Source organism: Cryobacterium sp. MDB2-A-1 (genome assembly GCF_004402675.1).
Taxonomy (GTDB): domain Bacteria; phylum Actinomycetota; class Actinomycetes; order Actinomycetales; family Microbacteriaceae; genus Cryobacterium; species Cryobacterium glucosi.
This window is the reverse complement of the sequence record NZ_SOFK01000020.1, coordinates 1-54,038: the sequence shown is the minus strand read 5'-3', so window position 1 is coordinate 54,038 and position 54,038 is coordinate 1. Positions and strand designations below refer to the sequence as shown.

Annotated in this window: 58 protein-coding genes and 1 pseudogene (1 of these 59 running past the window's edge); 38 read left to right on the top strand and 21 right to left on the bottom strand. The window is 67.3% G+C overall.

All coding sequences use genetic code 11. The annotated features are described in order from the left end of the window. The 3 genes from araA to E3O39_RS04480 all read right to left on the bottom strand — a co-directional run. Positions 1-1,154, bottom strand: the 5' portion of a protein-coding gene (gene araA / locus E3O39_RS04490) for an L-arabinose isomerase (protein WP_134446319.1). The gene continues 367 nt to the left of window position 1, outside the view; 1,154 of the gene's 1,521 nt are visible here — the first part of the coding sequence; the start codon lies at positions 1,152-1,154; its stop codon lies beyond the left edge, outside the window. After that, the gene (locus E3O39_RS04485) at positions 1,151-2,791 is read right to left on the bottom strand and encodes a xylulokinase (RefSeq protein ID WP_134446320.1); all 1,641 of its coding nucleotides are present in this window, start codon (positions 2,789-2,791) and stop codon (positions 1,151-1,153) included. The genes araA and E3O39_RS04485 overlap by 4 nt, the downstream gene beginning before the upstream one ends. An 83-nt stretch (positions 2,792-2,874) precedes the next feature. Beyond that, positions 2,875-3,906: a LacI family DNA-binding transcriptional regulator gene (locus E3O39_RS04480; protein WP_134446321.1), complete on the bottom strand. Its 1,032-nt coding sequence runs from the start codon at positions 3,904-3,906 to the stop codon at positions 2,875-2,877. Positions 3,907-4,041: 135 nt separating this feature from the next. Between E3O39_RS04480 and E3O39_RS04475 the strand changes: the two genes are divergently transcribed. Continuing rightward, positions 4,042-4,887, top strand: coding sequence for a sugar phosphate isomerase/epimerase (locus E3O39_RS04475; protein WP_134446322.1), 846 nt, complete (start codon positions 4,042-4,044; stop codon positions 4,885-4,887). Here E3O39_RS04475 and E3O39_RS04470 read toward each other — a convergent pair. Beyond that, a complete protein-coding gene (locus E3O39_RS04470) occupies positions 4,860-5,744 on the bottom strand; it encodes an AraC family transcriptional regulator (RefSeq protein WP_134446323.1) in 885 nt (294 codons plus the stop codon). The genes E3O39_RS04475 and E3O39_RS04470 overlap by 28 nt on opposite strands. 165 nt (positions 5,745-5,909) lie before the next feature. On the opposite strand from E3O39_RS04470, the gene E3O39_RS04465 reads away from it, so the two are divergent. The 8 genes from E3O39_RS04465 (at position 5,910) to E3O39_RS04430 (ending at position 13,919) form a co-directional block, all read left to right on the top strand. Further along, positions 5,910-7,010, top strand: a complete 1,101-nt coding sequence (locus E3O39_RS04465; protein ID WP_134446324.1) for a glycoside hydrolase family 105 protein — start codon at positions 5,910-5,912, stop codon at positions 7,008-7,010. Positions 7,011-7,043: 33 nt separating this feature from the next. Continuing rightward, a complete protein-coding gene (locus E3O39_RS04460; protein WP_134446325.1) occupies positions 7,044-7,856 on the top strand; it encodes a gluconate 5-dehydrogenase in 813 nt (270 codons plus the stop codon). A gap of 57 nt (positions 7,857-7,913) precedes the next feature. Beyond that, on the top strand, positions 7,914-8,552 hold the full coding sequence (locus tag E3O39_RS04455; RefSeq protein WP_134446326.1) for an RpiB/LacA/LacB family sugar-phosphate isomerase: 639 nt from the start codon (positions 7,914-7,916) through the stop codon (positions 8,550-8,552). Positions 8,553-8,624: 72 nt separating this feature from the next. Next, positions 8,625-9,959, top strand: coding sequence for an MFS transporter (locus E3O39_RS04450; protein WP_134446327.1), 1,335 nt, complete (start codon positions 8,625-8,627; stop codon positions 9,957-9,959). Between the two features lie 217 nt (positions 9,960-10,176). Next, on the top strand, positions 10,177-11,013 hold the full coding sequence (locus tag E3O39_RS04445; RefSeq protein ID WP_134446328.1) for a DUF1684 domain-containing protein: 837 nt from the start codon (positions 10,177-10,179) through the stop codon (positions 11,011-11,013). 95 nt (positions 11,014-11,108) lie between these two features. Beyond that, positions 11,109-11,579, top strand: coding sequence for a MarR family winged helix-turn-helix transcriptional regulator (locus tag E3O39_RS04440; RefSeq protein ID WP_134446329.1), 471 nt, complete (start codon positions 11,109-11,111; stop codon positions 11,577-11,579). A gap of 151 nt (positions 11,580-11,730) precedes the next feature. Beyond that, entirely contained in the window at positions 11,731-12,204 is a 474-nt protein-coding gene (locus tag E3O39_RS04435) for a peroxiredoxin (protein WP_134446330.1), read from the top strand. Between the two features lie 254 nt (positions 12,205-12,458). Beyond that, entirely contained in the window at positions 12,459-13,919 is a 1,461-nt protein-coding gene (locus E3O39_RS04430; RefSeq protein WP_134446331.1) for a glycoside-pentoside-hexuronide (GPH):cation symporter, read from the top strand. Positions 13,920-14,007: 88 nt separating this feature from the next. On the opposite strand, the gene nrdG is transcribed toward E3O39_RS04430, so the two are convergent. Both nrdG and nrdD read right to left on the bottom strand, forming a co-directional pair. After that, positions 14,008-14,610, bottom strand: coding sequence for an anaerobic ribonucleoside-triphosphate reductase activating protein (gene nrdG / locus E3O39_RS04425; RefSeq protein ID WP_134446332.1), 603 nt, complete (start codon positions 14,608-14,610; stop codon positions 14,008-14,010). Further along, the gene (gene nrdD, locus E3O39_RS04420) at positions 14,603-16,786 is read right to left on the bottom strand and encodes an anaerobic ribonucleoside-triphosphate reductase (RefSeq protein ID WP_241975548.1); all 2,184 of its coding nucleotides are present in this window, start codon (positions 16,784-16,786) and stop codon (positions 14,603-14,605) included. The genes nrdG and nrdD overlap by 8 nt, the downstream gene beginning before the upstream one ends. A gap of 325 nt (positions 16,787-17,111) precedes the next feature. On the opposite strand from nrdD, the gene E3O39_RS04415 reads away from it, so the two are divergent. From E3O39_RS04415 to E3O39_RS04395, 5 genes are all read left to right on the top strand, one after another. After that, on the top strand, positions 17,112-17,615 hold the full coding sequence (locus E3O39_RS04415) for a DUF1772 domain-containing protein (protein WP_198413380.1): 504 nt from the start codon (positions 17,112-17,114) through the stop codon (positions 17,613-17,615). A gap of 282 nt (positions 17,616-17,897) precedes the next feature. Next, positions 17,898-18,392, top strand: a complete 495-nt coding sequence (locus E3O39_RS04410; RefSeq protein ID WP_134446333.1) for a hypothetical protein — start codon at positions 17,898-17,900, stop codon at positions 18,390-18,392. Continuing rightward, positions 18,392-19,405, top strand: a complete 1,014-nt coding sequence (locus E3O39_RS04405; RefSeq protein WP_134446334.1) for an MAB_1171c family putative transporter — start codon at positions 18,392-18,394, stop codon at positions 19,403-19,405. Before E3O39_RS04410 ends, E3O39_RS04405 begins: the two co-directional genes overlap by 1 nt. Positions 19,406-19,436: 31 nt before the next feature. Further along, positions 19,437-19,892 (top strand): hypothetical protein, encoded by a 456-nt coding sequence (locus E3O39_RS04400; protein WP_241975549.1) that lies wholly within the window; start codon positions 19,437-19,439, stop codon positions 19,890-19,892. Beyond that, positions 19,889-20,566 carry a hypothetical protein gene (locus tag E3O39_RS04395; protein ID WP_134446335.1) on the top strand — a complete coding sequence of 226 codons (678 nt, stop codon included), beginning with the start codon at positions 19,889-19,891 and terminating at the stop codon, positions 20,564-20,566. Before E3O39_RS04400 ends, E3O39_RS04395 begins: the two co-directional genes overlap by 4 nt. Before the next feature lie 90 nt (positions 20,567-20,656). Here E3O39_RS04395 and E3O39_RS04390 read toward each other — a convergent pair whose 3' ends face one another. After that, a complete protein-coding gene (locus E3O39_RS04390; protein WP_134446336.1) occupies positions 20,657-21,043 on the bottom strand; it encodes a DUF1304 domain-containing protein in 387 nt (128 codons plus the stop codon). Positions 21,044-21,205: 162 nt separating this feature from the next. On the opposite strand from E3O39_RS04390, the gene E3O39_RS04385 reads away from it, so the two are divergent. Beyond that, positions 21,206-22,189 (top strand): GGDEF domain-containing protein, encoded by a 984-nt coding sequence (locus E3O39_RS04385; RefSeq protein ID WP_134446337.1) that lies wholly within the window; start codon positions 21,206-21,208, stop codon positions 22,187-22,189. Positions 22,190-22,236: 47 nt separating this feature from the next. Here E3O39_RS04385 and E3O39_RS04380 read toward each other — a convergent pair whose 3' ends face one another. The 3 genes from E3O39_RS04380 to E3O39_RS04370 are packed head-to-tail and all read right to left on the bottom strand — an operon-like array spanning position 22,237 to position 23,790. Next, on the bottom strand, positions 22,237-22,566 hold the full coding sequence (locus E3O39_RS04380) for a hypothetical protein (protein ID WP_134446338.1): 330 nt from the start codon (positions 22,564-22,566) through the stop codon (positions 22,237-22,239). Continuing rightward, positions 22,559-23,218, bottom strand: a complete 660-nt coding sequence (locus tag E3O39_RS04375) for an Asp23/Gls24 family envelope stress response protein (protein WP_134446339.1) — start codon at positions 23,216-23,218, stop codon at positions 22,559-22,561. The genes E3O39_RS04380 and E3O39_RS04375 overlap by 8 nt, the downstream gene beginning before the upstream one ends. Beyond that, positions 23,215-23,790, bottom strand: coding sequence for an RNA polymerase sigma factor (locus E3O39_RS04370; RefSeq protein WP_134446340.1), 576 nt, complete (start codon positions 23,788-23,790; stop codon positions 23,215-23,217). Before E3O39_RS04370 ends, E3O39_RS04375 begins: the two co-directional genes overlap by 4 nt. Before the next feature lie 134 nt (positions 23,791-23,924). On the opposite strand from E3O39_RS04370, the gene E3O39_RS19205 reads away from it, so the two are divergent. From E3O39_RS19205 to E3O39_RS04355, 3 genes are all read left to right on the top strand, one after another. Next, complete coding sequence (locus tag E3O39_RS19205; protein WP_134446341.1) at positions 23,925-24,581, top strand: Asp23/Gls24 family envelope stress response protein; 657 nt, start codon at positions 23,925-23,927, stop codon at positions 24,579-24,581. A 107-nt stretch (positions 24,582-24,688) separates the two neighbouring features. Further along, positions 24,689-24,955, top strand: a complete 267-nt coding sequence (locus tag E3O39_RS04360) for a GlsB/YeaQ/YmgE family stress response membrane protein (protein ID WP_134446342.1) — start codon at positions 24,689-24,691, stop codon at positions 24,953-24,955. Positions 24,956-25,103: 148 nt separating this feature from the next. Beyond that, positions 25,104-27,002, top strand: a complete 1,899-nt coding sequence (locus tag E3O39_RS04355; RefSeq protein WP_134446343.1) for a polysaccharide deacetylase family protein — start codon at positions 25,104-25,106, stop codon at positions 27,000-27,002. A gap of 78 nt (positions 27,003-27,080) precedes the next feature. Here E3O39_RS04355 and E3O39_RS04350 read toward each other — a convergent pair whose 3' ends face one another. Next, positions 27,081-28,058, bottom strand: coding sequence for a magnesium transporter CorA family protein (locus E3O39_RS04350; RefSeq protein WP_134446344.1), 978 nt, complete (start codon positions 28,056-28,058; stop codon positions 27,081-27,083). 237 nt (positions 28,059-28,295) lie between these two features. Here E3O39_RS04350 and E3O39_RS04345 point away from each other — a divergent pair, with 237 nt between their 5' ends. After that, a complete protein-coding gene (locus E3O39_RS04345) occupies positions 28,296-29,396 on the top strand; it encodes an ABC transporter substrate-binding protein (protein ID WP_241975550.1) in 1,101 nt (366 codons plus the stop codon). Positions 29,397-29,486: 90 nt separating this feature from the next. Here the strand turns inward: E3O39_RS04345 and E3O39_RS04340 are convergent, their stop codons facing one another. Continuing rightward, complete coding sequence (locus E3O39_RS04340; RefSeq protein WP_241975551.1) at positions 29,487-30,368, bottom strand: hypothetical protein; 882 nt, start codon at positions 30,366-30,368, stop codon at positions 29,487-29,489. A 106-nt stretch (positions 30,369-30,474) separates the two neighbouring features. Between E3O39_RS04340 and E3O39_RS04335 the strand changes: the two genes are divergently transcribed. The 10 genes from E3O39_RS04335 to panD all read left to right on the top strand — a co-directional run bounded on the left by E3O39_RS04335 (position 30,475) and on the right by panD (position 39,781). Next, the gene (locus E3O39_RS04335) at positions 30,475-30,657 is read left to right on the top strand and encodes a hypothetical protein (RefSeq protein WP_174774837.1); all 183 of its coding nucleotides are present in this window, start codon (positions 30,475-30,477) and stop codon (positions 30,655-30,657) included. A 74-nt stretch (positions 30,658-30,731) separates the two neighbouring features. Beyond that, positions 30,732-31,601 (top strand): TetR/AcrR family transcriptional regulator, encoded by an 870-nt coding sequence (locus E3O39_RS04330; RefSeq protein ID WP_134446345.1) that lies wholly within the window; start codon positions 30,732-30,734, stop codon positions 31,599-31,601. 62 nt (positions 31,602-31,663) lie between these two features. After that, the gene (locus E3O39_RS04325; protein WP_134446346.1) at positions 31,664-32,845 is read left to right on the top strand and encodes an acyl-CoA dehydrogenase family protein; all 1,182 of its coding nucleotides are present in this window, start codon (positions 31,664-31,666) and stop codon (positions 32,843-32,845) included. A gap of 86 nt (positions 32,846-32,931) precedes the next feature. Further along, complete coding sequence (locus E3O39_RS04320) at positions 32,932-34,122, top strand: SLC13 family permease (protein WP_134446347.1); 1,191 nt, start codon at positions 32,932-32,934, stop codon at positions 34,120-34,122. An 85-nt stretch (positions 34,123-34,207) separates the two neighbouring features. Continuing rightward, positions 34,208-34,849 carry a PRC-barrel domain-containing protein gene (locus E3O39_RS04315; protein WP_134446348.1) on the top strand — a complete coding sequence of 214 codons (642 nt, stop codon included), beginning with the start codon at positions 34,208-34,210 and terminating at the stop codon, positions 34,847-34,849. A 265-nt stretch (positions 34,850-35,114) separates the two neighbouring features. Next, entirely contained in the window at positions 35,115-35,312 is a 198-nt protein-coding gene (locus E3O39_RS04310; RefSeq protein WP_134446349.1) for a hypothetical protein, read from the top strand. 387 nt (positions 35,313-35,699) lie between these two features. Further along, positions 35,700-37,463: a chromosome partitioning protein gene (locus E3O39_RS04305; RefSeq protein WP_134446350.1), complete on the top strand. Its 1,764-nt coding sequence runs from the start codon at positions 35,700-35,702 to the stop codon at positions 37,461-37,463. Between the two features lie 104 nt (positions 37,464-37,567). Continuing rightward, positions 37,568-38,200, top strand: coding sequence for a hypothetical protein (locus E3O39_RS19415; protein ID WP_241975552.1), 633 nt, complete (start codon positions 37,568-37,570; stop codon positions 38,198-38,200). Between the two features lie 116 nt (positions 38,201-38,316). Further along, positions 38,317-39,288: an FKBP-type peptidyl-prolyl cis-trans isomerase gene (locus E3O39_RS19410; protein ID WP_241975553.1), complete on the top strand. Its 972-nt coding sequence runs from the start codon at positions 38,317-38,319 to the stop codon at positions 39,286-39,288. An 82-nt stretch (positions 39,289-39,370) separates the two neighbouring features. Then, positions 39,371-39,781: an aspartate 1-decarboxylase gene (gene panD / locus E3O39_RS04295; protein ID WP_134446352.1), complete on the top strand. Its 411-nt coding sequence runs from the start codon at positions 39,371-39,373 to the stop codon at positions 39,779-39,781. On the opposite strand, the gene E3O39_RS04290 is transcribed toward panD, so the two are convergent. Beyond that, complete coding sequence (locus E3O39_RS04290) at positions 39,734-40,282, bottom strand: pyridoxamine 5'-phosphate oxidase family protein (RefSeq protein ID WP_134446353.1); 549 nt, start codon at positions 40,280-40,282, stop codon at positions 39,734-39,736. The two genes, panD and E3O39_RS04290, sit on opposite strands and share 48 nt — an antisense overlap. A 143-nt stretch (positions 40,283-40,425) precedes the next feature. Here E3O39_RS04290 and E3O39_RS04285 point away from each other — a divergent pair, with 143 nt between their 5' ends. Next, positions 40,426-41,223 carry a transglutaminase family protein gene (locus E3O39_RS04285; protein ID WP_134446354.1) on the top strand — a complete coding sequence of 266 codons (798 nt, stop codon included), beginning with the start codon at positions 40,426-40,428 and terminating at the stop codon, positions 41,221-41,223. Between the two features lie 123 nt (positions 41,224-41,346). On the opposite strand, the gene E3O39_RS19265 is transcribed toward E3O39_RS04285, so the two are convergent. The 3 genes from E3O39_RS19265 to E3O39_RS04270 all read right to left on the bottom strand — a co-directional run bounded on the left by E3O39_RS19265 (position 41,347) and on the right by E3O39_RS04270 (position 44,029). Further along, a complete protein-coding gene (locus E3O39_RS19265; RefSeq protein ID WP_198413379.1) occupies positions 41,347-41,667 on the bottom strand; it encodes a potassium channel family protein in 321 nt (106 codons plus the stop codon). A 422-nt stretch (positions 41,668-42,089) separates the two neighbouring features. Beyond that, positions 42,090-42,764, bottom strand: a complete 675-nt coding sequence (locus E3O39_RS04275; RefSeq protein ID WP_134446355.1) for a response regulator transcription factor — start codon at positions 42,762-42,764, stop codon at positions 42,090-42,092. Continuing rightward, positions 42,761-44,029, bottom strand: coding sequence for a sensor histidine kinase (locus tag E3O39_RS04270; RefSeq protein WP_134446356.1), 1,269 nt, complete (start codon positions 44,027-44,029; stop codon positions 42,761-42,763). Before E3O39_RS04270 ends, E3O39_RS04275 begins: the two co-directional genes overlap by 4 nt. 179 nt (positions 44,030-44,208) lie before the next feature. On the opposite strand from E3O39_RS04270, the gene E3O39_RS04265 reads away from it, so the two are divergent. Then, a complete protein-coding gene (locus tag E3O39_RS04265) occupies positions 44,209-44,907 on the top strand; it encodes an ABC transporter ATP-binding protein (RefSeq protein WP_134446357.1) in 699 nt (232 codons plus the stop codon). Further along, entirely contained in the window at positions 44,904-46,196 is a 1,293-nt protein-coding gene (locus E3O39_RS04260) for an ABC transporter permease (protein ID WP_134446358.1), read from the top strand. The genes E3O39_RS04265 and E3O39_RS04260 overlap by 4 nt, the downstream gene beginning before the upstream one ends. An 11-nt stretch (positions 46,197-46,207) precedes the next feature. Here the strand turns inward: E3O39_RS04260 and E3O39_RS04255 are convergent, their stop codons facing one another. After that, positions 46,208-46,891 carry a TetR/AcrR family transcriptional regulator gene (locus tag E3O39_RS04255; RefSeq protein WP_134446359.1) on the bottom strand — a complete coding sequence of 228 codons (684 nt, stop codon included), beginning with the start codon at positions 46,889-46,891 and terminating at the stop codon, positions 46,208-46,210. Between the two features lie 69 nt (positions 46,892-46,960). On the opposite strand from E3O39_RS04255, the gene E3O39_RS04250 reads away from it, so the two are divergent. The 4 genes from E3O39_RS04250 (at position 46,961) to E3O39_RS04235 (ending at position 50,009) form a co-directional block, all read left to right on the top strand. Next, positions 46,961-47,977: an ATP-binding cassette domain-containing protein gene (locus tag E3O39_RS04250; RefSeq protein WP_134446399.1), complete on the top strand. Its 1,017-nt coding sequence runs from the start codon at positions 46,961-46,963 to the stop codon at positions 47,975-47,977. Then, on the top strand, positions 47,974-48,804 hold the full coding sequence (locus E3O39_RS04245; protein ID WP_134446360.1) for an ABC transporter permease: 831 nt from the start codon (positions 47,974-47,976) through the stop codon (positions 48,802-48,804). The genes E3O39_RS04250 and E3O39_RS04245 overlap by 4 nt, the downstream gene beginning before the upstream one ends. Positions 48,805-48,868: 64 nt before the next feature. Further along, positions 48,869-49,312 carry a VOC family protein gene (locus E3O39_RS04240; RefSeq protein WP_134446361.1) on the top strand — a complete coding sequence of 148 codons (444 nt, stop codon included), beginning with the start codon at positions 48,869-48,871 and terminating at the stop codon, positions 49,310-49,312. Next, positions 49,305-50,009, top strand: a complete 705-nt coding sequence (locus E3O39_RS04235; protein WP_134446362.1) for a GyrI-like domain-containing protein — start codon at positions 49,305-49,307, stop codon at positions 50,007-50,009. The genes E3O39_RS04240 and E3O39_RS04235 overlap by 8 nt, the downstream gene beginning before the upstream one ends. Before the next feature lie 16 nt (positions 50,010-50,025). Here E3O39_RS04235 and E3O39_RS04230 read toward each other — a convergent pair whose 3' ends face one another. After that, positions 50,026-50,817, bottom strand: a complete 792-nt coding sequence (locus E3O39_RS04230; protein ID WP_166787253.1) for a LysR family substrate-binding domain-containing protein — start codon at positions 50,815-50,817, stop codon at positions 50,026-50,028. An 86-nt stretch (positions 50,818-50,903) separates the two neighbouring features. Between E3O39_RS04230 and E3O39_RS04225 the strand changes: the two genes are divergently transcribed. Next, positions 50,904-51,344 carry a DUF5997 family protein gene (locus E3O39_RS04225; RefSeq protein WP_134558379.1) on the top strand — a complete coding sequence of 147 codons (441 nt, stop codon included), beginning with the start codon at positions 50,904-50,906 and terminating at the stop codon, positions 51,342-51,344. 13 nt (positions 51,345-51,357) lie between these two features. Here E3O39_RS04225 and E3O39_RS04220 read toward each other — a convergent pair whose 3' ends face one another. Continuing rightward, positions 51,358-52,086, bottom strand: coding sequence for an alpha/beta hydrolase (locus tag E3O39_RS04220; protein ID WP_134446365.1), 729 nt, complete (start codon positions 52,084-52,086; stop codon positions 51,358-51,360). A gap of 194 nt (positions 52,087-52,280) precedes the next feature. Here E3O39_RS04220 and E3O39_RS04215 point away from each other — a divergent pair, with 194 nt between their 5' ends. After that, positions 52,281-52,868 (top strand): NUDIX hydrolase family protein, encoded by a 588-nt coding sequence (locus tag E3O39_RS04215; protein WP_134446366.1) that lies wholly within the window; start codon positions 52,281-52,283, stop codon positions 52,866-52,868. Positions 52,869-52,922: 54 nt separating this feature from the next. On the opposite strand, the gene E3O39_RS04210 is transcribed toward E3O39_RS04215, so the two are convergent. Together E3O39_RS04210 and E3O39_RS18890 are read right to left on the bottom strand one after the other, a co-directional pair. After that, positions 52,923-53,435 carry a hypothetical protein gene (locus E3O39_RS04210; RefSeq protein ID WP_134446367.1) on the bottom strand — a complete coding sequence of 171 codons (513 nt, stop codon included), beginning with the start codon at positions 53,433-53,435 and terminating at the stop codon, positions 52,923-52,925. Between the two features lie 202 nt (positions 53,436-53,637). Next, a pseudogene (locus tag E3O39_RS18890) lies at positions 53,638-54,038 on the bottom strand (IS481 family transposase); the annotation flags it as partial.

The window sequence follows — 54,038 nt, the reverse complement described above, 5'->3', positions numbered from 1 at the left end:
CGCACGGGGTCTTCCCGGCCGCCGATACCGAGCGGGTGGATCTCCAGTGTCGGCTTCGCGGTCGTCAGGGCCGGGTTGACCTCGAGCATGTGGGCACCCAGGATGACTTCCGCCCCGGGGGTCAGGTCGTAGGTGTAGTCCTCCATCAGGGAGGCGCCTCCGGGGAGCCCTGAGCCCATGACGTTGGCGGCGTGCACGAGGATGGCCGTCTTCCAGTCGCCTTCGGCGCCGAAGCCGTAGCCGTCGGCCATCAGGCGCTGCACGGCGAGGCCGGGGAGCTGGCGGAGGGCTCCGAGGTCTTCGAAGCTCGTGGTGAACGCACCGAATCCGCCGGCTTCGAGGAAGGACCGGAGTCCGATCTCGATCGCTGCGCCGTAGCGCAGCGACTCGTGACGCTCGGCGCCCGCCCGCAGCTCCGGAGCGACGTCATAGAGTTCCTCGTACTCGGCGACGAGGGCGTCGATCTGGTCCTCCGTGGCCGCGGCGACGGCCTCCGCGAGTTCGTTGACGCCCCACGTGTTGACCTGAACGCCGAACCGCAGCTCGGCCTCGGTCTTGTCACCCTCGGTGACGGCGACGTAACGCATGTTGTCGCCGAACCGGGCGAGCTTGAGGCTCTTGGTCGCAGCCCAGCCGGCGGCGGCACGGGTCCAGGTGCCGATCTGCGCGGTGACGGCGGGGCTCGAGGCGTGGCCGACGACGGTCTTCCTGGCGACGCCCAGGCGGGTCTGGATGTAACCGAACTCCCGGTCGCCGTGTGCGGCCTGGTTGAGATTCATGAAGTCCATGTCGATGTCCGCCCACGGCAGTTCGACGTTCGCCTGGGTGTGGAAGTGCAGCAGGGGCTTCTGGAGGGCGTCGAGCCCGGAGATCCACATCTTCGCGGGAGAGAACGTGTGCATCCACGCGATCAGGCCGATCACGTTGTCGGCGGCGTTCGCGTCGAGGATCGCGCGCTTGATCGACTCCGAATCCTTCAGCACCGGCTTCCACACGATCGTGACCGGAATGTCGGATGCTGCTGCTAGCGTGTCCGAGATGGCGCGCGACTGCTCCGCCACCTGACGGAGGGTCTCCTCGCCGTACAGGTTCTGGCTTCCGGTGAGGAACCAGACCTCGTAGGAGCGAAGGTCGGGAGTGATGCGGTTGCTCATAGGGTGCTTTCCTTCAGTGAGAGTGCTTCAATGGCGATGCGTTCGACGGCGAGGCCGTCGGAATAGCGCGCAAGGTAGGTCGTGAATCCGGCGACGTCTGTCGGATCGGGCTGGGCAGTGTCGAACGCGGTGTTCGCGAAGACCCGTTCGGCGAGGTAGTCGTCGAGGTGCTGGCCGTGCTCGGCGGCCCGCAGGTAGGACGCCAGTACTGCGATGCCCCAGGCGCCGCCTTCCGATGCCGTTTCGGTCACGGTGACGGGGGTGCCGAGCGCCCCGGCGAGGAATCGCTGGGCGACCCCTGCGGTGCGGAACATGCCGCCGTGGGCGAACATCTCCTCCATCACGACGCCCTCGTCGGCAAGGACGCGCATCCCGAGGCTGAGCGTGCCGAAGACCCCGTAAAGCTGGGCCCGCATGAAGTTCGCGAGCGTCAGTCGGCTGTCCGGCGTGCGCACGACGAGGGGTCTGCCCTCGCTGAGGCCGGCGATCGGCTCGCCCGCGAGGTGGTTGTAGGCCAACAGCCCACCGGCGTCCGCCTCGCCCTCGAGTGCTTCGCGGAACAGCGCGCCGAAGACCGCGTCGCTGGCGAGCGGCTGGCCGGCGACCGTGGCGAACCGGGCGAAGAGGCCGACCCAGGTCGCGAGTTCGCTCGCACCGTTGTTGCAGTGGACCATCGCGACGGGGTCCCCGGCGGGAGTCGTGACAACGTCGAGCTCGTGGTGCACATTCTCGAGCGGCCGTTCGAGCACGACCATGGCGAAGATGCTCGTGCCCGCACTGACATTGCCCGAGCGGGGGGCGACGGACCGGGTCGCGACCATTCCCGTTCCGGCATCACCCTCGGGCGGGCAGAGGGCCGCGCCGGGCTTGAGCGTGCCGGTCGGGTCGAGAAGCCGGGCACCCTGTTCTGTCAGGGCCCCTGCGGGCTGCCCCGCCACGAGCACCTCCGGCAGCAGGTCGACGAGGCGGGAACCGGGGGTGCCGGCCGCGGAGAGCCCGTCGTATCGCGCCAGGAGCTCAGTGTCGTAGGTCTTCGTGAGCGCATCGATCGGGAACATGCCCGAAGCGTCGCCGACTCCCAGGACTTTCCGACCCGTGAGCCGCCAGTGCACATAACCGGCAAGGGTGGTGAGAAAAGCGATCTCGGGGACGTGCGGTTCGTCGTCGAGGACCGCCTGACGGAGATGTGCAATGGACCAGCGCAGCGGGATGTTCACGCCGAACAGGTCGGTGAGTTCCGCGGCAGCAGGGCCGGTCGTCGTGTTCCGCCAGGTTCTGAAGGGTGCGAGGAGGTCGCCGGCCGCATCGAACGCGAGGTATCCGTGCATCATGGCCGAGACGCCGATCGCCGCGAAGCTGTCCGGGCGTACGCCGTAGCGTGATTCGGCATTGTCGATGAGGTCGGCGTAGGCCGCCTGCAAGCCAGACCACACGTTCTCGAGCGAATAGGTCCAGACCTGTCCGACGAACTCGTTGTCCCACTCGTGACTGCCGACCGCGATCACCTCGGACGGGTCGTCGCCGATCAGGCACGCCTTGATCCGGGTCGACCCCAGTTCGATCCCGAGCGAGAGGCGCCCAGCACGGAGGTCGTCTCGTGCGGAATCACCGGGGGAAACGGTACTCGATGTCGACACAAGACTCCTTTGACTTACGCATGTGATCGATCACATTGACGATCGTATGAAGTCTACGACATCGGCATCCCGTATGTCGACCGTCAGTATTCGGGTCGCGGCCGCTCCGGCGGGGCTCCGGTGGACGCCCGCTCGATGAGCTCAGGGCCGACGGCAGGACGCACGTCCGCTTCTCCGAGGAGAAGGGCCACGGCGCGCCGCCCGGCTTCGGCCAGGTCCTGCCGAACGGTCGTCAGCGCGGGCTGGTAGTACGCGGCCTCGGGAACGTCATCGAAGCCGACGATGCTGAGATCCCCCGGCACGGTCAACCCCAGGGAGACCGCGGCGCTCAGGGCGCCGAGCGCCATCTGGTCGTTACCGGAGAAAATGGCCGTCACGCCGTGTTCGATCAGCGCACGGGCGGCACGATGACCTGACGCGGCGCTCCAGTCGCCGATCTCCACGAATCGCGGATCCAGCTGGCGCGATCGAAGCTCCTCCTGGAAGCCGGTCAGGCGCTGTTGCGCGTCGAGCCACTCTGGCGGGCCGGCGATGTGGCCCACGCGCTGATGGCCGAGATCCAGGAGATGTGAGGTCGCCAGCCGGGCCCCCCGGATCTGGTCCAGCATCCCGCCGTGCAGCCCGCTCGCCGCTGCCGTCTGCAGCGTCACATACGGCACCGGGATCGTCAGGCCTTCGAGAGCGACGAGCACCTGGGTCTGCGGGGCCACCACGATCAGCCCCTCTGCCGAGAGGTCGGCCAGATGGCTGAGAGCGTCATCCACTGATCTCCGGTCGAGTCCGTCCGCGTTCGCGATCGTCACGCTGTAGCCGCGACTTCGCGCTGCCGCCCCGATGGCGGCGACGATGGTCGCAGGGCCGTACTCTCCACTCGAGGTCGACAGAATTCCGATCAGTCGTGATCGGCTCGAGGACAACGCGCGGGCGGCGGCGTTCGGCCGGTAGTTCAACTCCCGCATGGCATCGAGCACCTTCTGGCGCGTGGCCGCGCGGAGGCTCGGGTGATCATTCAGGACGCGGGAAACCGTCTGGTGCGACACTCCAGCGACCCGGGCCACATCGAACACGCTGGCGGCACGCGGTCTGGCCTCCTCGTTGTCTCGATCTGCGTCCATGGTCTGATTATCGCCGTGCGTGGGGGTCGCGCTGGTCACGGGGCCGCTATCCTCCGCCCGGATGACTAGGTCGGGGCCCGCCCGGGCAGAGGTGTACAGTTCGGCGAGTCGGCCACCGCGGTGAAAGGTTGGGACATGACGATCAATTTCGGCGCTCGCGGACACGACGTGACGTGGGCGTCAACGCCCGAGGAGCTGGCGCGTGGCCTGGCGGGATACGGGGTGCACAACGTGCAACTGGCCCTGGGCCGGTCCTTCCCCGAACTGAGCGGCGCCCGCGCCATCAACCCCGGCCTGGGCGCATACTTCCGCCGCGTGATGGCCGCCCAGGGCGTGGATATCGCCGTGCTCGGCTGCTACGACAACATCATTCATCCGGATGCCGATCGCCGGGAGGCGATCCTGCGGAAGTTCGAGGCCTACCTGCGCAACGCCCGGCATTTCGGTGCCCCGATGGTGGCGACCGAGACGGGGAGTGTCAATGCGGACGGTTTTGCCTATACCCGGGCGAACTTCACGGATGAGGCGTACCGGGAGGCCGCAACGGTGATTCGGCGGCTCGCGGAATTCGGCGAACGCGTGGGGACCATCGTCGCCATTGAGCCGGGCATCAACCACCCGATCTACAACCTCGATCGGGTCGAGCAGCTCCTCGACGACGTCGACTCACCCTTCCTCGGCATCGTGTTCGACGCCACGGCGCTGCTCGACCCGAACGAACCCGTCGACCTTGCGGCATTGACGAACGACGCCTTCGAACGGTTCGGGGGACGCATCGTCGCGGCCCACCTCGACGACTACCGCCTCTCGGACGGTCGCGTCGTCCGCTGCGACATCGACGACGGGGTCCTCCCGGTCGCCCGGATTCTGGCCACGATCGGCGCGCACGCTCCCGGTCTCGCCGTCATCATGGAGGAAACCGTCAACGACGCGATTGCCAGGACCGTGGATCGCTACACGGAATCGGGATTCTCGAAGTGAATGCCTTCGGGGTTGCGACTCCGGCGGATGAATTCCTTGGTCGTCATGCCGAACTCATCCTTGAAGCAGCGGAGGAAGTGCGTGTACGACGAGAACCCGGCGATCCGATAGACGTCCAGGGCGTTCCCGTGCGTGCTCAGGAGGTCCTTGCTGTGCAGTAGCCGCTTCTTCAGCGTGTACTGGTGGAAATTGAGTCCGGTGTTCGTCTTGAACTGGCGCGACAGATAGTACTTACTGATGAAGAACCTGCCCGCGACGGCATCGAGTGACAGATCCTCGTCCAGGTTGTCGGCGACGTAGCCCATGACCGCCGAGATGAGGGCTGACACGGGAAGGTCGTGGGGAACGACGGCGTTCTCGGAGCCGAAGACCGCCTTGTTGAGTTCGATCAGGAACTCGATCAGCCGGTTCTCCCGCACGAGGTCCGCGCCGAAGCCCTCCTGATCGGGCTCGTCCAGGCGAGAGATCTGTGCGCGCAACCAGTCGGCATCCACCCGGATGACCTGGCTGGTCGGGGTGCCGTCCTTGGCGAACAGGAGGTTGAGGTTGGTGCTCTCAGAGGAACGGCTCGTGAGGAATTCCTCGCGAATGTGGATGTACGCACGTTCGTAGTACTCGCTGGACTGCCTGACGATGTTGTGCAGGTCGTTCCTCCGCACGAAGGTCACGGTTCCCGGTTCCGTGGAGTACTCGGTTCCGCCGAGCCGGAAGACACCCGTGCCGCTCAGTACGCAATTGATTTCGTGGAAGTCGTGATAGTGCAGGTTTGCGTGCTCACGGACGGCATTGTCGACGTGGTAGAGCTCGAAATGCCCGGACACCATCGTGTTCACGATCACTGCGCGGCGAGGCTCCATAGGCGCCTCCTCTCCGTGAGCTCAGGCGACAGTCTGGCACGCAGCCTCCCCTGCAAGAAACGGCAGTTTTTGAGCAACGGTCGACAACGCGGGGCCTATATGGACGGATTCCTGGGTTGTAACGTTTCAAATACAAGGAATCAAAGAAGATTGTGAAGAGAAACCATGCATCTAGACACTGCCGTCAGCAGAGAGCAGATCGTTCAAAAGATCGATGCCATGATCTCCAACCTGACCACAATCAGGGACGAGTCAGGTAAGTTTTTACTCCATTTCAGTGATGTCGTCGTCGACGACAAGAGCTGGAATGTCTGGAATTGGCCCCAGGGTGTCGGTCTCTACGGGATCTACAAGAACTACCGGATCACCGGAAACCCCCTGGCAGCGGATGTCGTCCGCGAGTGGTTCGACACCGCGCTCGCCGCGGGCGCTCCGCCGAAAAACGTCAACACGATGGCACCGCTGCTCGCCATGGCCTGCCTGTATGAGGACACCAAGGACAGCAGGTACATCCCGTACCTCAACCAGTGGGCGCAATGGGCCATGCACGACATGCCGCGCACGCACGGTGGTGGCATGCAGCACATGACCTATGCCGGGCCGAACTCCCAGCAGCTCTGGGACGACACCTTGATGATGACGGTGCTGCCCCTCGCGAAGATCGGTCGCCTCCTGGACCGGCCGGAATACATCGAGGAAGCCAAGTACCAGTTCCTCATCCACGCCCAGTACCTCATGGACAAGAAGACGGGCCTCTGGTTCCACGGCTGGTCGTTCGAGCGCCGTGACAACTACGCAGACGCGCTCTGGGCTCGTGGCAACTGCTGGATCACCATCGCCATTCCGGAACTCATCGGCACCCTGGGACTCAAGCCCGGAGACCCGATCCGGGAGTGGTTGCTCGAAATTCTGAACAGCCAGGTCTCCGCACTCGCGGAGCTGCAGGACGAGTCCGGCATGTGGCACACGCTGCTCGATGACCCGACCTCCTACCTCGAGTCGTCCGCGACCGCCGGTATCGCCTACGGGCTGCTCAAAGCGGTGCATGAGCGTTACATCGACAAGAGTTATGCGGCCGTGGCAGAGAAGGCCGTCGCCGCACTGTACGACCGGATCACCGACGAGGGCGAAGTCCAGAACGTCTCGGTCGGAACCGGGATGGGTGACGACCTGGACTTCTACAAGAACATCGACCAGACGGCGATGCCGTACGGCCAATCGCTCACGGTGCTGTGCTTCGCCGAATATGTCGTCTCCTTCTGCTGAGACGACCATGCCTTCCACGAAAAGAGTAAGAAAATGACCGAAAAGTTTGACACGGAGAGCTTCTCCCTGAGCGGAAAAGTCGCCCTGATCACCGGCGCGAGCTACGGCATCGGGCTCGCAATCGCCTCGGCGTATGCCGCAGCCGGCGCCCGGATCGCCTTCAACGATCGCGACCAGGCTGCCGTGGACCGGGGGCTCGCCGCCTACAAGGAAGCCGGGATCGAGGCTCACGGATATGTCGCGGACGTCACAGACGAAGACGCGATCGTCGCGATGGTCAAGCAGATCGAGGACGAGGTCGGCACCATCGACATCCTCGTCAACAACGCCGGCATCATCAAGCGCGTCCCGATGCTCGAGATGAGCGTCGCCGACTTCCGCCAGGTGATCGACGTCGACCTGAACGGGCCGTTCATCGTCGCCAAGGCCGTGCTGCCGGGAATGATCAAGAGCGGCCACGGAAAGATCATCAACATGTGCTCGATGATGTCCGAGCTCGGCCGCGAAACCGTGTCGGCCTATGCCGCAGCCAAGGGTGGCCTGAAGATGCTCACCCGGAACATCTGCTCCGAATTCGCCGAGGCCAACATCCAGTGCAACGCCATCGGCCCTGGCTACATCGCGACGCCGCAGACGGCCCCGCTCCGTGAGCTCCAGGACGATGGCTCCCGGCATCCCTTCGACCAGTTCATCATCGCAAGGACCCCGGCCGCGCGCTGGGGAACCCCCAAGGACCTGATGGGGCCGGCCGTGTTCCTGGCCTCCGGCGCGAGCGACTTCGTCAACGGGCTGGTCCTCTATGTCGACGGCGGCATCCTCGCCTACATCGGCAAAACCCCTCAGTAACGCGGGACTGCCCGCACCATTTCGTGAGCACCATCAATGAAAAAGGTCGAAGAACCAATGAAGATTGCTTTGATAAACGAGAACTCCCAGGCTTCCAAGAACGCCGTCATCTACACGGCGCTCAAGGATGTGGCCGACGAGAAAGGCTACGAGTCCTTTAACTACGGGATGACCGGGAAAGAGGGCGAGAGCCAGCTGACCTACGTTCAGAACGGTCTCCTCGCCTCGATCCTGTTGGGCACAAAGGCCGTGGACTTCGTCGTCACCGGCTGCGGCACCGGCGTGGGGGCCATGCTCGCCTGTAACAGCTTCCCCGGCGTGGTCTGCGGCATCGCCATCGAACCGACGGATGCCTACCTCTTCTCCCAGATCAACGGAGGCAACGCGCTCTCCATCCCTTATGCGAAGGGCTTCGGCTGGGGAGCCGAGCTCAACCTCACGCTCATCTTCGAGCGCCTGTTCGCCGAGCCGATGGGTGGCGGGTACCCCAAGGAGCGGGTGGTCCCTGAGCAGCGCAATGCACGCATCCTCAACGAGGTGAAGGCGGTCGTGTACAAGCCCCTCATCCAGGTGCTCAAGGAAATCGATCAGGACTTCCTGAAGGAGACCATCGCCACCGAGAACTTCACGGAGTATTTCACCGCAAACGCCGAGCCGGGGGAGGTGCGGGACTACATCCTCGCGTCACTCGCCTGACCGGCGAACTGCACTCTGCACCACGAACGATCACACTAGAACCACTTATCAAGGAAGATCAAGGGTTTCGTCATGAGCGAAAACACGGCAACGTCACAGAGGACGCCGTCGAACGACAAACAGGTTTCATCCCGCAATCTCAAGCGCGCCGCCTTCAGTGGGTGGATCGGAAGCGCACTGGAGTACTACGACTTCACGTTGTACTCCCAGGCAGCAGCACTCGTTTTCCCGACGGTGTTCTTCCCCACCTCGAGCCCGGCCGTCGCCATCGTCGCCTCGCTGGCCACGTACGGCGTCGGCTATGTCGCGCGGCCCATCGGCGCCATCGTCCTGGGCAACCTGGCCGACCGCCACGGGCGGAAGCACGTCCTCGTCATCGCGATGATGATGATGGGCCTGGCCACGCTCCTCGTGGGCGTTCTGCCGACGTACTCCCAGGTCGGCATTCTCGCGCCGATCCTGCTGGTGGTGCTCCGGCTCGTCCAGGGCTTCGCCGTCGCCGGCGAGCTGGGCGCCTCGAACGCCCTCATCGTCGAGCACTCGCCCGACTCGAAGCGCGGCTTCTTCGCGAGCTTCAGCCTGCAGGGATCCCAGATCGGCAGCATCCTCGCCCTCGCGTTCATGCTTCCGCTGGCATCCGCGCTTCCCGCCGAGGCCTTCCAGACCTGGGGCTGGAGAATTCCGTTCCTGCTCAGCGCGGTCGTCATCCTCGCCGGCTACCTGATCCGCCGCAACATCGAAGAGCCGCCCGCCTACCTGAAGCAGTCCCAGGTCAAGGAGTTCAAGACCCCGGCGATCGAACTGTTCCGTCGCTACCCGCGCATGCTCCTCATCTGCGTGATCAGCACCCTCGCCAACGTGATCGGCACGGCGACCCTGGTCTTCGGTGTCACCTACGGAAAGCAGGAGAGTTACGGTGTCGGCTTCACGACGAGTGAGTTCCTCTGGATCATCCTCATCATCAACACGGTCTCGGCCCTGACGATCCCGCTGTTCGGGAAACTGTCCGACGTCTTCGGCAGGAAGGCGCTCATGATCACGGGAGCCCTCGGCGGTGGCCTCACCTCGATCCCGTTCCTCTTCGCGGTGCAGGAGAAGAATTTCGCCCTGGTGCTCATCCTCGGAGTGCTCGCCATGTCGATCTTCTTCCAGATGTGGAACGCCACCTTCGCTACGGCCTACCAGGAACAGTTCCCCACCCGGCTGCGCGTCACCGGCTTCGCCGTCTCGCAGAACGTCGGCCTGATGCTTGCCGCGTTCGCGCCGGCGATCTTCACCCTGATGGCTCCTCCCGGAACGAGCAACATCCCGATCGTGATCGGCATCACCACCCTGGTGGTCACCGTGATCGCAGCGGGCGCCACCCTGCTCCTCCGCAACGGAGCCGGCGAGAGCCTGGCTGAGTAACGGGCACGACAAAGCCCCCTGCCTCCCGTATTTGACCGGGAGGCAGGGGGTTTTGTCGTGAGCCGCCCCGGCACCCGCCCGGCCGGCCGAGAGCCGAGCGGACGGATGATGGCGGTTGCGAGAGCAGGGCGCAAGCGGGATGAACGCGTGTTGCGCACATGACCGTTCGTGTCGACATCCGCTCGTCCACGAGCACATCGAAACTAGCCTCAGGGACATGACGACAGACACGATTTCCCCGGCCATCGATCCCACAGGCTTCGTTTCGGACTGGGAGGACTGGCATGCGGCGCACGAGACCCAGCGCGCGGCCGCGGACGGTTTCCTGGCCATCACGGGCCTGCACTTCCTGACGACCGAACCGGAGCGCTTCGGAGACGCACCCGGCGCCTGGTCGGTCGACGAGGTCGGCCCGGTCGTTGAACTCGCCGCCGACGAACAGCTGAGCCTCGACGGCGTCGAGCTGACGGGTCGGCACTCCTTCGGCGCGATCGCTGAACGCGACGGCGTGAACGCGCGGGCCGGTGACGCGGTCATTGAGATCGCCCGGCGCGGCGGCGAGCTGATCGTGCGCCCGCGGCACCCGGACACCCAGTTCCGTGCTGCCTACTCCGGCACGCCGACGTACCTGCCGAACCCGGGCTGGCGCGTCGAGGCGCGCTTCCTGCCCTTCGATCCGCCGCGCGACGTCACGGTCGGTGCCGCAGTCGAAGGATTGCAGCATGTCTACTCCGCGCCCGGCGAACTGGAATTCGCCCACGATGGCGCGCCCTACCACCTGACTGCGTTCAGCGGCCACGCGCCGGGCTCCCTCCTGGTGGTCTTCACGGATGCGACGAGCGGCCTCACGACCTACGCCGCGAACCGGGCGCTGACGGTCGCCGCCCCTGACGCCGAGGGACGCACAACCCTCGACTTCACCCGCGCCGTCAACCTGCCCTGCGCGTACACCGACTACGCGACCTGCCCGCTTCCGCCCGCGGAAAACCGGATTCCATTCGCCGTCGAAGCCGGCGAGAAGATTCCCGTGGCCCGCGTGGCCGTCACCCTCTAGCCTCGCCGTCCCTGGCCGCCGCCGAATCGGTTCGGGGCATGCGGCAGGCTGCCGCACGTGTTGTGCACAAAGAGTTTGTGTGCAAAGGTTATGAGATGACCAGTCCTCTGAGTGAGATGCCGTGCTTCGCCCTGTACGCGGCCTCCCGCGCCGTGACCCAGGCGTACCGTGCCGTGCTGGCCGACGAGGACCTCACCTACCCCCAGTTCCTGGTGCTCGTCGTGCTGGCGTCCGAGGGCGAGTCCTCGGTGAGTGCGCTCGCGAGCGCCATGTTCCTCGACTCGGGCACCCTGTCCCCGCTCCTGCAGCGGCTCGAGGCGCGCCAGATCCTGACCCGGGAACGTCGGAAGGGTGACGAGCGCACGGTGATCGTGGCGCTGACCCCCGAGGGTCGGCTACTGCACGACCGGGTCACCTCAGTCGTACGCTGCCTGGATCCTGCCTACGGGATCACGACCGTCGAGGAACTGCGCGACCTGCTCGGGAGCCTGCACGGCATCACCTCGGGTATGTCCGCCCTCACCGACACCCTGCGCTCGTCGTCGCGAAGCGAGCTCACGCGCTAGCTGCGCTCGTCACCGAGCGGTCGTGCTACTTCTGGCCGGGCAGCCGCCATCCGCGACCCACCGTTCCGCCACCAACGTTCCGTCACCCACTGTCCCTTCACCCACTGTCCCGTCACCCAGCATCCGCGTACGACCCAACCGGAGGAATCACATGCCAATCGAAATCGGCTCCACCCTGAACTTGCAGCTTCGGGAGGCTGGCGGGGGAGACCTGAACCTCGCCGACTACCGAGGAACCTCGAATGTCTTCGTCTACTTCATGCGCGCACTGTCCTGCGCCCAGTGCAACGCAGCAGTTCGCACCCTCACCACGCAGCAGGATGAGCTGGCGGCAACGGGCGTTCAGGTCATCGTGGCTGTGCCGGAAGACGAGGCCTCGGCGACAGCGTGGAAGGCGAAGCGCGGTGTGCCGTTCCCAGTCGTGATCGGCAGGGACGGAACGGCACACGCCGAGGCGGGATTGCTCCGCAAGGTCTTCGGCGCCATCCAGCAGTCCGGCGGCGTTCTGCTCGACAAGGAGGGCACGGTCCGCTACTCCCACATATCGACCAATCCCGGCGCCAGCTACAACAAGGCCGACCTGGCTGCGGCGATCGCTGCGCTGACGGCGAGTACGTCCGCCTAGTACTTCTTGTTTGCGGGGGTCGTGGCCACGTGGTCACGGCCCCTTTTTTTCATGTCTCTGCGGACTCAATTTCAGAATGGTATTCCGTGGAACGGAATCAAACGGTCACAGTGAGCCTCGGCAGACCTGAAGAATGCTTGCGATTGGCTGAGAATTCCCACTAGTATGGCAGTGACTGATGGAAGTCTGTTCCGCCACGCGGACACTCCCCACAAATCAGCAATGACGCTCAGAGTGGAAAGAGGAAAGCGACCATGACCATCCAAGAGAACGCGGAGGTTGTCTCCGCCGAGGAGCCCACCCCGGCCATCTTCGGTTCCGAAGCCCGGCTCAATTCCAAGGAGAAGGTCGCCTACGGATTCGGCGACCTGGGCAACGGGTTCATGTTCGACCTCGGCCAGGCCTACCTGACCAAGTTCTGGATCGACACCGCGGGCATCGGCCCGGCAGTCGTCGCCCTGATCTTCGTGCTCGTCAAACTTTTCGACGCCGTGATGGACCCGCTCGCCGCGATCTTCATCGACAGCCGCAAGATCGGCAAGCGCGGCAAGTTCCGCCCGGTGATGATGGTTAGTGCGTTCCTCCTCGCGATCATGACCGTCGTCACCTTCACCATGCCCGACGTGGAAATGGGCTGGAAAATCGCTTTCGCCGCCGGGTCCTACGCGATCTGGGGCGGGGTCTACTCCTTCGTCAACGGCCCGTACGGTTCGCTCGCCTCCGTGATGACACGCAACATCAAGGAACGCGCCCAGCTGGCCACCTCTCGCCAGGCGGGTTCGCTCGGCGCCCAGTGGATCTGCGGATTCGCCTTCATCCCGATCATGATGATGCTCGGCGGAATGACCGCAGAGAACTACATGTGGGCCTCCCTCGCGATGGCACTCCTCGGCATGGTCTCATTCGTGCTCTGCTACCGGGGCACGAAAGAGAACGTCGTCATCAACCGGGCAGCCAGCTCGAGCAAGAACGGCATCAAGGACTACGCCAGGGCAGTTCTCACCAACCGCCCGCTGCTCGGACTCGTGTTGATGTCCCTCTTCACGATCTCGTCGATGAACGTCAACAACATGATGATGATCTTCTTCGCCCAGTACAACCTCGGCAACATCGCCCTCCAGGCCGTACTGAACCTCGTCATGATCGGTGCGTCCATCGTCGGCATCATGTTCATCCCGAAGCTCGTCATGCGCTTCGGTAAGAAGCGCACCGTGATGGGCAGCTTCATTATCGCGATCGTCGCCAACGGGCTGAACTTCATCATCCCGACCAACCTGTGGACGTTCATGATCCTCGTCACCATCGGCTACGCCGCACTGGCCATCCCGAACGGCATCACCTGGGCGTTCGTCTCCGACACGATCGACTACGGCGAATGGCACACCGGGGTGCGCAAGGAAGGCATGACCTATGCCGCCTTCAGCTTCTCCCGCAAGCTCGCCCAGTCCCTCGCCGCGGTCGTCGGTGCCGGCATGCTCGCCGTCACCGGATACGTGGCCAAGGCCACCAGCCAGTCTGGTGAGACCCTCGAAGGAATCAAGGCGGTCATGACGCTGTACCCGGCCCTCGCGCTGGCCATCGCCGCCATCATCATCTACTTCATCTACAACGTGTCCGACGACAAGTACCGCAGGATCGCCAACGACCTCGACGAGGGGCGTTGGGAGCACGGCATTATCGGCGAGAGCACGAACGCAACCCTCCGCAAGCAGTAACGGGGCCCTCGGGGCGTCCGCAGGCATCCGCCGGCGGGCGCCCTTCGGAGTTTCGGCAGTCGCGAAGAGGGTGCGGGACGACGGGTGACTAGATCAGCTGGCGCTTCTCGATCTGTTCGAAGGTGCTCGTCGCATCCCGGAGTCCACCCCACAGGACCACCTCTCCGGCGGTCAGGGACGCGGGGACGTCGATGATCCGCTGGTTGCTGCTGCCCCGGAACTGCAGTTTCAGGTCACGTTTCGCGAGCTCGAACCGACCGTCGACCAGAACGTCGATTCCGCGGAGCATGGCGAGCTTGTCCGGGCTCTCGAGCAACAGCTCCTCGAAGGTGTATCCGGTCCAGGACCACACGTCCTTCGACGAGCCGAACTCCCGGCGCACCCGGTCGATCAGCCCGAGGCAGACCCCGGTGTTGAGGAACGGTTCGCCGCCGAGCAGGGTCAGGCCCTGGACGTACTCCTGGCCGAGGTCGGCCAGGATCTGGTCTTCGAGCTCCTGGCTGTATTCCTGGCCGTAGCGGAAGCTCCAGGTGGCTTCGTTGAAACAGCCCTCGCAGGCGAACAGGCATCCGGACAGGTACAGGCTGCACCGCACGCCTTCGCCGTCAACGAAGACGAAGGGCTTGTAGTCCCCGACGTAGTGCTGGCTCAGCTTCTCAGACAGCCACTCGCCGGGCCGGGGGTTACGCATCCTCGGAGACCGGTGCTGGGGCATCCTCCCCGCTGATGCCGGTGGCGCCCGCCATGTGCTTGACCCGGGAGGTGATCTCCATATGCCGGCCGTGCACCATCGGACGGGCCTGCGGGTTGCCGAGGTAGCCGCACGTGCGCTTGACGACGTCGCAGGTCATCGGGTCGGCGTTGCCGCACTCGGGGCACTCGAAGCCGCGCTCCGTCGCGTCGAAGTCGCCCGAGAAGCCGCAGGCGTAACAACGATCGATCGGGGTGTTGGTTCCGAGGTAGCCGATCCGGTCGTAGGAGTAGTCCCAGACCGCCTCGAGTGCCTTGGGGTTCTGCTGCAGGATCGGGTATTCGCAGTAGTGGATGAACCCACCGGAGGCGAACTGGGGATAGACCGTCTCGAAGTCGAGCTTCTCGAACGGCGTCGGGCTCTTGCGAACGTCGTAGTGGAAGCTGTTGGTGTAATAGTCCTTGTCGGTGATGTTGGCGACCGAACCGAACTTCGCGGTGTCGAGCCGGCAGAACCGGTCGGTCAGGCTCTCGCTCGGGGTCGAATACACGCTGAACTGGTAGCCGTACTCATTGCTCCACTCCTGGGTGCGGTCGTGGAGCGTGCGGAGGATGTCGACGGTGAAGTCTTTCGCCTCGGGGTTCGATTCCCAGGCTCCGCCGTAGAAAGCCGCGGCCACCTCGTAGAGGCCGATGAAGCCGAGCGACACGGTGGCGCGCTTGTTCTTGAACAGGGTGTCGACGGACTGGCCGGCCTCCAGGTGCTGGCCGAAGGCGCCGTAGACATAGAGGATCGGTGCGTTCTCCGGGGTCGCTTCCTTGCAGCGCTCGATCCGGAAGAGCAGGGCGTCGCGGGCGATGCTCACACGTTCGGCGAGGATGCTCCAGAACTTGTCCTTATCGCCGGCGGCCTCGAGGGCGATCCGCGGCAGGTTGAGCGTCACGACTCCGAGGTTCATCCTGCCCTCTGAGACATCGTTGCCGTCTTCGTCCCTCCAGCCCTGGAGGAAGGACCTGCAGCCCATCGGCACCTTGAAACTGCCGGTGAGTTCCACGATCTTGTCGTAGTTCAGGATGTCGGGGTACATGCGCTTGGTGGAACACTCGAGCGCGAGCTGCTTGATGTCGTAGTTCGGGTCGGTCGGGTCGAGGTTGAGACCGCGCTTGACCGTGAAGATCAGCTTCGGGAAGATCGCGGTGCGCTTCTCGCGGCCCAGACCCTCGATGCGGATCTGCAGGATCGCCTTCTGGATCTCGCGTTCGAACCAGCTGGTGCCGAGGCCGAAGCCGAGCGAGGTGAACGGGGTCTGCCCGTTCGAGGTGAACAGGGTGTTGATCTCGTATTCGAGGCTCTGCATCGCGTCGTAGATGTCCTTGAGGGTCTTCTCCTCCGCGAACTGCTGGTGCTGGGACTCGTCCGCTATCCACGTCCGGGCGTCGGCGAGGTGCTTCTGGAGGTTCTTCTCCGCGTAGGGGGCGAGCACCTCGTCGATCCGGTTGCCCGAGCATCCGCCGTACTGGCTCGACGACACGTTCGCGATGATCTGCGAGATCTGCGCGGTGGCCGTCTGGATCGAGCGGGGCGGGTCGACGTCGGCGTTGCCGATCCGGAAACCGGTGCTGAGCATCGTCTTGAAGTCGATGAGGCAGCAGTTCGTCATCGGGGCATAGGGGTGATAGTCGAGGTCGTGGTAGTGCAGGTCGCCCTTCTGGTGGGCGTTGGCGACGTGCGGCGGCAGCATCTTCAGGCCGATCGCCTTGCCCACCGCGCCGGCGGTCAGGTCGCGCTGGGTGTTGAAGACATCGCTGTCCTTGTTGGCGTTCTCGTTGACGACCGTTTCGTCTTTGCTGATCAGTTTGATGATCGAGTGGTTGATATCGGTGGACTTGCTGCGCGCGAAGTCGCGCTGGATCCGGTAATTGATGTACGCCTCTGCGGCGTCGTATTCCTTGCTGTCCAGCAGGGCGTGTTCCACGATGTTCTGGACCTCGTAGATCTTGATGTCGACCGCGAAGCGCGAGGCTATCTCGCGATCGACACGAGCGACCAGGTCGCGGATGATCCGGTGCGTGAGCGGGGTCAGTTCGCCGTTCACTTCCGTGAAGCTCTTGGCCAGCGCGGCATAGATCCGGGCATCGTCGAAGGCGAGTCGTCGACCGTCGCGTTTTGCGACCATAAGCGTGCTGAGACTGCTGCCAGCCGTAAGCGTTCCTGTGCCGGGGGTTTCCATCTTCAACACGCGCTGCCGTCTCCTTGATTAATACTCCCCACGACAATCGAGCGGGACAGTAAGTCGGGCGAAAGACCATATCTAGTGGTTGGGGCGTGAGATTGATACTACCTGTTGTGGTCAGACCACAGGGGCATATTTTGCTCCGCGCCACGCGAATGGTGTCGGAATTGGCCAGATTCTGGATCGAAATCTGGATCGGAATCTGGATGAGCGGGCAGTGCGGTGCTTGACTGTCCGCCATGACGACACCTCACAATCGTAGCCACACGTGATTGCCGACATCGTGGCCGGGGTGGCGCTTCTCGGGGCCACGATCACGACCGGGTTGACGGCCGGCGTCTTCGCGCTGTACGCGCACACGATCATGCCCGGCCTGAAGACCGCGGACGACCGCACCTTTGTGGTCGCGTTCCAGTCGCTGGACCGTGGGATCATCAATCCCTGGTTCATGCTCGGCGCATTCTTCGGGTCCCTGGTGCTGGCCGGCGCCGCCGTGTTGAAGAATCTGGGACGTCCGGGCGCGCCCTGGATCATTGCCGCCTTTCTCCTTATCCTGAGTGACGTTGTGGTCACGATCGCGATTCACCTGCCCCTCAATAACGCGATCAAAGCGGCCGGGGTGCCCGATGGCATTCAGGATCTGGCTCAAGTGCGGAGGCAATTCAACGAGGCCAGATGGGCGACCTGGAATCGGGTGCGGACGGCGACGGCGACGGCAGCATTCGTCTCCCTGGCCTGGTCGCTGATCCTCTACGGCCAGGCAACGGCCTGATTCGGGTCAGCGCGCGGGTCAGCACGGTTCGGCAGGACGGGCCTGCGACGAGGCGGCTGCGCGGTGCGGAGGCCTGTGGGCAGCTCCGCACCACGCGCACGGCGACGCCCCACTGTCGCCCATGAATCCGCGTCGTGCCTGGTTCGAACATGCCGGTTACGGCGTTCCCCCCGGAACTGTAACCTAGACATGTCCAACCGAAGGCAAGCGTAGCAGACGTTAGACATGTCCAAAGTTACGTTCCAGAATCGGTCGAACGTGGCATCGACCGGGGGAAAGACTATGGATCACCAAGAACGCCAGAAGCGCGCGCACGAGCTTGTCGCGGCACTCGATCTGCCGCGGCCGCTCACGCCCGAGCGGCTCCACGCGCATATGGAGAGCGTCCGGAAAAAGCAGATTGTGATCCGTGAGGGCAGCGAAACGATGCTGCACGCTGGTGTCTGCGGACTCTGGATCGAGGTCGCCGGCGAAGCCTTCGAGCGCATCCACCATGCCCCGACGATCTCGGCGGTGCATCGGCAGCAGCTCATCAACCATGAATACGGCCATATGATCCTCAGCGACGACAAGGAATTGCTCTCGGCCGATCAAGTTGCGCGATTCGCGCCCCTGATCCCCTACGACGCCATCGTGCACGCACTTTTGCGAAGCAGTTTGACCGACGAGCTGGAAGCACTCGCCGAAGCGATCGGCGACCGGCTCGCCTTGACTATGCTGAGTGACCGCGCGGAGGCCCGGGACGGTGCCCGGACCGGATTCGGGCGGGTGCTGTAATGGCCTCCCTCATCGCTGGTGGCGTGAGCGCGCTCCTCTGGCTGGCCACCCTGTTCTGCCTCCCATCCGTCGTGCGGGGCCGTCGGCGCCTGCTGTTCTCGTTTCTTGCGGTGTTCGCGCTGACGATGTCGCTGCAGACCGATCTTGTCTTCGACGTGCTCGATGCCGCTCTCGGCGGCGTGAACGTGACGTATTACCTTTTCCACGTCACTGCGGTCATCGCTGTAGCGCTTCTCAACGAACTCGTGCGGGCCGCATCGTCGGTGCAACCCGGTGGGTGGCGGATCAAACCGATCTCTGCGATCTTCCCGGGGGTGGTCATTCTCATTCAGTCAGTGTTGTTCTTCGGGGCCGATTGGCGACTGATGCCGGACATCCGCTTTCTTGATCGGTGGGACTACACGGCGTATGCGGCGACCACTTGGGTAGCCCTGGCGTATTTCTCGGTCACGGTGGCGGCAGCATGTCTCTCGGACCGGCGAAGGCAGCGACGACGACTGACCCGGGTCTCACTCGGCTTCGTCGTTGTCGGCTGCGCCGGTGTGATCGTGTACGCCGTCGTCAGCCTCCTCAATGCGGTCATGGCGAACGTCAGCCACAATGCTGACTTCGCGACCGGGACTGGCGGCGTCTACTATGCGGCGCTATTGATCGCGCCCTCGTGCCTGGCCGTTGGATTCGGCCTCACGGCGGCGGTTGACGGCGTCATGCGAGTCCAACGGGAAGTCCAGGTTCGCGTACTCCTGGTGCGGCTCGCACCTCTCTGGGAGCGGCTGTTATCCGAGTCGCCTGAACTCAGCCTCGACGTTCCTGAAACGAAGATCCACTTGGTTCTGACCCGCGGCGCCGCTGCGCGACTCTACCGTCGCTATGTCGAGGTCCGTGATTGCCTCCTGCTGTATCCTCAGGAAATATCGCAGTCGGACCAGGCGCTGTTGGCTACGGCGGAGCACCTCGCTTCCCCGGCTGGTCCTCGAGTGTTGCCCATTGTGACTGTGGAGGGTCAGCCGTGATGCGACGAGACGTAGCAGGGGCGGCGCGCCGATGAAGAGGGGAACGCCTGACGTGAACGGCAAGACTCCCCCGACCGCCCAGCGTCTCAGTGCGCAAATGGAACTGGCGAGGAAGCTCAACCTCTTGCTCGACGTCGTCGTCGCCGAGGGGAATACCCCGTATACCTACCGCGAGATAGCCGAGGGCCTGCGGGACAGGTCGCTTTCCCTCTCCCGAGCCCGGTGGGCATATATGATCGCGGGGACCGGCCCGCTCGTGACCGACGAGAAACTCCTGACCGGAATTGCCGAATTCTTCCGGATCCCACCGGCCTACCTCCTGGGTTCCGACGACGATATCCCCGTCCGCGTGGACGCCCAACTCGCCTTTGTCAAGAGGCTCCGCGCACAACGCGTCGTGAATTTCGCCGCGAGGACTCTGGGCGATGTCTCCCCGGAAACTCTGCGCACCATCACCCAACTTCTGGAAGAGGACACACTCGAATGATTCCGAACGCACTTGTGGCTCCCGCCGATCTGACTGCAGCGCTTGATCGGTTCCGGGCCGCGCACGGCCGCGCCCCGCGTCTCGGGGTTGACCTTGATGCGACGACCGCTGACACGGTCGGTGGTCTCCGAACCTGGATGGGGGAGAAGCTCTCGATCCCCCTGGCTGAACGGTCCACGCGATTCCCCGACCTCGACCAGTACGCCATGTGGATCGGCGACGACGCGTGGTTCGTCGATATGCCGGACTTCCTCAGTCATTTTGGTCATGCCGAACGCCACGGCTTCTACCTGGGCCTCGCCGTGTTCGACGAGGCTCTCGTGACGCTTCTCGCCCTTGAGGCTGCCGGATGCGAGCTTGTCGCCGTCACGGCCAGGAGCGACGAGTTCAACTCCGATACGCGGGAGTGGATCGCGTCGAACGGACTGCCCCTGGCCACGGTCGTGCATTCGGGCTTCGACAAGCACGCGCTCGAGGGGATCGACCTGTTCGTCGACGACGCCCCGCCCGTCGTGACCGGTCTGCTGAAGGCCGGACGTAGCGTTGTCGTTTTCGACCAGAGTTATAACCGTGCGATTCCGGAGCACGACCGCGGAACCCGGGCGACCGGCTGGGGCGCACCCATGCTCGCGGCCGTGACCCGCCTGCTGACCGCGCAGGCCGCGGTCGACTAGCATCCATCCGGCCCGGCCGATCGGTACCGGCGCCGGAGGTCGGCGTGCGCGCCGAGCGTGGTCGCCACGCGGGAGGCGGTGTTCGTGGGCTCAGCTGAGGCTGGCCAGGACGAGGGCGAGGGCGGCGGGGAAGAACTGGAGTGCGGCCGCGCGTCGGTAGGAGGGTCCCGTTGAAGCGAGGACGACGCCGGCAACCGACATGCAGGCGGTTCCGAAGATGACGGCCGTCTTGCCCGCGGTGAACGCGGAACCGGACTGCGCGAGCAGCACGACGCCGACGAGCACCCCGACCGCGAGGGCGAGGTTGTAGAAGCCCTGGTTGTACGCCATCGTGCGGATCGTCGCCGCTTCGTCCCTGGATGCGATCCCGAACCGCCCGTAGACAGAGGGGCGCATCCAGAGCACGCTCTCGAAGAGGAAGAAGACCACGTGCAGGAGTGCGGCGATGGTGGCGACGATTTGGGCGGCGATGAGCATGGGTTCCTCCGGAATATTGTGAACCAATCGGTACGGAATCCATCTTGCCGTATCCGGGGCTCGGGCGCGACCACAGCAAACGACGGCCACCGGGGCGCTGAACAGACGGCAAACAGCGCCAGTTTTGACGTCCACGAGCCGTCGACGCCGTCATGATCAATCATGCGATCACTTTTCGACTCCTGGACCGGCCCCCATGCGGGTGATCGTGTGGTCTGCCTCACCGACCTCGCCACGGATGCGCAGCTCGTCTCCGCGAGCACCCCGGTGTCCGAGATCGACAGGATCTTCCGGTCCGAACGGCAGCTTCGATCCGTCGTCGTCCAGGAGGGTGAGCTCTTCTCTCTGCTCTCCCGCGATCAGGTCGAGTACACCCTGACCGGTCGGCTGGGTTACGGCCGCGGGCTGCACAGCAGGTCGACAGCGGCCCAGCTCGTTCCGGAGCGGTCGCTTGCACTCGACGGGGGCATGAACCTCGCCCAGGCGGCTCAACGCATCCTGGCCCTGCCCGAAGACGTCCGCTACCGCGACGTGCTCGTGCTCACCGACAACGGCCCGAGGGTCGTGTCGGTGTCCCAGATCTTTCAGCAGCTCTCCGCCGACTTCCGTTACGCCGCCCTGCACGATTCCCTGACCGGGCTGCCCAATCGCCGCCAGCTCGAGGAACGCGCGGGTGCGATCCTCGAGGGCAACGGGGACGTCGCCGGCGTGGCCGCGCTGTACATCGACCTTGACGGTTTCAAGGCCGTCAATGACAGTTATGGCCACCGGGTGGGCGACCAGGTGCTCGTCGGCTTCGCCGCTCGCCTGCGGGAGCATTCTCGTCCCGAAGACATCCTCGGTCGCCTGGGCGGGGATGAATTCGTCGTGCTCCTCGACAGCGTCACGAAGGCCCAGGCCGCTTCGTTCGCTGAACGCATCCAATTGAGTGCAGCCAGTCCCTTCGTGTGCGAGGGGCGGCGCCTGCGCGTCTCCGCGACGATCGGGATCGCGATGGCGGAGGACACGGGGGAGTCCAGCGATCTGACCCGCCTCGAGGTGCTCCTCAGGAATGCCGACGACGCCATGCGGGCACAGAAACAGGCGGGCACCCGGCCGGCGAGGTCAGCCATTCGCGGTGGTCCGGCCTCGCCGAAGAGGTCCTGACCGCGCAAACAACCCTGACCACGCAAACAACGGGGGATCGCCGGCAGTCAGCCGATGCGGGCGACCGTGACCGCGATCTCGGAGATGACCGGGTCTCCGGCGTGACGGAAGTGCTCGGCGATGGCATCGTGAACGCGGCGGCAGACATCCGGTGCCGCATGATCGGGGGCGACGCCGATGTTCGCGGCGATCGAGAGTCCGCCGGACCGCTCGACGACGACGATCGGATTCGGCGCAGCCACGCTCGGGATCAGCGCGGCGACGACTGAGGCCACGACCGTGGTCAGGAGCGGGCCGGCCGGGTAGAGGGCGTCGACGCCCGGGACCGCGAGAATGTAGTCGTCGAGTTCTCCGGCAGCGACAGCGGACTCACTCATCGGCTTCTCCTTCGGAGCTCGGCGGGGGTGTCGTGAGGTACAGGTCGGTGACCGTGATGTCGACGGCGGCGATCGACAGTTCCGTCTGCTGCACGAGCACGGCGTGGACCGCCGCGCGCAGGCGTGAGGTGAGGGCCGTGATGCTCTCGCCGGTATTCATCCCGTCGGCCCCGACCGACACCTCGAGGCGCACCGTGATCTGCGCTCCCGGCTCGGTGACGTCGCCGTCGAGACGGCAGCGACTGATCAGGATGCCGTCTATCCCGTCCCCCGCCGTGCGCAGGACACCGATGACCGCGCCTTCGGTCAGCGCCAGCCGGGCGACCGGCGAGTCGGACGTGAGCGGGATCCGCCGACCCGCCCGGGTCTCGAGCCGGATGCTGTCGATGATGGTCGCGACCCAGCCGTCAGTCCCAGCCGACTCCCGGTCCACGGCGGCCGAGTCGACCCGGCGCAACGCCGCACGGAGCCGCTCGAGGCGGGTGAGTGCCGTTGTGCACGCCGGGGAGTCGTCGATGCTCGAGTCGCTCGGGGTGCGGCCGCGGTCGAGGTAGTCGTTGAGGTCCTCGATCGTGTGCCCGGACAGGCGGGCCTGCTCCTCGGCCAGCTCTTCGGGGTCGAAAGCCACAAAGGGGATGTCTGGGGCGTTCATCGCCAGTCCTCCAATTCCCGCAGCAGGGTTTTTCGGGCGCGTGCCAACAAGCCTCGCACGGTCGACACGGGCAGGTCGAGTTCTTCGGCGATATCGGTGTAGCTGTATTCGCCGAGTTCCCGCAGGGTCCAGCAGCGCCGCTGGTCGTCCGGCAGCTCCGCGAGGCACCGCGCGAGCGCCTCGGCTTGTTCCTGCGTCTCGGCGACGTGGTGCGGTGTGAGCGCCGCCGGAGCTGCGGCATCCGTTTCGGTGATGTCGGCGTGGTCGCGGCGGGCGCGAACCCGGTCGATGCTCTTGCGACCGCAGATCCGCATCAGCCAGCTCTTCACCGCGGCGCCGTTTTCGAGGGTCGGCAGTTGCCGCCAGGCCGTGATGAACGACTCCTGCACCACATCGTCGGTCTCGTCGTTCGAACCCAGGATCCGGGTCGCGTGCACGCGCATCAGCGGGCCGTGGCGACGGACGAGAACCTCGAAGGCGCGAACATCTCCGTCGGCCGCGCGGTCGGCGAGCAGGGCGTCGGATGCCGCGTCGAGAGCGGACGGGACGGCGAGCCTCGTAACGGTGGTCATCACGTCCTTCCCGAATCGCCCGGTGGTGCGCCAAATAAATTTTCGATCTCCGCGTGACGAACCTGTGGCGGCCTACGTCATATCAGTGACGATCATCACGATCATCGCCCATCGACAACGAAAGAATACCCATCATGCCGCTTTCCCGTGCTCTCCGCGGTATTTCCGATCGCGACTCGTCCGGCGGTGTCTCCGGCGGCGATTCGCCCGGCGGACAGACCGTCATCAGCGACAGCGTTGTCGCCAAGGTCGCGGGCGTCGCCGCCCGTGGCGTGACCGGGGTGCACTCCCTCGGCAGCGCTCCCGTCCGGGCCTTCGGCGCCATTCGCGAGGCCCTGAGCGGAACGGACCTGAGCCAAGGCGTGAGCGTCACGGTGGGTGACACGGACGTGGTCGTCGACATCGTGATAGTGGCCGAGTACCCGGTTCCGGTGCACCAGATCGCCGCCGAGGTGCGGGCGAGCATCACGCGGGCGATCGAGGACTTCGTCGGCCTCGGCGTGTCGGCGGTGAACGTCACGATCAATGACGTGTATCACCCCTCAGAAGACGACCAGACTTCCCGCGCAACCGCGTCGGGCATCCCCAGAGAAACACCGACAGAAAGTGAAAACACGATGAGCGCATCGGACAAGATCAAGAACGCGGCCGAAGACCTCAAGGGCAAGGCCAACGAGGCCGTCGGCAAGGCTACCAACGACGACTCCAAGGTCGCGGAGGGGCGTGCGGAGCAGGCATCCGCGAGCGCCAAGAAGGCCGGCGAGAACATCAAGGACGTCTTCAAGGACTAGACCTCTCCCGGCGCGGCGGGCCCCGGCCTGCCGCGCCGACGTCGTTTCACCGCCAGACCGTTTCAAAATCCGCAACCACGCGTGACCAATACAGAAAAGAGCACCCCATGGGCTTCTTCGGCTTCCTTCTCCTCGGCCTGATCGCCGGGGCCATCGCCAAACTCATCCTCCCCGGCCAGCAGGGCGGCGGATGGTTCGTGACACTGCTCCTCGGCGTCGTCGGCGCACTCCTCGGTGGGTTCCTCGGCGGCATCCTGTTCAACGCTCCGCTGCAGGACTTCTTCTCACTGCAGACCTGGCTTCTCGCCATCGGCGGCTCCATCGTCGTCCTCCTGATCTACGGACTCGCAACGGGTCGCCGCCGCGCAGCCTAGGCATCCGGTCTACCCCCCATTCTGGTGGGGCGCCGCGCATTGACAGGGCCGAGAGGTCACCCCTTAATGGGATTCCGGCGCCCTAACCCGACTGTCTTCCGCGCCATCCCGGCGCGGAAGACAGGGGCCCAGAATGGAGCTCAGCGACATGGACGTTCAGCCAGGCAATCCTGAGGCCGCCAAACACCGGCTGACCGGTGCTTACCGTCGGAACCGCCCGCGCTGGCTCGCCTGGGTCTCGACCTTTGTGCTCGCACTCGTCTCCGTCGGAGTCGCCGACGGATTCGCTGCCTTTCCTGCAAGCGCTGCCGTTTCCGCCGTCATCACGCTCACCTTCGACGACGCGAACGCGGACCAGCTGACCGCAGCCTCGATCCTCAAGGCGAACGGGCTGCACGGCACCTTCTACACGCCGTCCGGGTATATCAACCAGCCGGGCTACATGACGCTTGCCCAGGTGCAGAGCCTTGCCGCGGATGGCAACGAGATCGGCGGCCACACCGTGACGCACCCCGACCTCGCCACCCTCCCGACGGACGAGGCGACGCGCCAGGTCTGCAACGACCGAGTCAACCTCACCAACTGGGGATTCCGGGTGACGAGTTTCGCCTATCCCTTCGCCTCGCTGCTGACCCCTGCGACCGAAACCATCGTCAAGAACTGCGGGTTCAACAGCGCCCGTGGCCTCGGAGACATCCAAACCCGGTTCGGCTGCACGGGATGCGCGCTCACCGAGAGCATCCCGCCGGCCGACCCGTACCTGACCCAGGCTGCCGACGAGGTCGACAACACCTGGAGCCTGACCGACCTCCAGAACACCGTCACCCAGGCCGAGACTGCGGGCGGCTGGCAGCAGCTGACCTTCCACCACATCGCGACGGGGCTCACCGACCCGCTCACGATCAGCCCGACCCTGTTCACCCAGTTCGTGCAGTGGCTGAAGACCCGCCCCGCGACGACGACGGTCAAGACGGTCGACCAGGTCATCGGCGGCACCGTCAAAGCCGTCGTCTCCGGCCCGGCCGTCACACCGAAGCCCGCCGGCAGCAACCTGGTTTCCAACCCCGGCTTCGAAACCCTCACCGCAGGGGTGCCGCAGTGCTGGCAGGGCGCCTCATACGGCACGAACACCCCCGCCTTCACCACGGTCACTCCGGGCCACAGCGGCAACCGGGCGGCCCGCCTGACGATGACGGGCTACTCCAACGGCGACGCGAAATGGCTGCCGACCCCCGACCTGGGCGGATGCGCCCCCGCGGCCACCCCGGGCACGGCGTACGCGCTCTCGGCCTGGTACAAGTCCACGGCAGCGACCCAGATCGAGGTCTACTACCGGACCGGACTCGGCTCCTGGGCCTACTGGACCGCGAGCCCGCTCTTCGCCGCGTCCGCGACCTACCAGAAGGCGAGCTGGACGACCCCGGCACTGCCCGCCGGGGCGAGCTCGATCACCTTCGGCCTCAACCTCCTGAGCAACGGCACCCTGACCACGGACGACTACACGGCCTTCGACGCCGCAACCCTGCCCGTACCCCCGCCGCCTGCCCCCGGCACCAACTTGGTCCAGAACTCGGGCCTGGAAGCCGCCGGAGTCGCCGCCCTTCCGCAGTGCTACCAGATCGGCGGTTACGGCACCAACACCGCCGCGTTCACGACCGTCGCGACGGCGCACACCGGCACCAAGGCGGAGAAGCTCGTCGTGACGAACTACGCCAACGGCGACGCGAAGCTGCTGCCGAGCCTGGACAGCGGGGCCTGCGCGCCGCCCGCGATCGCCGGGCACACCTATTCGCTCCGGGCCTGGTACACGTCGACGACGTCCACCCAGTTCGCGATCTACTACCGGGATGCGAGCGGGACCTGGCAGTACTGGACGTCGAGCCCGTGGCTCGCGACGGCATCCGCATACACCCAGGCGAGCTTCACGACCCCGGCGCTCCCGGCCGGTGCCACCGCGATCAGTTTCGGGCTGAACCTGTTCAGTAACGGAACCCTCGTGACCGACGACTACGCGATGTTCGACACGGTCGGGGCACCGGCCTTGTAGTGGCAGGGGATGCCGGGCGCGCCTCCCTGGGCCGCGCCAGGCATCCCCTGTCGCGCCTGTCGTGCGTGTCTGCCGGTCTCAGATCCAGTCGTTGCGCTTGAAGAGCAGGTAGAGCAGGGCGGACAGGCCGACGATGAGCGCGATGGAGCTGTAGAAGCCGCCCAGTTCGCTGAAGCCCGGGTACGGAACATTCTGGCCGTAGAAACCGGTAATCGCCGTGGGCACCGCGATGATCGCCGCGTAGCCGGTGACCTTCTTCGTGATCACGTTGAGCCGGTTGCCCTGGATCGCGAGGTTCGCCTCGAGCACGCTCGTGGCGAGGTCCCTGAGGCTCTCCGTCCACTCCATCGCGCGCAGCACGTGGTCGTAGACGTCCTGGAAGTACGGCGCCATGTCGTTCTGCAGAAGGTGCACGTCGCGGCGTAACAGGGTGTTGACGACCTCACGCATCGGCAGGATCACCCGGCGCATCAGCACGAGGCTCTTCCGGAGATCGAAGGAGCGGCGCTGCACAGCCTCCTGGTCGCTCCTCGGTTCGAAGAGCTGGCTCTCGAGCTCCTCGACTTGTTCATCAAGGGCCTCGACGGCCTCGAAGTAGCCGTCGACGAGGAAGTCGAGGAGGCCGTGCAGGAGGAACGCGACACCGTTCGAGGCGAGGTCGGGGGAGGAATCCCAGCGGGCGACGACGGCATCGACGTCGAAGTCAGGGTCCTTGTGCACGGTGACGAAGGCCCGCTCGGTGATGAATGCTGCGATCTCCGAGGTCTCCACCGAGGCGGACTCGGGCGAAAACGTGATCGAATACGCCGACAGGAACAGATGGTCGGAGTATCGGTCGAGTTTGGGACGCTGGTGCAGCTTCATGGCGTCCTCGACGGCGAGGGCATGCAGGCCGAGTTCCTCGGCGAGCAGGTCGAGGTCGGCTTCCTCGGGCGAACACAGGTCGACCCAGACAACACAACCCGCGTCGGCGAGGTGTTCGGAGACGTCGGCGAGCGGGAAGCCCTCGTCGACGAGGTCCCCGTTCCGGTAGCAGCGGGTTTTCGGTGTGCGCACACCTCAGTCAAGCAGCATCCGCGGAGCAGCGGGGTCAATGCCCTTGCCGAGTCTCATCGACGCCGTGCCGGGCTCGTCGATGCTGTGTGACGTTGCGCTACGTTTCGTGACCGGGCGTGACCGGCCGGAATGTCGCTCAGGTCGTTCGGTGAATAACGTCGTCTCGAGACCATCCCAGGTCTCGTGACCAGCCCGGGTGCCGCAGCGTACGCCGTCCACCGAATGGAAGTGAAGCCCATGTCCGCCAAGACCCACACCACTGCTCGTCGCACGGGGATGCGCCTCGCCCTCGGCGCGGCATCCGTCGCCTTGCTCGCCACCACCCTGAGCGGATGCGCCGCCTCGGCCGATGCCGCCTCCGGCGCCACCGCGGCCGGACCGGCCGCAGAGCTCCGGCTCGGCTACTTCGACAACGTCACGCACGCCCCCGCCCTCGTCGGACTCGAGAACGGCCTGCTGCAGGATTCCCTCGGCAGCACCAAGCTCAGCACCCAGATCTTCAACGCAGGCCCCGCGACGATCGAGGCGCTCAGCGCCGGCGCGATCGACGCGGCATACATCGGCCCGAGCCCGGCCGTGAACAGCTACATCAAGAGCAAGGGCGAGTCGGTCAAGATCGTCGCAGGCGCGACGAGCGGCGGAGCAGCCCTCGTCGTGCGCGACGGGATCAACTCCGCCGCCGACCTGAAGGGCAAGACCCTCGCCTCCCCGCAGCTCGGCAACACCCAGGACGTCGCCCTGCGCGCCTGGCTCAGCAGCAAAGGCTTCACGACGGATACCTCCGGCGGTGGCGAGGTGAAGATCACGCCGACCGAGAACGCGCAGACCCTCACCCTGTTCCAGAGCGGCGCCATCGACGGCGCCTGGCTGCCGGAGCCCTGGGTCTCCCGCCTCGTCGTCGACGCCGGCGCCAAGGTGCTCGTCGACGAGTCCTCGCTGTGGCCGGACGGCGCCTTCCCGACGACCGTACTCCTGGTGCGGAAGGGATTCCTGGCCGAGCACCCTGAGACGGTCGAGGCCCTCGTGGCCGGCAACGCGGCATCCGTCGACTGGCTCACGAAGAACCCGACGGACGCGGCAACCGTGATCAACAAGAAGCTCACGGCCGACAGCGGGAAGGCGCTCTCCGATGCCGTGATCACGCGAGCATTGACCAAGGTGACGTTCTCGACCGACCCGCTCGCCTCGACGTTCGCGGTGAGCCTCGAGAACGGCGTGACGGCCGGCACCACCAAGACCGGCGACCTGAACGGCCTGTTCGACCTGACCGCGCTCAACAAGGTGCGCACGGCGGCCGGCGAGAAGCCGGTTTCGGCCTCCGGTCTCGGCACCGAATAGCCCCGCCGCAGCCGCCGCGCGAGTCCCCGATCCCCGTGAGGTGTCGCAGATCGACGTTCCGGACTTCCGTGAACAGCGATCTGCGACACCTCACGGCCGTGATGCGGCTGCGGGACCCTGCGGGCGCGGGGCGAGCGATTCGACGTCGCGGCGAGTGATCGCGAGGTAGGCGACGAACGCGAGAATCGCCACGCCGAGCACGAGGCTCACCGGCCCCGTGCCGAGGTCGAGGCCGCCGCGTTCGGTCGAGACGGCGGCCCAGTCGGCGAAGGATGCCCCGAGCGGCCGGGTCAGGATGTACGCGAACCAGAATGCGAGCGTCGCATTCATGCCGAAGCGGCGATACGCCAGCGCGGGGATCGCGATGAGCACAGCGAAGACGATTCCGGACGCGAGGTAGCCGAGGCCGAAGGTCATGGCGGTGAGGTCGCCGGCGGCCGTGCCGAGCGCGAAGGTCGTGAGCACCGTCGCCCAGTAGAAGAACTCGCGGCGCGGGGTCACGATGCTGTGGATGGAGAGCGACTTCTCGGTCGTCCGCCACGCCAGGAAGATCGCAGCGAGTGCGAGGACGAAAGCGACCGTGGACACGAGGTAGGGGATTCCGAGTCCGACGTGCAGGGCATCCGCGGCCATCGTGCCGAAGATGCTCACCATGACGACGGCGAGCCAGTAGACCCACGCGACGTAACGGCGGACGCCGAACTGCAGGAGCAGGGCGGCGACCAGGCCGAGTCCCGCGAGGCCGACGGCGACAGGCGGATCGATCTGGTGCACGAGGTAGTCGGCGGTCGTCTCGCCCATCCCGGTCGTGAGCACCTTGGTGACCCAGAACGCTGCCGTGACCTTGGGGACCTTGCTGAGCATCGGCCGGGCGCGGAACCACGGGGCACGCAACCGGGGGCTGCGCGGAGTCGTCTCCGCGGCCGTGCCCCGAACCGACGCCGGCCCAGCAGCCGGTGCCCGGTCAGTCATCGGGAGGGGATTCTGATCGATCTCTGCCACGTGTGCTCCGCTCATCCGCTCCTCAACCTACGGAGAGGAGGTCCAGGAACGATGACGGATCGGGTGCGCGGTCAGGTTGCGGTCAGGCGCGCTCGACCTGATCCTCGCCGCGGGCCGCGAACAGGTCAGGGAGGCCCAGGGCCTCCAGCGTCTCCTGTTCGGCGATGCCATCGGCCGCCCGCTTCCGGTCACTGTGCTCCGGGGCGCTGCGATGGTCGACGTGATCGCCGAGCCGGAGGAGCTCGCCGCGCTGCGCTGAGCCGCTGAACCCGCCATGCGCCAGGCGTTCGGGTGCGCAGGAGACCGCGCGATTCCGTGCTATTTTCACGACTGATGTCCGTTTCCGCAGCAGAGGCCTCCGGCCAGCCCCGTCCGGCCCGCACCCGCTCCCGCTCCCGCGTCGAGGTGGCCGACATCGCCGTGCGCCTGTTCCGCACCGACGGCTACGAGGCCACGACCGCGACCGACATCGCCAGGGCCGCCGGCGTCTCGCGCAGCACCTTCTTCCGTCAGTTCCGATCCAAGGAAGACGTGATCTTCGCCGACCACGACGAACTCGCCGTGCAGATCGCCGCGTACTTCGCCGTGCAGCACGACGACCCCTGGCGCGCGATCCGTGATGCCGCGACGATGGTCTTCGAACGATTCCGCGAACGGCTCGACAGCGTCCGGGTGCGCGATCTCATCGTGCGCGACACCCCGACCCTCCGGGACCGCGAGACCATCATGGCCATCCGTTACGAGCAGATGTTCGCCGCCTACCTCCGCTCCGTCCGTCCCGACGTGCCGCCGCTCACGGCCATCCGCTACGCCGCCGCGATCACCGCAACGCACAACTACGAACTCCGCCGCCTGATCCGCGGACCGGTCCCGTCCCCGTCCGAAACGGATGCCGCGTCGAACGCCGAGCCGGTCTCAGCGACCGGCGCCGACCTGGATGCCGCGCGGGACGCCGAGCATGCCGCGCAGCTCTCAGAGGAACTCGCCGCGGAGCTCCGCAAAGTGGGGCGCCTCTTTCACCCCGACGCGGCACCTGACCACGCGGGGCAGCCTGCGGACGGGCACCAGCCGGCGGGGGAGGCCTCAGCCGAGCTCGTCGTAGCGGTGTTCCCCGGAACGATTTCCCCGGACGAGCTCTCCCGAGAGGTCGCACGCGCCCTCGGCGGACGCCGCGCCGCGAGCACGTCGGGGCCCGCAACTTGACACTCAGTGTCATTTGACCCGACACTGAGTGTCACACCAGCCGAACCCAATGAAGGGGAACCGTGCCCGACTACGACGTATCCGTGCCGCTCGACACCGACTACTACGAACTCTTCCGGGATGTGCCCGCCGCCGACCGCGCCTTCTGGGACCGGGCCCGCGCCTTTGCGATCGAGACGCTCGACGAGGTCACCGAGGCCTGGGACAAGGCCGAGTATCCGCTGCACCTCGTCCGCAGGCTCGGCGAACTCGACCTGCTCACCGATGGCGTCGTCGGCCCCGGCCTCACCCCGATGTCCCCGCTCGCCGCCGGCCTCGTCAACATGGAGATCTCCCGCGGCGACGGCTCGATGGGCACCGTGGTGGCTGTGCAGGGCGGGCTCGCGCTCCGCAGCATCGCCCTCTACGGGAGCGACGCCCAGAAGGCCGAGTGGCTCATCCCCCTTGCCCGCGCCGAGAAGCTCGGCGCCTTCGCCCTCACCGAACCCGACCACGGCTCCGACTCCGTCGCGCTCGAGACGACCGCGACCCGCGAGGGCGACGAGTGGGTGATCACCGGCGAGAAGAAGTGGATCGGCAACGGCTCCGTCGGCGACGTGACCGTGGTCTGGGCCCGCGACGACGATGGCAACGTGCGCGGGTTCCTCGTGCCGCAGGACACCCCCGGCTACCAGGCCCAGACGATCACCGGCAAGGGCTCCCTTCGCGGCATCCACCAGGCCCGCATCGTGCTCGACAACGTGCGCGTGCCCCTCGATGCCCTCCTGCCGGGCACCCGCACCTTCAAGGACACCGCGACCGTGCTCTTCGCCACCCGCCTCGGTGTGGCCTGGTCGGCGCTCGGCCACGCGACCGCGGTCTTCGAGGCCGCCCTCAGCTACTCGAACCAGCGCATCCAGTTCGGCAAGCCGCTCGCCGGCTTCCAGCTCGTGCAGGAACGACTCACGCGGATGCTGTCCCAGCTCACCGCGATGCAGCTCTACTGCCTGCGCCTCGCCGAACTCGACGCCGCCGGAACCATGCGTCCGATCCAGGCGTCCCTCGCGAAGTACCACAACACCCGCGCCGCCCGCGAGATCGCGGCGACGGCGCGCGACGTGCTCGGGGGCAACGGCATCCTGCTCGAGAACCACGTGATCCGGCACCTCGCCGACCTCGAGTCTCTGCACACCTACGAGGGCACCGAGAGCGTGCAGTCCCTCCTGATCGGCCGCGATCTGACCGGCGTGAGCGCCTTCCGCTGACCCGCCCGCCCCCGCCTCCCTCCCGCCACCCCAGGCATCCGCTCACCCTGCGAGGCGTGGGGCTCCTGGCCGATACACTCCGATTCATGGTTCTGTCCCTCATCGGCGCCGGTCTGCTCCTGCTCGGCACCGTCGCCGCGGTCACCGGCCTGCTTCCGCTCCCCGAACTGCTGGTTCTCGTGGACCGGGTGGCGCCGATCCTCGTGTTCGTCGTGGCCATGACCGTCGTAACCGAGCTCTGCAGTGAGGCGGGGGTGTTCCGCTGGATCGCCCGCCGGCTTCGGCACTGGGGTGGCGGCCGGGCCTGGTTGCTCTGGTTGTGGGTGGCCGGCATCGCGATCGTCACGACGGTGTTCCTCTCCCTCGACACCACGGCCGTGCTCCTGACGCCGGTCGTTGTCGTGGTCGCGCGGCAGGCGGGTCTGCCGCCGCTGCCGTTCGCCCTGACGACGGTGTGGCTCGCGAACACCGGCAGCCTGCTGCTCCCGATCAGCAACCTGACCAACCTGCTCGCCCAGAACCGCCTCGGCGGCATCTCCCCGATCGCCTTCGCCGGGCTGACCGCGGCCCCGGCGCTCGTCGCCGTGATCGTGCCGATGGCCATGGTTGCGATCGTCTTCCGGAAAGACCTCTGCAAACGGTATTCGAGCGTCCCCGTGCAGCGGATGCGCGTCGCGGGAACGTCGGGAGCGGTGGCATCCGTCGACCGGGTGCTGCTCGGGACGAGCGCGCTCGTGCTCGCTGCCCTCTTGCCCGCCCTCGTCGTCGGCCTGCCGGTATGGCTGCCGTCGAGCATCGCCGCCCTCGTGCTGGCCGTCGTGTTCTTCGTCAGGCGCCGGAGCGTTCTCCGGATCACCATCATTCCGTGGTCGCTCCTGCTGTTCAGTGCCGGGCTGTTCCTCGCGATGGAGGCCGTGCAAAACCTCGGGCTGCCCGTGCTGCTCACCGCGCTCGCCGGGGCGGGGAACGCGCCGGGGGACCTGTTCCGCCTGGCCGGCACAAGCCTGGTCGGCTCGAACCTGATCAACAACCTGCCCGCCTACCTCGCGCTCGAACCGGTCGCCGACTCGACCCCGCGGCTGCTCGCCGTCCTGATCGGTGCGAACGTCGGCCCGTTGATCACCCCGTGGGCGTCCCTCGCGACGTTGCTCTGGCACAGCAGGCTCGAAAAGATGAACGTGCTGATCCCCTGGCGCGGGTACGCGCTCTTCGGCCTCGTGCTCGCCCCGGTGACGGTCGGGTTGAGCATGCTCACGATGATCCTGGTCACCGCGTGACGCCCGGGCGGCCGCACCGGGCGGTGCGAGAATACAGGAACCTGTCCGTGCCTCCAGCGCGTTTTTCCGGGGAAGGAATGACCGAATGATCACCCTCGAAGGTATCGACGACATCGTCGTCAACGGCGGCTTCGTCGTGACGAGCGACGGTGCGAAGCTCGGCTCGGTCGAACAGGTCTTCCTGAGCAAGGACTCCGGTGAGCCGGCCTTCGTCACGGTGCGCACGGGCCTGTTCGGCATGCTCGAATCGTTCGTTCCGCTCGCCGGCGCGACCATCGACGGCCCGCGTGTGGTCGTGGCCTTCGACCGCGACCGCATCCGCAACGGCCCCCGCATCGAGAGCGACCGTGGATCGATCACCGCGGACGAGGAGAACGAACTCTACGGCTACTACGGCACCTCGGCGCCCGAGTCGCCCGTTTCGCCCGAGTCGAGCGTTTCCGTTGAACCGACCGAAATGGCAGCGGATGCCACGGGCGCCCCGGCGCGGCAGGTGCAGTCTCCGGGTGCGCCGCCCACCCCGGACCATCCGCATCCCCACCCGCTTGACGGTCCGCATCCGCCCCCTCCGCATGCTCCGAACGGGCCGCATGACGGCCCGCCACCGCCCCCGCCGCACTTGCTCAAGCACGAGGCCGCCGGTCGCCCGCATCCGCACGACGGCCCGCCACCGCCCCCGCATTCGCACCCGCACCCGCGCGATGCCGGCCCGGTGACACGCCCGTAACACAGTGACGTTTATGTGACGATTCATCAGTTTTACAGGGCTTCCTTCGACCCCAGCCCTACTCTGGTCAGCAGCAGAACACCGTGCTTGGGGTGTTGATCCGTCGGCACCCCACGCCAGAGTGACGACCGGCTCGATGCCCGCAGTGGGTGTCGCTCACCACCATCCGAAGCAGGTGAACCACCAGGCACCGTTGCCGGCGCACGACGCAGGCCGGCGGTGTCGTGAACCACGAAACAGTGCTGTGAACCAGAAATACACCACCATGACCGATAATGAACTCCTGCTCGAGACGGATTACACGAGTTACGCCAACTCCTGCCGCGACCCGCACATCACATCGACCCAGGACCTCGTCGAGTGCCGCCGCCAGAACGGCCACGACGACACCCACGCTACCCGCGCGGGCATCCGCGCCATCCGCTGGCACCGCGGGACCGAAGACCTGCCGCTCGCGGGCTGAGCCCGCGGGCTGAACAGGCGAACGGAGTTCGCCGATAGCGGATGCCCGGCTCGGCATCTCCGCACACGGCTCCGGCCATCCGCGCACGCGCCTCGCGTCTGCGACCTTCCGCGCGCGCGATCATCGCCGAGAGTCGCCGTTGCCGTCGAGTGGCCCCGGTGTGGCAGGGACAGTGGGCGCGAACGGCGACTCTCACGAGCTTGAGTGCGCTCAGTCAGGGGTGCGTTCGGCCCGTCGCAGGGTGGTCAACGAGGGCGCAGCTGAGGAAGATCACGCCTAAACGAGGGGTAATCACTCCCGCCCGTTAGGCTGGTCTGTGGCGCGGTCCAGTTATTCCGGAGCGCACCAAAGAACGAAGAGCTGAGCTCGACGGAAAAAAGGCTGACCATGAAACACGAAGTATCCGTACCTCCTCGCATCCAGGCAACGATTCGTAGCAACGGAACCGGCGAACTGATCATCGACGGGGTGGGCCAGCAGGTGACGGCCGGCGACGAGGCCGGTGTTCGTGAAGAGATCATCAACCGCGTGACGGATGCCGCCCGTGCACTCGGTCGCCCGGTGCGGCTGACCGCCGACGACGAGCAGGGCCAATGGCCCCTCGTCGTGCACCCGGACGGCGAAGTGGAGGCCGCCGGCGACTTCATCCCGGCAGCCGCGCGCGCCGAAGCCGAAGCCGAGGCCGAGGCTCCCGCAGCGTCTCAGGGCACGGCCGCCAAGCGCGCCATGGCGCACACCGGAGACCGCAGCGCAGCGGCATTCATGGCCGAACCGATGGAACCGATCGGCGCCCTCGAGGAATTGGCCGAGCTCGCGGCCCTGGGTGACCCCCTCGATGCCGCGGCGCAGACTTCCGTCGACAAGGCGGACGCCGAGTCCGCGTTGGAGCGTGAGGCCGAAGCCGAAGCGGAAGTCGAAGCTGAAGCGGATGCCGCTGCGCTCGCAGGCGCGGACGGCGCGGACCGCGCGGACGAGCCCGCATCCGGGCCCGACGCCTCGCAGGCCGCCGAGTCCCTGCCCGCCGGACCCCGCCGCACGCCAGCACCGCCGCCCGGACTCTTCGAGGACATCATCTTCGAACACCGCGCTCTCGACGCCGACGATGACGATGAGGAGATCGCGGCCGGCCCGTTGGCAGCCCTCCGGTCCACGCCGATCTCCGCGTCCTCCGCCCTGCTCGTCCCTTCACCGCACCCGACCCTCGTCGCAGCGGAAGACGGCCCGAATCTCGCCGACTTCATGAGCTCCCGCCCCGCGATCGTGGCCGGCCCGGCCCTCCTCGGCTGGCAGGGCACCGTGCGTAGGGTCACCGGCGGACTCGTGAACCCCTCGCCCGGCCGGAGCGAACTCGCCCGCCGCGCCGCGATCGCGGCCGTGCAGCGCAGCCTGAGCGGTCCTCGCACGATCGTGGTGCTCAACCCCAAGGGTGGCGCGCACAAAACCACTGCGACCCTGTTGATCGCCGCGACCTTCGGCATCCACCGTGGCGGGTACACCCTCGCCTGGGACAACAACGAGACGATGGGTACCCTCGGCGTGCGGGCTCAGGGCGCCCAGCACACGAACACGGCCGTCGACCTGCTGCGCGACCTCGAGGACTTCGCCTATTCGACGTCGGCCAGGGTCGGCGACCTCGACAAGTACGTGCGCAACCAGGGCGACGCCCGCTTCGACGCGCTCGCCTCCGACCTGGACCCCGCCGGAGCCGCGAGCATCGACGACGTCGCGTTCGGCAAGCTGCACGCCGCGCTCAGCCGCTTCTACCGGATCCTGATCATCGACACCGGCAACAACATGCGCGCCTCCAACTGGGAGGCGGCCGTCGAGACCGCCGACCAGCTCGTGGTCGTGTCGACGATCCGCGAGGACACCGCGTACGGCGCGGCGTCCCTCCTCGACGGGCTGCGACTCAAGGGTCACGGCGACAAGGTCGCCCAGGCCGTGACCGTTCTCGCGTCCCCGGCGAAGACCGCCGACCGCGCCCTGTCCGCCCGGCTGCACGACCACTTCAGCCAGCTCACCCGAACCGTCGTCGACGTGCCGTACGATCCGGCGCTCGTCGCCGGCGGACCACTCAACATCGACGCCCTCGCCCCGCGCACCCGCGAGGCCTGGCTCTACGCGACCGCGGCGATCGCCGAAGGGCTGTAGACCGCGTCCGGCGCGGGGGACGTGAAACTTCCCGTTCGCCTCGATACGCCATAATGCACGGCGGGCGCGCCAATCGGGGCCGCCCGCCGACAAGAAGGCCACCCGTGCGCAGCTACCCCGCCCTTATCTCCCTCGGAGCCTCCGCCGGTCTCGTCGCGGTATGCGTTGTGCTCGCGCTCGCCGGATGCAGCCCGGCAGCGACCCGGTCGCCCGCCGCCCCGGCCGGCTGCGCCCAGCCGGGGGCCGCCTCCGACGCCGTGGTCGCGCCGGGGGCCATCGGCAGTGCGCCGGAGGTCACGTTCACCACGCCGCTGACCGCCGCGGACACCGAGCGCACCGTCATGACCGTCGGCACCGGCGTCCCGGTTCAGACCGGCGATTATGTGGAACTCGGCGTCGCGTTCTACAACGGCAGGACCGGGGCGAAGATCGATGCCCGCGGATTCGGGCCCGGCACCTCTGGCCTCGACACCGGGGCCCCTGTCGGCGTGAACCTCGCCGCGCCGAACGGCACCCTGCCCGCGATCGTCAAGGGCGTCACCTGCGCGACGGTGGGTTCCCGGGTTGCCGTCGTCGCGAGCCCGGCGGATGCCTGGGGAGCGAAGGAGAACATCGACCTCGACCTCCACGCGAACGACAACGTCGTCATCGTTGTCGACGTGCTGGCGGCGGCGGCGACCGCGCCCGTCACGACCGATGTGCCCGCGACCGGGGCTCCCGACACAAACGTCGGTTAGCGACTTCCATCGGGCGTCCGCTTCCGGGTGCCCGACTCAGGTTCCTCATAGATGCATGGTCCATACTGGCGGAGGCCCATCATCGAAGACACCACTCTCGAAAAAGAAAGATCAGCGTGCGCAAACTTCCTGCCCTCCTCGCCGTCGCAACCGTCGCGGTGCTCGCCCTCACCGGGTGCAGCGGATCCCCGTCGTCGACGCCGACGGCATCCGCCGCCGCAGCACTGACCTGCACCGACCCCGGCACGAGCTCCGACGCCGTCACCGTCGCCGGTGACGCCGGTGTCGAGCCCACCGTCACCTTCACGGCGCCGCTCACGACCACCGCGACCGAGCGCACCGTGATCACCAAGGGCGACGGCGAAGCCGTCAACACCGGTGACGCCGTCGAGATCGCGTACACCGCGTACAACGCCACTTCGGGCGCCAAGCTCAACGCCGGCGGTTACGGCACCGCGGCCGGCCTCACCGTCACCGTCGCCGAGACCGGCTCCGTCATCCCCGGCATCCTCAAGGGCATCGCGTGCTCCAACATCGGCTCGCGCGTCGCCGTCGTCGTGCCGCCGGTCGACGCGTTCGGCACCACGGGCAACACGAACCTTAAGGTGTCCGCGACCGACAACATCATCTTCGTGATCGACGTCAAGGGCAAGGTTCCCACCCGCTCGAGCGGCACGGACCAGGCCCCGCAGGACGGTTTCCCCACCGTCGTGCTCGCCGACGACGGCGCCCCGACGATCACCGTCCCGAAGGCCGACGCGCCGACCGAGCTCAAGACCGAGGTCCTCAAGAAGGGCGACGGTGCGACCGTCGCTGACGGTGCGACCGTGACCGTGCAGTACGCGGGCGTCGTCTGGGCCACCGGAACCGTCTTCGACCAGAGCTGGGGCAAGGGCGGCCCGGCCACCTTCGCGACGGCCAACGTCGTCCCCGGCTTCGCCCAGGGCCTGATCGGCCAGACTGTCGGCTCGCAGGTCGTCATCGTCATCCCGCCGGCGCTCGGCTACGGCAGCACCGGCAACACGACTGCAGGCATCTCGGCAACGGACACCCTCGTGTTCGTCGTCGATATCCTCGCGACCGCGTGATCGCCTAGCAACGTAACCGCGTAACCAGACACCCGCACCAGGCGGCGGCCTGCGGGCCGCCGCCGGAAGGCCCATTTCCACCATGCAGCGCACGATGTTCAAATCCAAGATCCACCGCGCCACCGTGACGCAGTCCGACCTGCACTACGTCGGTTCGCTGACGGTCGACCAGGACCTGATGGAGGCAGGCGACCTGCTCGCCGGTGAGCGCGTCAGCATCGTCGACGTGAACAACGGCAGCCGCTTCGAGACCTACCTCATCGCCGGCAAGCGCGGCAGTGGGGTCATCGGCCTGAACGGCGCCGCGGCCCGCCTCGGTATGCAGGGCGACCTCATCATCATCATCTCCTACGCGCAGATGAGCAACGAAGAGTCCCGCAGCTATGTGCCCGTCGTCGTACACGTCGACGCGGACAACCGCATTGTCGCGGTCGACTCTGACCCCTCAGGTGTACATGTGGCTGGACTCAGCCGCCCGCCGCTCACGGCCTGACGTCGAGCGTTCCTCGAACCGGCCGGTCTTCTCGGTCAGCCGGATCCGGTAGATCACCGGGTCCTGACCGGACGCGTTCACCCGGCCCGCCGAGGGCGGCACCGGCTCCGACGCGGTCGTCCTGATCCCGTGAAACGTGCCGTCGGGACCGGAGACCGGCTGCGCCGTCGTCGAGGTCACGTACGGTGCAAGCCGGGCGAGGAGCTTGCGCAGGCCGTCGTCGGCATCCGCGCCATGGAGCTCCTCGAACTCGCCCCGGGCGACGACGGTGCGCCAGTTCGCGAGATCGTCGAGCTGCTCGACCTCGAAGCAGACGTCGGGGTTGGCCCGCATCATGTCGACCTTTGTGCCGGCGGCGCTGTGGGCGTACACGGTGTCGCCATCGTAGGCGTAGGTGATCGGCACGATATAGGTGCGGCCGTCGCTGTGGCATCCGATCCGGCCGACCACGCTGGTGTGCAGGACTGCGTCGATTTCACGATTGTTCAATTCCCCGAGCATGCTCCCAGCATGGACCCGCCCGGCGCGGTGCACCAGTGCCCGGAGCGCGCCGCACGGCGTGTCCTCGTCGGGTCTGCGGCATCGATGCGACGCACTGGCGAGAGCGGTACCGCGACGCGCCGGGCGCATGTCATCATCGTGGGATGGAACGTAATGCATCCGCTCGCCTCGCCCTCGACGTGCGGACGCCCGCCCGTTTGGTCCTGTCGATCGGCGTCGCCGACGACCCGGCCGTCTCGGTCGTTGAGACCTTCACGGCGGCGCAGGACGGCACGCCGCTCGAGTCGCGGATCGTCTTCGACCAGCACGGCACCCGGCTGCACGTCGTCGAGACGGGGGCCGGTTCGGTCGACATCGACTACGCCGTGACCGCGACGGGGCAGGCGAGCGACGCCGCTTACTCGGAGATCGACCTCGTGCGCTACCTGCGCCCGAGCCGGTACTGCGAATCCGACCGGCTCTGGGGCACGGCCGCTGCCGAATTCGCCGGGCTCTCCGGCACCGTGCTCATGAACGCGGTCGCCGCCTGGGTGGGCGGGAAGCTGCGCTACGAGCCGGGGTCGAGCCTGCCGACCGACGGCGCCGTGCGTACCCTGATCGACCGGCAGGGCGTCTGCCGGGACTTCGCCCACCTCGTCGTCGCGCTTCTGCGCGCGCGGGACGTGCCGGCCCGGGTCGTCTCGGTCTACGCACCGGGGCTTTCGCCGATGGACTTCCACGCGGTCGCCGAGGTCTTCGTCGATGACGCCTGGCACGTCGTGGACGCCACCGGCCTCGCCCCTCGGCAGACGCTCCTCCGCATCGCGACCGGCCGTGACGCCGCGGACACCGCGTTCCTGACGACGATCGGCGGAGCAGTGTTCCTCCGCGACCTGACCGTCAGCGCGACCGTGGACACCCTGCCGCGCGACGACCGGTACTCCCTGGTGCGCCTGCACTGAGCGGATGCCCCCACACGCATCCGCCGCCGCGCCGGTTTCGGCAGGCCGTGCCCGCCGTTTCGGTAGCGGGCTGCGGATTCGGTAGCGGCGGCGGGGCGCGGGGACCTCAGTCGGCGAGCTGCATCACTTGTCGGCACCCTGGTCGCGGGTGAGATCGGCGACGCGGTCGACGATCCACGAGGCGAGGGTCGCCGTGACGACACCGACGAGGGCGATCCCGCCGAGCATGAGGGCAACGGCGATCAGCCGGCCTTCGATCGTCACGGGGGTGAAGTCGCCGTAGCCGACCGTCGCGATCGTGACGAAGGTCCACCAGAGCGCGTTGCCGAACGAGGTGATGTTCGCGCCGGGAGCGCGCCGCTCGGCATCGAGCACCGCGAGGGAGGCCAGGAACACGAGAAGGACGGTCGCGGTCGTGACGTAGATGCCGACGCGGGACCGCACCGCTGTCCCCGCGAGCGGGGGAAGGCGGAGAGGGCCGTCACGAGGCGGAGCAGGCGCAGTGAACGCAGCACCGGAAGCACGACCACGAGCAGGTCGAAGAGGTGCGTGCTGAACCACAGCCAGCGCTGCCGAGCGAGCGCGAGGTTCATGCAGTAGTCGAGGAGGAACACCGTCCAGGCCGCCTCGAGCACGAGGGTCAGGATCAGCCCGGGTTCGCCCTGGACATCGGCGAGGACCTTCCAGGCATAGTCGAGCAGGAAGATCGCGGCGGCCCCGAGGAGCGGCCATTGCACAAGCTGCTGCCAGCGTTCTGGAGTCATGCCGACACTCAAGGAGGACGGTGGCTCGCCCGGCAGGGGCGACCCCGGCGTCCGCGTGCCTGCTCTCCTGGCGGCAGCGGATGCCGCGGCGGGCGACCGGGGTCAGCCGCCGGCGCCGGGCACGAGGAGTCCGCTCTCGTATGCGATGACGACGAGCTGCGCCCGGTCGTGCGCGTAGAGCTTGGCCATGGTCCGGTTGATGTGGGTCTTCGCGGTCAGCGGCGAGATGAACAGGCCGACCGCGATCTCCTCGTTCGACTGCCCGCGCGCGACGAGCGTGAGGACCTCCCGCTCCCGATCGGTCAGGTGCGCGAGGCTCGGCGGCACCGCAGCAGCGCGCCCGGGCGCGGCCGGCAGCACGTAGCGGCGGATCAGGCTCTGCGTCGCCGTGGGGGAGAGCAGGGCATCGCCCTGGTGGATCGTGCGGATCGCCCGCATCAGGTCGGCGGCCTCCGTGCCCTTGCCGACGAAGCCGCCGGCCCCTGCGCGGAGGGCCTGCACGACGTATTCGTCCTCCTCGAAGGTCGTCAGGATCAGGATGCGCACGGTCGAGAGCCCGGGATCCGCGCAGATCGCGCGGGTCGCTTCGATGCCGTCGAGCACGGGCATGCGGATGTCCATCAGCACGACATCGGGCAGCAGCAGCCGGGACTGTGCGAGCGCTTCGGCCCCGTCAGCGGCTTCGCCGACGACCTCGAGGTCGGGCTCGTGCCTGACCAGTTCGCGCACGGCCGTGCGGATCAGGGTCTGGTCGTCCGCGATCAGGACCCTGATCACGAGGGCGCTCCTGCTGCAGGGTCCGGAACCGAGGTCGGGGCCGAGATGCGGGCAGGGGCCGGCGGCCCGGTGTCCGGGATGTCGGCGGGGGCATCCGTCCCGGCGCTCGAGATCGGCAGGCTCACGGCGAGGCGGAACGTGTCCGGGGGACGCACGCCGAACTCGACCGTGCCGCCGATGGTGCCCGCGCGCTCGGCGACACCGACGAGGCCGTGGCCTGCCGGGGCATCCGTTGCGGGGTCGAACACGTGGAAGGCGACCGGATTCAGGGCCTCGATGTCGACGCTGTCGCTGCCGTAGCTGATGCGGAGCTCTGCGGTGTGGCCGGCGCCGTGCTTGTGCGCGTTGGTGAGCGCCTCCTGCACGATCCGGTAGGCGATGGTGTCGACGGGGGCCGGCAGCCGGGTGCCCGCACCGCGTGCGCTCACCGTCACAGCGAGGCCGTCGCGGGCGAAGTCGGCCAGGAGCGCGTCGACCCGGCCGAGGCCGATCTCGGCGGCCGGGGGGCGGGGGCGGCCGGCGGAGTCGTCCCTGAGCACGGCGAGCAGGGTGCCGATCTCGCGCAGCACCGCCTGCGCGGCCTGGCGGATCGTCGTGAGCGAGTCCTGCGCATCGGTCGGGCGGTCGGGAAGAGCCTGGGCGGCGACCCCGGCGTGCAGGTTGATCACGGCCATCTGGTGGGCGACCGCGTCGTGCAGTTCGCGGGCGATACGCAGGCGGTCTTCGGCGACCCGGCGCAGCGCCTCAGACTCCCGGGTCTCTTCGGCGTTCCTGGCGCGTTCGGTGATCGCCACGATGTACTCGCGCCGCGACCGCATCGCGTCCCCGGCCGCGCCGGCGAATGCGATGACCGCCGCGTACTGCACGATGCGGGCGTCGAGCAGCTCGGTGGCGGTCACGGCGATGCCCGTGCCGACGAGCACGAAGGCGGCGAGAGCCGTCGCCACGAGCGTCGTACGGCGGTCGGTGCGGATGGCGACGTTCCAGACCGCGATCGCCGTCGCGAGGGAGAACGCGGGATTGAGCACGCCGAGGGCGCCGGCGAGCACGAACAGGGCGACGCAGGCCGCGAGGACCGGCAGCGGCCAGCGTCGGCGCGGCAGCAGCACCAGGGTCGCGGCGACGGCGATCAGCACGCCGGCGGGGTTCGACGCGACCCTGGCGTACTCGCCGGCCGGCACGAATGCGCTGCCGAGGACGGCGAGGCTGACCAGCACGTCGGCCGCCCAGCGCGGAATGTGCGCATGGCTGTACATCGAGGTCATCTTCCAAGGATGCCCCCTGCGCGGAGCTGCGGCATCCTCCCGTGGGTGGAGAGGCCGTACCGCGCCTGCGGTACGCGAGGTTGCTGCCGCAGGAGGATGCCTCGCGCAGCGGATGCCGCGACGCTGGAACAGTGCCGGCCCGCGGCATCCACCACCCACAGCACACGGAGGAAAACACGATGTCCCACCCCATCCTCGCCGCCTACGACCTGAAGAAGTCGTATGGTCGCGGCCAGAACCGATTCGACGCGCTCAAGGGGGTCACCCTGGAGATCTTCGCCGGCGAATCGGTCGCCATTGTCGGGAAGAGCGGCTCGGGCAAGTCCACCCTGATGCACTTGCTCGCCCTGCTCGACAAGCCGAGCACCGGCACCGTGCAGCTCGGCGGCAGCGACACCGCGACTCTGAGGGGCAAGCGGCTCAACGAGACGCGCAACAAGACCTTCGGGTTCGTCTTCCAGCAGTTCTTCCTCACGCCGGGGGCGTCCGTGCTCGAAAACGTCGTGTTGCCGCTCAAGATCGCCGGGGTCGGTTCCCGAGGCCGCAAACAGCGCGGCCACGCGGCGCTCGAACGCCTCGAGCTCGACGACAAGGCCAGGAGCAAGGCCAACGCGCTCTCCGGCGGGCAGAAGCAGCGGGCCGTGATCGCCCGCGCCCTCGTCAACGACCCGCGGATCATCTTCGCCGACGAACCCACCGGCAACCTCGACAGCGCCACCGGCGCGATCGTCGAGGACATCCTGTTCGGGCTCAACCGGGACCAGGGCATCACCCTGATCATTGTGACCCACGACGAGGACCTCGCCGAACGCTGCGACCGACGGATATACATTCGCGACGGCCTCGTCGTCTCCGAGGAAGCACGGGTCGCAGCATGAGGGCCATCGACGTCGTCGGCTCGGCCATCGGCAACAGCTTCCGCAGCCGCCTCCGCACCACGCTCACCGTGCTCGCGATCTTCATCGGCGCGTTCACGCTCACCATCACCAACGGTCTTGGCACCGGGATCAACGCCTACATCACCGACACCGTCGCATCCATCGGGGCGAGCGACGTGATGACTGTCACGAAGGTGTCGGCGGATGCGAAGGCAACCGGCCCGCAGGAATACTCGCCGGACCAGATCACCAGCCGCGCCGCGGCCGGACCGGGCAGCACGACTGTCGCCGCGATCACCCCGGCGGACCTCACCACGATCGCCGCCATCGACGGGGTCACGTCGGTGGAGCCGAGCCTCTCGGTGACCCCGGACTACGTGACGACGGGCACCAGCAAGAAGTATCGGCTCGGGCTCGGCAGTGCCGTGGCCGGTGTCCATCTGCAGCTCGCGGCGGGCAGCCAGCTCGACCAGAAGGCTGCCCAGCTCCAGATCGCGCTGCCGGTTTCCTTTGTCACGCCGCTCGGTTTCACGAGCAGCGCGGATGCGATCGGTACGACCGTGCAGATCGGCGTAAGCAATCCGGCCGGAACGGTGAACGTTCTCAACGCGACCGTCGTCGCTGTCTCCGAGGCCAGCCTGGGTTCCAGCGGAAACGCGACTGCGAATACGGCCCTGACCCAGGCGCTCTACGACGCCTCGACGAGCGGACTGAGCACAGCCCAGAAGGAAAGCTACTCGGAAGCCGTTGTCCGGTTCGACCCTTCGAGCACTGACGCCCAGGTCACAGCGCTCAAGGACCACCTCACGAGTGCCGGGTTCACCGGGCAGACGGTGGCCGACGAGATCGGCACCTTCAAGTCGGTGATCGACGCGATCGTGCTCGTGCTCAACGCCTTCGCCGTGATCGCCCTGCTCGCCGCGAGCTTCGGCATCGTCAACACGCTGCTGATGAGCGTGCAGGAGCGCACCCGCGAGATCGGCCTGATGAAGGCGATGGGAATGGGCGCGGGCCGGATCTTCGGCCTGTTCAGCATCGAGGCGGCATTCATCGGCTTCCTCGGCAGTGCGATCGGCGCCGGCATTGCGATGATCGTCGGGTCGGTCGTGAGTACTGCGCTCTCGGGCGCGCTGTTCGCGAACCTGCCCGGCCTGACCTTGATCGCGTTCACACCGGTCTCGATCATCACGATCATCCTGATCGTGATGGCGATCGCGTTCCTCGCCGGCACCCTGCCGGCCTGGCGCGCGGCACGCCAGGACCCGATCGAGTCGCTCCGCTACGAGTAGCGCGCTCGCGGCTACAGGCCTTGCTCGACCATGGTGACGACGCGGCCGATAAGCGCCTCGGTCGCGGCGGCGGGCAGGGCTCGGAGGGGGCCGTCGATCAAGAGCGAGGCGAGGCCGTGTACCGCAGACCAGGCCAGGAACTCGGCGCCCGGCCGGCGCTCGGCGGGGAGGACGCCCGTAGTCACGAGGTCGTCGAGCGCCTCGCCGAGCAGCTGGAACGGGGTCAGCCCGCGCGCACCGGCCCGTGCAGCGCTCGTCGCACTCTCGAGGTCGGACGAGGCCGTGAACGCGGTGCGGAACAGTCCCGGTTCGGACAGGGCGAAACGCAGGTAACCGGTGCCGACGGCGCGGAACCGGAGCCGGGCCGTGGTTGCGTCCATCGTCGTTCCCGAGTCTGATGCGGCGACATCCGCCACTGGCAGTGCCGCCTGCTCGTCCTCGATCGCGCGGGCGACGCCGGACTGGCACTCCGAGCAGACCGCCTCGAGGAGCGCACTCCGGTCGGCGAAGTGCCGGTAGGCGGCGTTCGGGGCGACCCCGGCGCGGCGAGTCGCCTCGCGGAGCACGACGGCGGACGGGCCGCCGGACCGGGCGAGTTCGAGGCCGGCGTCGATCAGGGCACGCCTCAGGTCGCCGTGCCGGTAGGTCGAGCGACCATGGCCTTCGGTGGCTGAATCGGTGTTCGTGGTTGTCAAAGTGAGGCCGCCTCGTTACGCTGGATCCATAATGTGTACAACGTCCACAATACCGCGGGGATGAACACGATGACGATCATCGAGGCCACGGGCCTGACCAAGACGTACCGCTCCAAGAGCGGGCCGGTGCACGCGCTCGCCGGGCTCGACCTGTCGGTGCCGCGGGGCAGCGTCAAGGCCCTGCTCGGTCCGAACGGAGCAGGCAAGACCACCGTCGTGAAAATGCTCACGACGCTGATCCGGCCGGACTCCGGCCGAGCGGTCGTCGACGGCATCGACGTCGTTGCCGACCCGAAGGCCGTGCGTCGGATCATCGGGGTATCCGGCCAGTACGCGGCCGTCGACGAGAACCTGACCGGCTTCGAGAACCTCGAGATGGTCGGCAGGCTCTACCACCTCGGTGCGAGCGAGTCCCGGCGTCGCGCCCAGGAACTCATCGATCTCTTCGAGCTCACCGCGGCGGGCAACCGCCCGGTAAAGGGGTTCTCCGGCGGTATGCGCCGACGGATCGACCTCGCGGGCGCGCTCGTGATCAACCCCAAGGTGCTCTTCCTCGACGAGCCGACCACCGGGCTCGACCCGCGCAGCCGCATCGCGCTCTGGAACGTGATCAAGCGGCTCGTCGCCGACGGCACGACAGTGCTGCTCACGACCCAGTACCTCGAAGAGGCCGACCAGCTCGCCGACGACATCGTCGTGGTCGACGACGGCCGGGTCATCGCCGAGGGCACCTCGGACCGGCTCAAGGCGCAGATCGGCGGCCATCGCCTCGAAGTCGCGCTCGTCGACGCCGGCGCCGGCGCGAGCGAGGCGGCCCGCGGCATCCTCGCCCGCTTCGGCGATGGCGAACCGACCGTCACGAGCGACGGCCGCGGCCTCGAGGTCGCGGTGACCGACGGCCCGCGCGCACTGCAGCTCGTGCTCGCGGCGCTCGGTGACGCCGGCATCGAGCTGCACGACGCAGGCATGCGCCGGCCGACGCTCGACGACGTGTTCCTCACGCTCACCGGGCACAAGGCCGACAAGGCGCACGGGGCAGCGGATGACGACACCCTCGACTCGAAGGAAGCGGTGAAGACCCGATGAGCGCGATTTCCACGACCCTGCCGAGCTGGAACCCGTTCTCGCGCTGGTACTCCGACGGCTGGACCGTCACCAAGCGCAACCTCATCAAGATCAAGCGCTCCCCGGACATGCTCGTCTTCGCGGTGATCCAGCCGGTCATGTTCGTGCTGCTCTTCAGCCAGGTCTACGGCGGGGCGATCCAGGTGCAGGGCACCGACTACACCCAGTTCCTGATGGCGGGCATCTTCGCCCAGACCGTCGTGTTCGGGTCGACGTTCTCCGGTTCTGCGATGGCGCTCGACCTCAAGGAGGGCATCATCGACCGGTTCCGCAGTCTGCCGATGAGTTCGTCCGCGGTGCTGATCGGCCGGACGAACAGCGACCTCGTGCTCAACACCATTTCGATGGTCATCATGATGGCCACCGGCCTCGCGGTCGGCTGGCGGGTGCACTCCTCGCCGGCCGAGTTCCTGGCCGGCGTCGGGCTGTTGCTCCTGTTCAGCTACGCGTTCAGCTGGGTGATGGCGCTCCTCGGAATGAGCGTGAAGAGCCCCGAGGTGATCAACAACGCCTCGTTCCTCATCCTGTTCCCGCTCACCTTCGTCTCGAACGCCTTCGTGCCGAGCGACACCCTGCCGACCCCGCTGCGGATCTTCGCGGAGTGGAACCCGGTCTCCTCGCTCGTGCAGGCGGCCAGGCAGCTCTTCGGCAACGAGGGCACCGCGCCCGTGCCCGACATCTGGACCATGCAGCACCCGATCCAGACGGTGCTGATCGGCATCACCGTCATGCTCGTGGTGTTCGTGCCGCTCTGCATCCGCAAGTTCGCGTCGATCAGTTCGCGGTAACGTGACACGACCGGCGTGTTCCACCGACTGACCTGTTCCATCCGCTCGAGCAAGGGAGTTCGACATGACTGACTCAGAGACCGGAACGGCGACGACCGACCGGGGCATCGGCATCCTCGACGTCTTCAGCGGTTTCGCCGTCCCCGACATCGAGGCCGCCCGCGCCTTCTACGGCGGCACGCTCGGACTCGAGGTGACCGACGGCGGGATGGGCCTGCTGCGCATCGAGCTGCCCGGAGGCGGGCACGTGATCGTCTATCCGAAGGCCGACCACGTGCCGGCGACGTACACGATGCTCAACCTCGCGGTCGGCGACGTCGACGCCGCCGTCGACACCCTCACAGCCCGCGGGGTGGTCTTCGAACGGTACGAGGGCTCGCCCCAGGACGAGAAGGGCATCATGCGCGGGTACGGACCGACGATCGCCTGGTTCACTGACCCGGCCGGCAACATCCTCTCGGTGCTCGAAGATTCGGCGCTCGAGGAGTCGGCACAGCCCGATGAGTAACGAGGTGCCGTTCACGACCGACCGGCGCACCGGCCAGTTGCGTGCGCCGCGGAACACCGCGCCGCGCGCGACGGGACCGTACGACGTGAAGCGGGAGGACAAAGCTCTGTATGCGCCGACGAACCGCGACTGGGAGCTGATCGAGGTTCCCGTGCAGCGGTTCATCGCGGTCGACGGGCGCGGCGACCCGAACGTCGCGCCCGCATACACCGCGGCCATCGAGGCGCTCTATGCCGTCGCGTATGCGATCAAGTTCGCGGCCAAGCGCGGCCTCGGGCGTGACCTCGTCGTCGCCCCGCTCGAAGGGCTCTGGTATGCCGACGATCCGGCCGGCTATGCTGCGTTCGCGGGCGGCGACAAGGCGTCCTGGAGCTGGACGATGCTGATCAGCCAGCCCGACTGGGTGACGGATGCCTTCATCACTGAGGCCGTGGCGTTGACGAAAGCAAAGAAGAAGCTTCCGGCCCTCGCGAGCATGCGCATCGAGTCCCTCGACGAGGGCTTCAGCGCGCAACTACTGCACGTCGGACCCTACGACGACGAGGCGCCCGCACTCGCGCGGCTGCACGGGGAGTTCCTGGCCGAGCACGGTCTGCGCCTGAACGGCCTGCACCACGAGGTCTACCTCGGGGACCCGCGGAGAAGTGCCCCGGAGAAACTCAAGACGGTCCTCCGGCAACCGGTCGCGCGCGCCTGAGCCGCGGCTCCGCGGCTCAGCGGCCGGTGCGCTTACCGAGCTTGAGGTTCGCGGTACTGCGGGTGCGGCCGGGCGCGGACTGGGTCTTCTTGGCCACGGCCGGCTTCGCCTTCGCGGCGGCGACGCGCAATGCCTTCGCGGCGGCCTTGGCCTTGTCGGTCTTCTTTTCCTTCTTGATCTTTTCGCCGCCGGCGGGCACCGAGTCGACGCGGGAACTCGCCTTCGTGCGGCCGCGCACGATGCCGATGAACTCTTCGATGTCCTCGGTCGTCTCTGCCGCGAGCCAGGCGAGGGAGACCTGGCTCTCGGCGACGTCCTCGACGGGCCGGGAGACGAGGTCCTTGCGGCTGTGCAGGCGGGCGATCGAATGCGGCACGATCACGATGCCGACGCCTGCGGCGACGAGCTCCATGGTCTCGTCCATGTCGCGCACGGCGGCGAGCGGGCGGCGGATGCCGTCGCGCACCTCGGTCGCGACGTCGCGCCACTCGGGAACGGCGTCGGGGTCCTGCAGCAGGTGCTCGTCGGCGAGGTCGGCGACGAGGAGACTGTCCGCGTCGGCGATGAAGTGGTCCTTCGCGGCGACGACGACCGGGATTTCCCGGTAGAGCGCGATCAGGCTCAGGTCGTGTTCGTCGATCGGGAGGCGCACGATGCTGACCTGGGCGCGGCCGTCGCGGAGCACGGCGGACTGCTCGTCCGGCGTGGTGCGGAAGACCTCGAGGGGCTGGTCGGGGCGCCGTTCTGCCCAGGCGCGGGTCCACTTGGTCGGCGTGACGCCGGCGGCGAAGGCGATGGAAAAGGTCACCGGCATCCTCTCTTTTGTGGCGCGCGGGGCGGCGCACCGTTATGATCCGCCGAAGCGGTGGTGCTCTCAGGCTATACGCTGGACTGATGAGCGAGAAGAAGACCCAGACCATGAAGCCCGCAACGGCGGCCCAGAAGCTCGGGATTCTGCTCGAGGCAGCCCCCGAGGAATTCCAGAACACCCTGATCTCGCGCACCGAGCTCACCGAACTCGACACGAACCCGCCGGAGTGGCTCGCTCTGCTGCGCGCCAACGGCCCGCACCCCAAGCAGGTTGTCGCCGCGAAGCTCGGCGTCTCGATCTCCGGGCTCGCGCGCGGCAAGGTCACCGAGCCGCTCACGAGCGCCGAGATCCTCGCGTTGCTGCAGCAGCCGCCGGCATGGCTCGTCACCGAGCGCGCCACCCAATTCGAGGTGCGCGAGGAGCAGATCCGCGTCAAGGACCGCGACGCCGAGCGCGCCCGCAAGGCCGCGCACGCCGCCCGGTTCGCCGCCCAGAACGAGAAGGCCGCCGCGAAGAAGCGCTAGCCCTGGCTCCGGGTCAGGCCACGTCCGTGGGCGCGTCCGCGTACTGCGCGCGGAGGAATCCGACGATGTCGGAGAGTTCGCCCTGCGAGATCGAGTGGCCCATGCCCTCGTAGATGCGCTCGGTGAGCACGGAGTGGCCGGGCAGCCAGTCCTGAGTGCGGCCGACGGCATCCGCCTGGATCACCGGGTCGGCCGTGCCGCGGCCCCAGAACACCGGAACGGGTCGCTCGGCGAGGTCGGCGTCGCCGGGCTGCGGCGCCGCGGCGACGAAACCCGAGAGCTGCACCGCGAAGGCGAACCGGTCGGGCGCCTGGCGCAGCAGCTGCAGCGCCATCGCGCCGCCCTGGGAGAAGCCGAGCAGCCCGACGGATGCCGGCGGCACGACGAGCGCGTCGAGCCAGGCGAGCACGCCGTCCGCTGCCGCCTCGATAGCGGACGCGCTCGGGGCGCTCGGGTTGACGAGGCCGCCGGGCATGCCGACCGGGAACCAGGCCCAGCCGTCGCCGACCGGGAGGGGCGCCCGGAGTGCCGCGAGGACCGGCTTGAGCGGCAGGTGCGGTGCGAGCGAGAACAGGTCGCCCTCGTGGGAGCCGTAGCCGTGCAGGATGAGGAGCAGCGGACGCCCGACCCGGTCGGCTTCGGACGCCGACCAGAGCACTGCGCCGGGATCGATCACGAGGGTGCCGGAGTCGGCTGCGCCGTCACCGGTGCTGCCGGTGCTCTCCAGATTGTTGTCGTCCATGTCGGTCCTCCTGCCGGGCGTCGAGGCCGGAACGCGTCGACAGTCAATACTTTCACTGCCCCGGACCTTTCACTGCCCAGGACCCGAATGCGCCTCCCGCACCGTCGGGTCCGGCTCGCCGGCGGCGACGGGCGCGACCCACCCCGGGAAGCGGGCATGGCGCATCCGCTCGCCGGGTAGGAGAGAATGAAGGCATGAGCGTGCGCACCCCTGACCCCGACCCGGACTGGACGCCTGGCCCCGAGAACATCCAGCCACCCAATCAGAACCAGGGCTGGCTGAGCGATGTCGAGCTCGCGGACATCCGCCGTCGCCTGCCGATCCTGTACATCGAGGCCGTCCCCGTGCGGGTCGATGGGCTCGGCCAGGTCGTCGAGCTCGGCGTGCTGCTGCGCGCCCGGCCGACCGGCGAGATGACGCGCACCCTCGTCTCCGGGCGCGTGCTGTACGGCGAGACCCTGCGCGATGCGCTGTTCCGGCACCTCGAGAAGGACCTCGGGCCGATGGCCTTCCCGCAGCTGCCCGCGAGCCCGGTGCCGTTCTCGGTCGCCGAGTATTTCCCGCTGCCCGGCATCACCGCCTTCACGGATGAGCGCCAGCACGCCGTCTCGCTGGCCTACGTCGTTCCCGTCACCGGTACCTGCGACCCCCGCCAGGACGCCCTCGAACTCACCTGGATGACGCCGCTCGAGGCGGCATCCGAGGCCGTGTCCGCCGAGATGGAGGGCGGCCGCGGCTCCCTGCTGCGGATGGCCCTCGCTTCGGTCGGCCAGCTCCGCTGACGGGTCCGGCGGGCGAGCCGCCCGCCGCACCCGCCGCGGCCGCCACGCCCTCCGCTACGAACCGGCTGTCGGAGTGGGGGCCGGCGTGGACGTGCCTGGGGCGATTTGCCGGTGTGCCCGTACGTCGGCGCGTACAAGGTGGCGCAGGGCGTGGCGCCACTTCTTCGGCACGTCGGCCTTCGACGTGTCGGCGGCAGCGGCCTCGATCTTCGTGAGGTACTGGCTGGCCGGCGCGCCGTATGCGCCGGCGAGGACGTCCGTGCGAATGGCGGCGAGGGCCGCGGGGCGTGCGGCCACGTCGAGCTTGATCGCCGCGCGCAGGTCCGCGCGCAACTGGGCAACGGTCTTCACGGTCTCGTCCGCGGCGACAGCGGTGTTGGCGGATGCCGCCACTGCGGTCGCGAGTGAACCGGCGAGGGTGGACCCCGTGACGGAGGACGCTGCAACGGTCGTGGGCATCTCGGCCGCGGTCGCCGCGCCGACCGCGAACGTGCCGCCCACAACCAGGCCGAGGCTGAGCGTCCCCGCAGCGACAACGGTCGTGGCTCGCTTCGTGAATGCATTCATATCTTTCTGCCTTTCGCTGGACCGGGAGGGTCCCGGCGGTGAAGCCACACTGGCAGGCGCACGCAAACGCCGTGTTCGGGAAATGTACGGAAAATGTAAGGCGAGTTCGGCATCCGCCCGCGCGTGTGATGTATCTGGACATGGGTGACAGTTCTGTATCAGGACATCGGTAACACTTCCTGTATCAGGACATCGGTGACAGTTAGATAGTTTTCGGTCGCCGTCCGCGCGGTCTGCCGGAGCTGACGTATTTGGTGCCGGGCTTGGGCCAGCGGTGTTCCATGATCTCGGTGCCTTCGTCGTCGAAGACGAGGAGGTGGTCGGTGGTCTCGACGAGATAGACGGTCTGGCCGGCGAGGGCGCGGCTGATGTGGAATCGGGTTTGTCGGACTTGGACGATGCCGTTCCGGGCGACCGTGGTGCGGCGGATTCCGTCCCAGCCGACCGGTCGCTGTTGATTCCTCGGCCGGGGCGGGTCGGTCTTGGGTGTGGCTTCCCAGGCTTGCCGGGGTGTGATCCTGCCGGGCAGGGCTTGATGCGGGCGCTCCGTGTTGTAGATCTCGTCGAACCGGTCGACCTGGGCTTGGAGTTCATCGAGGGTCG

What these genes read in the sequence shown, in the direction of transcription:
- E3O39_RS04375 (WP_134446339.1), bottom strand. Translation starts at nt 23,218, where the DNA reads ATGAACGCCCCAGACATCCCCTTTGTGGCTTTCGACCCCGAAGAGCTG.
- E3O39_RS04320 (WP_134446347.1), top strand. Translation starts at nt 32,932, where the DNA reads ATGGTTCTGTCCCTCATCGGCGCCGGTCTGCTCCTGCTCGGCACCGTC.
- E3O39_RS04270 (WP_134446356.1), bottom strand. Translation starts at nt 44,029, where the DNA reads ATGACCTCGATGTACAGCCATGCGCACATTCCGCGCTGGGCGGCCGAC.
- E3O39_RS04370 (WP_134446340.1), bottom strand. Translation starts at nt 23,790, where the DNA reads ATGACCACCGTTACGAGGCTCGCCGTCCCGTCCGCTCTCGACGCGGCA.
- E3O39_RS04360 (WP_134446342.1), top strand. Translation starts at nt 24,689, where the DNA reads ATGGGCTTCTTCGGCTTCCTTCTCCTCGGCCTGATCGCCGGGGCCATC.
- E3O39_RS04250 (WP_134446399.1), top strand. Translation starts at nt 46,961, where the DNA reads ATGACGATCATCGAGGCCACGGGCCTGACCAAGACGTACCGCTCCAAG.
- E3O39_RS04215 (WP_134446366.1), top strand. Translation starts at nt 52,281, where the DNA reads ATGAGCGTGCGCACCCCTGACCCCGACCCGGACTGGACGCCTGGCCCC.
- E3O39_RS04265 (WP_134446357.1), top strand. Translation starts at nt 44,209, where the DNA reads ATGTCCCACCCCATCCTCGCCGCCTACGACCTGAAGAAGTCGTATGGT.
- nrdD (WP_241975548.1), bottom strand. Translation starts at nt 16,786, where the DNA reads ATGGTCGCAAAACGCGACGGTCGACGACTCGCCTTCGACGATGCCCGG.
- E3O39_RS04380 (WP_134446338.1), bottom strand. Translation starts at nt 22,566, where the DNA reads ATGAGTGAGTCCGCTGTCGCTGCCGGAGAACTCGACGACTACATTCTC.
- E3O39_RS04455 (WP_134446326.1), top strand. Translation starts at nt 7,914, where the DNA reads ATGAAGATTGCTTTGATAAACGAGAACTCCCAGGCTTCCAAGAACGCC.
- E3O39_RS04330 (WP_134446345.1), top strand. Translation starts at nt 30,732, where the DNA reads ATGTCCGTTTCCGCAGCAGAGGCCTCCGGCCAGCCCCGTCCGGCCCGC.
- E3O39_RS04450 (WP_134446327.1), top strand. Translation starts at nt 8,625, where the DNA reads ATGAGCGAAAACACGGCAACGTCACAGAGGACGCCGTCGAACGACAAA.
- E3O39_RS04240 (WP_134446361.1), top strand. Translation starts at nt 48,869, where the DNA reads ATGACTGACTCAGAGACCGGAACGGCGACGACCGACCGGGGCATCGGC.
- E3O39_RS04355 (WP_134446343.1), top strand. Translation starts at nt 25,104, where the DNA reads ATGGACGTTCAGCCAGGCAATCCTGAGGCCGCCAAACACCGGCTGACC.
- E3O39_RS04390 (WP_134446336.1), bottom strand. Translation starts at nt 21,043, where the DNA reads ATGCTCATCGCCGCCCAAATCGTCGCCACCATCGCCGCACTCCTGCAC.
- E3O39_RS04475 (WP_134446322.1), top strand. Translation starts at nt 4,042, where the DNA reads ATGACGATCAATTTCGGCGCTCGCGGACACGACGTGACGTGGGCGTCA.
- E3O39_RS04235 (WP_134446362.1), top strand. Translation starts at nt 49,305, where the DNA reads ATGAGTAACGAGGTGCCGTTCACGACCGACCGGCGCACCGGCCAGTTG.
- E3O39_RS04345 (WP_241975550.1), top strand. Translation starts at nt 28,296, where the DNA reads ATGTCCGCCAAGACCCACACCACTGCTCGTCGCACGGGGATGCGCCTC.
- E3O39_RS04445 (WP_134446328.1), top strand. Translation starts at nt 10,177, where the DNA reads ATGACGACAGACACGATTTCCCCGGCCATCGATCCCACAGGCTTCGTT.
- E3O39_RS04340 (WP_241975551.1), bottom strand. Translation starts at nt 30,368, where the DNA reads ATGACTGACCGGGCACCGGCTGCTGGGCCGGCGTCGGTTCGGGGCACG.
- E3O39_RS04440 (WP_134446329.1), top strand. Translation starts at nt 11,109, where the DNA reads ATGACCAGTCCTCTGAGTGAGATGCCGTGCTTCGCCCTGTACGCGGCC.
- E3O39_RS04480 (WP_134446321.1), bottom strand. Translation starts at nt 3,906, where the DNA reads ATGGACGCAGATCGAGACAACGAGGAGGCCAGACCGCGTGCCGCCAGC.
- E3O39_RS04385 (WP_134446337.1), top strand. Translation starts at nt 21,206, where the DNA reads ATGCGATCACTTTTCGACTCCTGGACCGGCCCCCATGCGGGTGATCGT.
- E3O39_RS04220 (WP_134446365.1), bottom strand. Translation starts at nt 52,086, where the DNA reads ATGGACGACAACAATCTGGAGAGCACCGGCAGCACCGGTGACGGCGCA.
- E3O39_RS04400 (WP_241975549.1), top strand. Translation starts at nt 19,437, where the DNA reads ATGAAGAGGGGAACGCCTGACGTGAACGGCAAGACTCCCCCGACCGCC.
- E3O39_RS04290 (WP_134446353.1), bottom strand. Translation starts at nt 40,282, where the DNA reads ATGCTCGGGGAATTGAACAATCGTGAAATCGACGCAGTCCTGCACACC.
- E3O39_RS04465 (WP_134446324.1), top strand. Translation starts at nt 5,910, where the DNA reads ATGCATCTAGACACTGCCGTCAGCAGAGAGCAGATCGTTCAAAAGATC.
- E3O39_RS04395 (WP_134446335.1), top strand. Translation starts at nt 19,889, where the DNA reads ATGATTCCGAACGCACTTGTGGCTCCCGCCGATCTGACTGCAGCGCTT.
- E3O39_RS04210 (WP_134446367.1), bottom strand. Translation starts at nt 53,435, where the DNA reads ATGAATGCATTCACGAAGCGAGCCACGACCGTTGTCGCTGCGGGGACG.
- E3O39_RS04405 (WP_134446334.1), top strand. Translation starts at nt 18,392, where the DNA reads ATGGCCTCCCTCATCGCTGGTGGCGTGAGCGCGCTCCTCTGGCTGGCC.
- E3O39_RS04470 (WP_134446323.1), bottom strand. Translation starts at nt 5,744, where the DNA reads ATGGAGCCTCGCCGCGCAGTGATCGTGAACACGATGGTGTCCGGGCAT.
- E3O39_RS04435 (WP_134446330.1), top strand. Translation starts at nt 11,731, where the DNA reads ATGCCAATCGAAATCGGCTCCACCCTGAACTTGCAGCTTCGGGAGGCT.
- E3O39_RS19205 (WP_134446341.1), top strand. Translation starts at nt 23,925, where the DNA reads ATGCCGCTTTCCCGTGCTCTCCGCGGTATTTCCGATCGCGACTCGTCC.
- E3O39_RS04460 (WP_134446325.1), top strand. Translation starts at nt 7,044, where the DNA reads ATGACCGAAAAGTTTGACACGGAGAGCTTCTCCCTGAGCGGAAAAGTC.
- E3O39_RS04225 (WP_134558379.1), top strand. Translation starts at nt 50,904, where the DNA reads ATGAGCGAGAAGAAGACCCAGACCATGAAGCCCGCAACGGCGGCCCAG.
- E3O39_RS04430 (WP_134446331.1), top strand. Translation starts at nt 12,459, where the DNA reads ATGACCATCCAAGAGAACGCGGAGGTTGTCTCCGCCGAGGAGCCCACC.
- panD (WP_134446352.1), top strand. Translation starts at nt 39,371, where the DNA reads ATGCAGCGCACGATGTTCAAATCCAAGATCCACCGCGCCACCGTGACG.
- nrdG (WP_134446332.1), bottom strand. Translation starts at nt 14,610, where the DNA reads ATGCGTAACCCCCGGCCCGGCGAGTGGCTGTCTGAGAAGCTGAGCCAG.
- E3O39_RS04410 (WP_134446333.1), top strand. Translation starts at nt 17,898, where the DNA reads ATGGATCACCAAGAACGCCAGAAGCGCGCGCACGAGCTTGTCGCGGCA.
- E3O39_RS04315 (WP_134446348.1), top strand. Translation starts at nt 34,208, where the DNA reads ATGATCACCCTCGAAGGTATCGACGACATCGTCGTCAACGGCGGCTTC.
- E3O39_RS04260 (WP_134446358.1), top strand. Translation starts at nt 44,904, where the DNA reads ATGAGGGCCATCGACGTCGTCGGCTCGGCCATCGGCAACAGCTTCCGC.
- E3O39_RS04310 (WP_134446349.1), top strand. Translation starts at nt 35,115, where the DNA reads ATGACCGATAATGAACTCCTGCTCGAGACGGATTACACGAGTTACGCC.
- E3O39_RS04245 (WP_134446360.1), top strand. Translation starts at nt 47,974, where the DNA reads ATGAGCGCGATTTCCACGACCCTGCCGAGCTGGAACCCGTTCTCGCGC.
- E3O39_RS04285 (WP_134446354.1), top strand. Translation starts at nt 40,426, where the DNA reads ATGGAACGTAATGCATCCGCTCGCCTCGCCCTCGACGTGCGGACGCCC.
- E3O39_RS04305 (WP_134446350.1), top strand. Translation starts at nt 35,700, where the DNA reads ATGAAACACGAAGTATCCGTACCTCCTCGCATCCAGGCAACGATTCGT.